The following is a 46,379-nucleotide window of genomic DNA, read 5'->3' on the forward strand; positions in this document are numbered from 1 at the left end:
CTGGCCAGCGCGGTGCCCAGGATCATCGCCGCCGCCATGGCGAGCGACCGGAAGCCGATGCGGGGATGCATTGTCCCTTCTCCGAATTCTTCTGAGAGAGTTGGAACCGCGCGGTCTGTCGTCGACCCCACGGTTGGCGCGGAGCATGGCCGGCCGCGACCCATTGCGGGCCCGTCAACGCGGACTCGGGATGTCGCGGGAGGTGTCCGTTCCGGGTCTCGCGGCGTCGCGCCACGGGGGGTATGGACGGCTCCTCGCCGGATAAGGCAGGTCGCGCCTCGCGTCGATTCGTGAAGTGCGACGCTGGAAATCTACAATGGATTAGACACGATGGCGGCAATCGCGGGAAGGGGCTATCGGCGGAAATCCGCCAAATCCGCCCCCCGCGCCCGATCGCCGCGCCGCCACGCCCATGGCCGAATTTCCAGTAAGTTTAGATATCGGAATCCATTAAGGAGAGTCGCCCCCCCGTCGGTTGCATCGGATTTCGCCCGCGCATGCGTCCGTTTTCTTTGATTTCCTTCGGCCGAATTCATCCGTCTTTGTCGGCCCCCGTGGACCGGCCGGCGCCGTCGCCGCTTCCGCCGATTTCGCGAAATTCGAAAACCTCGACCTCGGCGCGTCTCCGCGGGATTGGCGTTCTCGGATCCGCGCGGGGCGATTAGGATTCGCCATTCCTTCTGGACGGAACCAGGCTCGCGCACGCCGCGACCCCCGCGCCGCGCGGGGAGGGCGGGCGCCGAGGGGGGAGCGATCGGACCATGCCTCACCAGGACGACGCCGGATCGTCGCACGCATCGAACAGGGCCGCCCGGATCCGACGCGACGGCGCGCCCGAGGGCCGGCGCCGCTGGGGGCCGTGGACGATCGGCCTGGCGGTGACGCTGATGGTCGTCTTCTCGGCCCCGCCCCTCGTCAACCTCTTCCGCGGCGAGCCGAACAAGGACTACAGCCTCTGGTACCAGGTCGGCGCCGCGCTGCGGGGCGGGCTGGAGATCTACCCGGACCCCGAGTCCAATCGGCTCTTCCCGTTCATGTACCCGCCTTCCGCGGCGGCGATGCTGGGCTACATCAGTTACCTCGGGCCGTACCTCACGGGGATCCTGCTCGTCCTGATCCACTCGGCCGCGTGGGTCGGCGCGGTGATGCTCTCGGTCCGCCTGGCGACCGGCAGGGCCACGGGGCGCGACCCGCTCCTGTACATCGTCCCCTCGCTGGCGATCGTGGCCCTGATCCACAACACCTACCTGCTCGGCCAGCCGAACCTGACCCTCCTGACGCTCCTGCTGGCCGCGTTCGCGTGCCTCCAGAAGGGGCGCGACGTCTCGGCCGGCGTGCTGGTGGCGACCGGCACGGCGATCAAGGCGTTCCCGCTCCTGGCGCTGGGATACCTGGTCTACCGCCGCCGCTGGAAGGCGTCGGCCGCGACGGTCGTGGCGCTGGCGGCGTGGCTGCTCGTCGCGCCCCTGCCGTTCCGGACCCCCGCGCAGGCGCTGCGCGACGTGAAGGTCTGGACCGGGGGGATGCTGTTCACCTACAACAAGCAGGGGATCGCGCAGCGCCCGTTCCGGTCATACAGCTATAAAAATCAGTCGATCATGGCGATGTCGCATCGGCTGCTGCGCGACGTGCCGGCCGACGGCGAGGCCGTTCTGTCGAAGCGGATCGCCAACTACCGCCGGGCCGCGAAGATCGGCGAGCGCGACGGCGTGCGGGCCGACGGCTCGTTCGACCTCAAGACGATGCTGACGGCCGAGCCCCAGGGCGCCGCCGGGATCGCGGCGGCCTTCGACGGGATCGACGCCGAGCTGAAGCGGGCCTGGCGCGTGAACGTGGCGTCGCTGGACTTCCGCGCGGTCACCGCGGCGACGCTCGCCGGCATGGCGGCGCTCGGCCTGTTCACCCTGGCCGTCTTGCCGAGGAAACGCGACCAAACCCCGCGCTCGGACGCGCTGGAGTTCGCGATCGTCACGCTCCTGATCGTGATGTTCTCGCCCCTGTCGTTCAACTATGCCTACGTGTGGCTCATCTATCCGATGACGGTGGCGTTGCACGAGGTCCTGTCGCGGCCGGCGGCGGGGCGACGGGCCCGGGCGATCGAGCGCGCCTGGCTCGGCTTCATCCTGCTGCTGCCGGCGACCGCCGTGGCGTTCCCGCTGTACGCGCAGGCGTATGGCAATCTTTTCGTCCCGTCCGCGCTCCTGGTCTTCACCCTGGGCTGGCGCCTCAAGTCGATTCGTGGCCAATCGGCCCCGGACGACCCCGACGGGGAGGTGGGGGCCCGCCACGCCACGGCCGGCAGGGAACCCGCCGTCGCGTGAACCCGCCCGCCGGGCCCCGGCCGGCGCGGGGCGAGGCCGAGCGATCGCCTCGCGGCCCCGCCCCCGCTCCGTCGCGCGCGGCCCGCCGGATCCACATATCCTACTTTCGCCGCCGCCGGCCCGGATTATTCGAGCGGATACCCTGACCCAATCCTGGGGACTCGCCGATAATCACGACATACTGTTAAACTTTTCGTTGAGATGAATCCGACTTGCGGGTAAAGTCCTCGAAGCTCGCTTCGCGAGCCAGGTCGTGCGAGGTCGATCGTGGGCGTTGAACGCGGGGGCTCCCCGTACGCGCTCGATTCCCATTTCGGACGAAGATTCAGGAGACGCGGTTGATGGCCTTCGGAAATCTCATCGGATCCCGGCTGTCGGGCCGGGCCGCCGTGCTCGCGGCCGTCATGGCCTCGCTCATGTTCGTCGGATGTGGCGGCGCGGACCAGACCACCGGTGGCCCGGTGGAGCCGGATCCCGAGCTGACCAAGCAGCACGACGCGATGCGGGAATACTACAAGCAGAACCCGCTCCCCAAGCAGAAGTAGCAGTGACGGGCCCGATCGGACGAGCACGGGCGCGCGCGATCGTCGCGCGCGGTCGCGCCTGCTGAACGGACGCCATCGTGATCTCGCCTCATCGGCGAGGCCCGACCCATCATCCTCCCCCTTGCTTTCTCGGAGCCTATATGCCGTCACGCGCCTCGACCCGTCGGGGGTTCACCCTGATCGAGCTTCTCGTCGTCATCGCGATCATCGCCGTCCTCATCGCCCTGCTGCTGCCGGCCGTCCAGGCCGCCCGCGAGGCCGCCCGCCGCGCCCAGTGCGTCAACAACCTCAAGCAGATGGGCCTGGCCCTGCATAACTACCACCAGGCGATCGGCGCCTTCCCCATGGGCGCGACCGACGCGCCCGTGCACGCCCCCGGCGACAGCGCCAGCACGGGCGGCGGATGGTCTTCCTGGAGCGCCCAGTCGCTCATGCTCCCCTACATGGAGCAGTCGGCCATCTACAACTCGATCAACTTCAGCTGGGCGGCCATCCAGGGCGGCTCGCTCTCCTACAACATCAACTCGACGGCCTACGAGACGAAGATCAACTCCCTGCTCTGCCCGTCCGACGGCAACGCCGGCAAGACGAACATCTGCAGCTACGCCGGCAGCATGGGCACGACGACCATCATCTACGGCAATCAGAGCACCGGCCTGTTCACCTACCACCGGAGCTACGACATCGCCGAGGTCACCGACGGCACCTCGAACACGATCGCGTTCGCGGAGCAGCTGGTGGGCGAGCAGACCGGCGCCCCGATGAAGCGGGGCAACTCGACCGGCAACGGCGGTGGCGGCGGCGGCCAGGCCGGCGGCCAGCTCGACGTCACCGGCATGATGACCCAGATCCGGAACGACATGCTGCAGTGCGACACCTGGTTCCGGGATCCGGCCGCGCGGGTCGGCGGCCGCGGCAACCACTGGGGCGCCGGCATCCTCGGCGCCACGATGCTCAACACGGCGATCCCGCCCAACAGCGCCGGTAGCGCCTGGGGCGCCTGCCGGATGGATTGCTGCCCCAACGCGCAGCACGACCACTACACCAACTCCACGAGCAACCACAGCGGCGGCGTGAACGTGGCCATGGGCGACGGCAGCGTCCGGTTCGTCAAGGACTCGGTCAGCTGGCAGACCTGGTGGGCCCTCGGCACCCGCGCCGGCGGCGAAGTGATCTCGTCCGACTCCTACTGATCGAGTCATCGCGCGGGGTCGTCGCGCGGCCGGATCGACGTCCGGCCGCGCCTTCCCCGCCGTGGTCCTTGACACAACGAGCGGAGGGCGGGCGATGCGACTGTTCGAAGCCGCTCCGGGCCTCGCGAGGCGCGTCGCGCCGTGGGCCGGGCTCGTCCTGATCGCGGGGCTGACCGTCCCCGCGGTCTTCTGGCTGGAGCGGCGGCAACTCGCCGCGTGGGCCCGCGAGACCGAGAAATTCAAGCCCCCCGGGGGGGGGCGCGAGGTGTTCCTCGCGCCTGGCGTGAAATCCCCCCCGACCGTCCCCGCCGGCGAGGCGCGGCTGGACGACGACGAGCCGGTCATCGGCATCGTGGCCGGCGGACGCGCCCGCGCTTACCACGTGCGGACGATGAGCGACAAGACCCGCCACGTGGTCAACGACCTCGTCGGCGGCAGGGCGGTGACGGTCGCCTACTGCGACCTGAGCGATTGCATCAGCGCCTACGGCGGCGACGAGGCGACGAGCCCGCTCGACGTCGGCGTGGCGGGCCTCGTCAACGGCGAGATGCTCGTCAGCGTTGGCGGCGTCGCGTATTTCCAGGAGACCGGCGACCTCGCCGACGTGGCCCATCCCGACCGGGCCGCCCCTCGGTTCCCGTATGCTCGCTTCCCGGCGACGCGCACGACCTGGGGCCGCTGGAAGTCGCTCCACCCCGACACCGACCTCTACCTCCACCAGACGTCGGTGCCGACGTCTCCGGAGGCCCACGCCATCGAGGCGTCCGGGCGCTGATTTTTGACGCCCGCCTTGGCCCGAACGGGGTTCGGCGATCGACCGTCGACAGGGCGAGCCCTCGCGGCGGCCCGGCCGTCGGCGCGCGCCCGTCGAGGGCGCTGGGGATCGGTCGTGATCTCGGCCGTCGGCGCTCGGCCGTCGGGGGGCGCGGGGACCGACCCTTATCGGCATTTCGGGGCACCTGGCATTGCCTTTTTCCGGGGGTTCGCCAAGAATGCCGCGACCTGCCGGGAAGCACCTTCCTGAGTCGTCGGCGGCCCGCAAGGGGCCGGATTGTGATCGGGAATTCGGGCCTGGCGACGCGGTAGCACGTCGCCAGGGGCGAGGGCGCGGGCCGTCCGCATGGGCGGCCGATTCGGGGCGCGGGCGGAAGGGATGACGCCGCGGGCCGAGGGCGCGGGGGCGGATCTGGCGGGACAGGCAAGGAGGCGATGCCCATGGCGCGCTGGTTCGTCGATCGTATGCCTCAGCGGGGGATCCCCTCGGTGAGCCTCCGCAGGCTGCTGCCGGGGGCGAAGTTCGTGGGGTGTCCTGACTGGGAGGTCACCGGCTGCGCCGTCGACCATCGCCGGCTCGACCCCGGCCAGGTCTTCGTGGCCGTGCGGGACGCCCGCTACGACGGCCACGGCCACGTCCGCGAGGCCCTCGACCGGGGCGCGGCGGGGGTCGTCGTCGAGCGCGAGATCCCGGAGGCCGGCCGGCTCCAGGCGGTCGTGGGCGACGCCCGCGCGGCGCACGCCCGGATCTGCCAGGCCCTGGCCGGGGAGCCGTCCGAACGGCTGGCGACGCTGGGCGTCACGGGCGTCCAGGGCAAGGCGATCGTCTCCCTGATGGCCCGCGCCATCTTCGAGGCCGCCGGCCTGCGCTGCGGCATGATCGGCGGGTCGGGCTGGACCGACGGCGTCACGGCGCGGCCCCTCGGCGTCGCCGAGCCGGCCGGAGCCTGGCCCGGCGGCGCGGCCGGGCTGGCCTCGATCCTCTCTTATATGGTCGAGCGTCAATGCCACGCCGGCGTGATCGAGGTCGGCGCCGAGGCGCTGGAATCTCGGGCGCTGGAGGGCGTGACCTTCCAGGCCGCCGTGGCGACCGACCTGGCCGTGCCCGCCGGGACCTCGCCCGACGCGGCGCTCAGGCGGCGTCGGGCCAAGGCCCGGCTGTTCCGCAAGATCGCCCCCGGCGGCGCGGCGATCGTCAACGACGACGACCCGAACGCCGAGATCCTCGGCGGCCTGAACCTGGACGCCCGCCGCGTCTCCTTCGGCCTCGCGCGGCCGGACCGCGTCGACCTGTCGGCCATCATCCAGCGCGTCGACGCGTCCGGGACGGGGTTCCTGCTGCTGGGCTACGGCCGGCCGACTCCGGTCCGGTTGAGGCTCGTCGGCGAGCGCCACGTCTCGCACGCGCTGGCCGCGGCGGCCCTCGCCTGGTCGATGCACGTCGACGTCGGCGCGGTCGTCGCCGGGCTGGAGAGCATCGCCGGGATCGCCGGCCATCTCGAATCGGTCGACGCCGGCCAGCCGTTCGACGTCCGCGTCGACGAGGCGAGCGACGCCGCGACGCTGTCCCGGGCGCTCTCCGCGCTCCGGTCGATCACGGCGGGCCGGATCCACCTGATCCTCAGCGCCCACGGCGGCCAGGACCGCGAGACCCGCCGCGCGGCGTCGCACGTCGCGGAGACGGCCGCGGATCGCGTCGTCCTGACGCTCGGCGACCCCCGCGCCGAGGACCCCGACGCCTGCATGGACGACATGCTCGGCGGGTTCCGGCGCCCGGGCAAGGTCCACGTCCAGCCCGACCGCCGTCGCGCCATCGAGGCCGCGCTCTCCGACGCCCGGCCCGGCGACGCCGTGCTGATCGCCGGCAAGGGCCGAAACGCCTACCAAATCTTCGCCGACCGCGTCGTCCCGTTCGACGACGCCGCCGTCGCGCGGACCTTCCTCAACGCCGGCCGCGTCCGGGCCGCCCTCGCCCGACGGGCCTGAGCCGAGGCTACATTGATCCGGGATAAAACGCCGGGCGTCCTCCTCCCGCCCGGAGAGGAGGACGCCCGGCGACCTCGACCGTGAAGGTGAGAGCGGCCCGCGCGATTCGCGCGGGCCGCTCTCGCGCGCGTCAGGAGAGCTTTTCGAGGCGGCCGGTGCTGTCGCCGAGGCGCTCGCAGGGGACGCCCATGCGGTCGAGCATCGAGAGGTACAGGTTGTTGAGCGGCTGGGGCGTGTAGGCGACGTGGCGGCCGGTGGCGATCGTGCCGCCGCCGCGGCCGACGAGCAGGACGGGGAGGTCGTCGTGGTTGTGGCGGTCGCCGTCGGAGATGCCGCTGCCGTAGACGATCATGGAGTTGTCCAGGACGGAGCGGTCCCCTTCCTTGGTCTCCTTCAGCCGCTTCAGGAGGCGGGCGAACTCCTCCATGTGGAAGCGGTTGATGCGCCGCAGCTTCTCCTGCTTGGCCGGGTCCTTGCCGTGGTGCGACAGGTCGTGGTGGCCCTCGGGGACGTCCAGGAACGGGTAGGGGCGGCCGCTACCCTCGTTGGCGAACATGAAGGTGGCGATGCGGGTGGTGTCGGTCTGGAACGCCAGGGCGAGCAGGTCGAACATCAGCCGGACGTGCTCGGCGTAGTCCTTCGGCACGCCCGCGGGCCGCGCCGTCGCGACGTCCGAGGCCCGCTCCGAGTCCTCGTCGGCGCGGGCGACCCGGCGCTCGATCTCGCGGACCGCGGTCAGGTATTCGTCGAGCTTGCGGCGGTCGGACATGCCGATCCGGCCCCGAAGCGACTGGGCGTCTTCCTGGACGAAGTCGAGGATGCTGCGCTCGTAGAGTCCGCGACGGCGGCGGTCGTCGGCCGAGCCTCCGTCGCCCAGCCCGCCGAACAGGCGGTCGAAGACGAGCCGGGGGTTGATCTCCTTGGACGACGGCGTGGTCGGCGTGCGCCAGGAGATGTTGGACGAGTACGCGCAGCTATAGCCCGAGTCGCAGTTGCCCGACTGCGCCCCGCGCTCGATGCCCAGCTCCAGCGAGGGGAGCCGCGTCGCCGAGCCGACGTGTCGGGCGGCGTACTGGTCGACCGAGACGCCGGCCTCGATGTTCGCGCCGTCGGTCTTCCGCGGGTGGACGCCGGTGAGGAAGCAGGAGAGCGACCGCGCGTGGTCGCCGGGGCCGTCGCCGTGGGCGCGGGCGTTGTCCTGGGCCAGGTTGGAGAGGACGAGCAGCTCCTCCTTCACCGGGGCCAGCGGCTCCAAGATCGACGGCAGGTCGAAGTCCCCGCCCACCTCCTTCGGCTTCCAGTCCTGCATGTGGACGCCGTTGGGGACGTAGAAGAACGCCATGCGGAGCGGGCCTTCTTCGGGGCTCGGCCCGCGCGCGGCGGCCATGGCCTCCATCCAGGGGAGGGCGACGGCCGCGCCGGCGCCGCGTAGCAACGTGCGGCGGGTGATCTTCAGTCGGCTCATGTCCGGCTCCAATGGTGGGGGAAGGGGTAAGTCGAGGGACGCGTCAGCCCTTGCGACGCAGGAACGGGGGGCTCTTGACGATCTCGGTCACGATCCGCGACAGCCGGTCGCCGTCCTCGGCGGCGGCCTTCACGATGTCTTCGACCGTGCAGTCGTCGTTCTCCTCCAGGCCGCGGCCCAGGGCGTAGGTCAGGAGCTTCTCGGTCAGGGCGCGGGCGAACTGGGCCTTGCGGCCCTTGAGGACCGCCTTCAGCTCGACCGGGCCGCTGAAGGAGGCGCCGTCCGGCATCTCCGAGGAGGCGTCGATCGGATGGTCGCCGTCCTTGTCACGCCAGGCTCCGATGGCGTCGTAGTTCTCCAGGCCGAATCCGGGGGGATCGAGCCGGAGGTGGCAGGAGACGCAGTCCGGCCGCGACCGGTGCAGCTCCACGCGCTCGCGGAGCGTGCCGACGATCGGCCCGCCGGAGTCGTCCGCCAGCGCCGGGACCTCCTCGGGCGGCGGCGGAGGCGAGTCGCCGAGGATCTGCTCCAGCACCCACTTCCCGCGCTTGACGATCGATGTCCGCGACGGGTTGGAGGTTGTCGTCAGGATGCTCGCCTGGGTGATGAGGCCCCCGCGCTCGCGGCCGGCCAGCTTGACCTCGCGGAAGTCGTCGCCGGCCACGCCGTCGATGCCGTAGTGCCGGGCCAGCCGCTCGTTGAGGAAGGTGTAGTCGGCGTCGAGGAAGTCGACCAGGCTGCGGCCGTCGCGGAGGATCGCGGCGAAGAACAACTCGCTCTCGCGCCTCATGGCGTCGCGTAGGGGCTCGTCGAAATCCTTGAACAGCCCGGCGTCCGGGGCGGCGACCTCCAGGCCGCGGAGTTGGAGCCATTGCCCGGCGAAGTTCTCGACGAGGGCGTCGGACTTCGGGTCGCGGAGCATCCGGCGGACCTGGGCCTCCAGGACCTCGGGGTCGTGAAGCTTCCGCTCGTCGGCCAGCCGGAACAGCTCGTCGTCCGGCATGCTGCTCCACAGGAAGTAGGACAGACGCACGGCGACCTCGTCGTCGCTCAGCGGGACGCCGTTGGGCTGGTCGACCACCTTCCCCTGGCGGTCGCGGACCGGCCGGAAGACTTCCACCTTGTAGAGGAACTGCGGCGATGCTAGGACCGCCTGCACGGCCAGCTGGATGCCGCGTTCGAAGCTGTCGCCGTTCTCGCGGGCGAGTTCGGCCAGTCGGACGAGCTTGGCGACCTCGCCGCCGGTGACGGGGCGGCGGTACGCGCGGCGGAGGAAGCGCTCCAGCACGGCGGTCGCGCTGTCGGAGTATTCCTCGGGCGTCGCCGGCCGCTTCACCAGGATCAGGTCGTGGCCGGGAGGGGGCGCGTCGTCGGGCCCGCGGAACGGGCCCTGGATCTCGATCGACCGGACGACGAGGTTGCGGTCGCGACGCCCCGGGTCGGGATGGTCGGGGTCGTAATAATCGTTGATGAACGCGGCGGCGACCCGGCGCGAGCCGGCCGGGGCGCGGAAGCGGTGTTCATACGTCCCGGGCGAGGCCTCCTCGGCCGCGACGTCGAACGCCCGGAGCGCCCGGCCGTCGACCCGCAACTCCATGCGGGCCGGCTGGTCCCCGGCCTGCTGCCCGAAGGCGACCACGCGGACGACGTACTCCGCCTCGCGCGGGAAGTCGTGGGCCGCGGCGACCTCGCCGGTGCTGGCGAGGATCTGTCCGTCGTCGTGGTAGGCCGACCCGTTGACGGCGCTAAGCGCTTCCCCGTCGTGGAGCGTCGCGGGGGGCTCGCCGCCGGCGTCGATGGCCCGGGAGGCGACCTCTCGGGCCGCCGCCATGTACTTCTCCATGAGGATGGGCGGCAGGCTGAGGACGTCGCCGATGTTGTCGAAGCCGTACCCGACGTCGTCCGACGGGAAGTCGTCGGCGGGGCGGAAGTCGACGCCGGTCAGGTCGCGGATCGTGTTGTCGTACTCGGCGCGGTTGAGCCGCCGGATGGTCACCTTGCCGGGGTCGGCCGGGCCGTCGCAATCGGCCTTCTCGAACTCCCCGCCGATCCAGGCCGCGAGGAGTTCCGCCTCCTCGTCGGTCGGCTGGGGCTGGTCTTCCGGCGGCATCATGCCCGCCTCGACGTTCTCCAGCACCCGCCGCCAAGGCTTGCGCTGGGTCGCGGGCGAGCCCCTTTCCAGCAGCCTGGGCAGGTTGAACCCGGCGTCGGGCTTGTCCCCCTGGTGGCAGGCGATGCAGTACTTCTCCAGCACTGCCCTGGCCGGCGCGGCCACCTCCTCCTCGGCGCTCGCGGTGGCGGGGGAGGCGAGGGCGAGGACGCAGACCGTCGCGAGGACGACGGGCGAGGGGCGTGGTGGAGTGGGGATCGGCATCGTGTCGACTCCGGGCGGGCGGCGGGCCTGGCGGGCGCGAGGGCAGGGGGGCGGCGAGCGGTCCTGACATCCTACATTAGTTTAACGCCCTTGGCGCAATCGGCAAAACCCTTTCGGGCGTCACCATGGTTAGGCGACATCGGCCGGGAGCTGGTGCCGCCGATCCGACGGCGCGCAAAATCGCGCCTGGCCAGCGGCGAATCGACGTGCTCAATCGCGCTGGCCACCGGCGGGGCCGCCGCGAGTTCGGGCGCGACCCGGTCCATGGGAATGGCCCCGGGAGCGAAAAAAATGGTCGGCCGGTAAGCCTGGGTGGACAATAATCTTATGGCGAATCGAGAGCCGATCCATCCCCAGAATCGGCCCGTCGTCTCTCTCCAGGGCTGTTCTGGGTGCAACTACATGGTGGAGGAAACCGGAACCGGCGTCCCTGGCGTCCCGATGGGAGGACTCGCGAGCATGATCGAGCGGATCGACGTGAAGCCGGCCCGGCCGAAGTCGAGACGGGCCGGGACGACGCGGCGGACCTATACGAAAACGACGAACGAAGCCAACTGGGAATCACTATCAAAAGGATGATGGGCAAGGATTTGCGTCGAAAACACGGCGCGTGGCGCGACGACGAACGAAGCCAACTTCGGCGTGCCGTCGCGCCACGCGTGAAGGGCTCAGAAATCGAGGTCGCCGCGGATCAGCTCGTCTTCCCAGGCGTCCATCAGGGGCCAGTCGACGGCGCAGGTGCCGAAGTCGGACATGTGCTTGTAGCCTTCGAGGCGGTCGATGGTCCGATTGAGGAGGTCGACGTCCTTGCGGAAGATGGGGCCGTGGGAGGGGAGCAGGAACTCGGCGTCGCAGTCGCGGATGCGCTCCAGGCTGGCGATGTAGTCGGGGATGTTCGAGCCGTGGTGGGCGTCGATGGCCCCCACGCAGCCGTCGCGGAAGATGTTGTCGCCGGAGAAGAGGAGGTTCCCCATCTTGAAGGCGAGCTGCCCGGCCGCGTGGCCCGGGGTGCTCCAGACCTCAATCTCGTGAGGGCCGACCTGGATCTTGGAGCCCTCGTCGATCTGGACGTCCACCCTGCACTTGGGCATGGGGATGCTGATGCCCTGGGCGTCGATCCGGGCGAAGGTGAAAAGCTCGTCGCCCGACTCGATGGCCGGCACGCTGCGGGGGTGGGCCGCGACCGGGCACTTGAGGACGTCCCGGGCGCGGGCGAGGCCCTGGGTGTGGTCGACGTCGGCGTGGGTGGCGACGACCATCTTGCAGGCGGAGAAGCTGTAGCCCATGTCGCGGATCAGCTGGAGGACCACGACCGTGTCCTCCAGGAAGCCGACGTCGATGAGGATGAATTCGTCGCCCCCGTCGATGAGATAGACGTTGACCCCCACGCGGCGGCGGGCCTGGTAGTTCATCTCGATCACGCTGGGGAAGACGAAGCGACGCTGGAGCATGTTGGCGGACTCGGGGTCGGGGCGCCCCCGCGAGGGCGGGGAGGGGATCACTCGGCGACGTGGCGATCTAGATTCTAGGCCCGGAAGGCGCCCGGCTCAACCCGACCCGGGGTCCATCGCGGGGGCCGGGGCGGCGACTTGACAGGGTCCGGAGGGCCGGGTAGGTTGAATTCGGGCTCCGTCGTTGGAAGTTCCGAGAACCAGACGAGATGAGTTGACGACGGCGAGACCCTCCCCCGGCGCGGATCGATCACCACCCCGCGCCCGCGAGCCGGGCCTCCTGGCGCCCGTCCCCGACCGACCCCGGCGAGGCCCAACGGCCCGTCGCCGGCCGTGCCGGGCGCGTGCCACCCCGTCGCCGAGCCCGGGTCCACGCGGCATAACACGAGGTCTGCCGAACATGAGCAAGTCGTCCATCGTCGAGAGACGCATCGCGCCTCCCGCGGGGCTCGTCCGGGTCGGCGCGGTCGCCCTGCTGGCGTGGGCTTGGGCCGGTCCCGTCGCCGCCCCCGCGCGTGCCCAGCAAGCCCCCGCCCCGGCCGACGCCGCGGCGAAGGACGCCCAGAATCCCGCCGAGGACGAGGCGCCGAAGGAGGCCGTCGACCCGTCGGAATCCCAGAAGACGGCCTCGCTCCAGATCTACCTCGACCCCAACATCGAGGCGATCCGCGACCCCAAGAAGTTCCAGGAGATCCGCGCCAACCCGGTCCCGGCGCAGGAGATCAACCAGTTCAAGGCCATGGCCGCCAGCCCGCTCGTCGCGCCCGACCCGGCGCTGATCGACCGCGTGGTCTCGGCGATGGTCTCGCAGATGTCCAGCCCGCGGAACATCCAGGCCGCCCTGGACCCCTCCGGCGAGAAGAACGCGGCCGTCGTGACCGCGCTCCAGTCGGCGACCCAGACCCTGGTGGAGGCCTCGTTCGTCGCGCGGGGCGCCAGGAACACCGGCTTCCAGACGCGCTACAATCAGGTGTTGCTCCAGAAGCTGCCGCCTCTGTTCAAGCACCACTTCCTGCCGCGCATCCAGGCGATGATCGTCCTGGCCCAGAGCGCCAACCCGGACGCCCTCAAGGTCCTGCTCGACGAGATCAAGGACCCCAAGCAGACCTACTGGGTGAAGCTCTGGGCGTTCCGGGGGATCACCAACATCAAGCAGATGACCAACCGGCTCTCCGCGGCGCAGGAGGCCGAGGCGGCCAAGGCGATCGCCGACCAGCTCCTCGCCGGCAAGGATTGGCCCGCGTGGGTCCAGGTCCGCGGCCTGGAGGCGCTCACGGCGCTGCGGCAGGGCTACCTGCCGACCTCCCCCCGGTCGGCCGACATGGCCTCGGCCGCCTTCCAATACCTGACCGACGAGAACCTGGCCCTCGACGTCCGGGCGCAGGCCGCCCTCGCCCTGGGCTCGATGCAGATCGGCACGGCGGTCCCCAGGTACAACCAGGCGGTCGTCGCCTACGCGGCGGCGCGGGTGGGGGCGGCGATCCTCGACAAGATCTCCGACGGCCACACCGAGAACCCGCTGCGCTCCCAGGAGCTGACCACGGTGCTGGTCGGCCCGCTCTTCCAGGCGTTCCAGGGGCAGGAGGGGGTCCGCGAGAGCGGGCTGCTGAACTCCCCCACCGGGGGGAAGGCCGAGAGCCAGAAGTACTTCGACGCGATGAAGCCGGCGGCCATGGCGGCGGCGGCCCTCGTCGGCGCCCCCACCGGCCAGATCCCCGCGGCGCGGCAGGACCTCCGGACGAAGACCGACGCCTTCAAGGCGTTCCTCGACCAGAACCCCCCGGCCGACGCGACGCTGTTCCAGAACGGCCCGAGCCTCCCCGCCCCGGCCGCCGCCGACCCCGCGGGGCAGGCCGACGCGGCGGCCGCCAGGGCCGAGGCGGGCGCCCCCCGTGGCTAACGACGACCCCGACGGTTCCGGCGGGCCCATCCCCGTCGCCGAGCTGCGCGACTACCACCTCATCAACGCCGAGGTCGTCCGCCGGCTCGATCGCGGCGACCGCCTCGTCCGGCTCGAAGGCCCATCCGGCCAGCGCCTGCTCCTGGCCGGCCTGGCCGGAAGCTGGGACGCCGTGATCGAGGTCGCCGGCGACGCCGGGCCGGAACTGGCCGCCGGGATGGACGCGCCGAACGTCGTCGTCGTCTGTACCGGCCGCTCGGCCGACGGCGCCGGCGCGGGGATGCGCTCCGGCACGCTTCTCCTGCTAGACCCGTCGGGATCCGCGACCGGCTGCCGGCTCGCGGGGGGCTCGCTCATCGCCGCCGACGCCGTCGGCCCTCGGGCCGGCCTGGGGATGTCCGGCGGCGACCTGATCCTGCTGGGGCCGGTCGGCCCCATGGCGGGGGATCGCCAGTCGGGCGGCCGCCTGTTCCTCCCGGCGGAACCCGCCATCCCGCATGCCGGCCGCGAGGCGGTCGGCGGCCGTCGCTTCGCGGGCGACCCGGGCGAGGGAGAAGCCGACGCCCGGCAAGCGCTGGCGGAGGCGCGAGGGCTCGCGGCCCGGCACGGCGGGTCGCGCCAGGAGGATTGAGTCGATGCGACGATCCCGGCGGTTGCTCGCGACGGCCCCCCTCGCGGCTTGCCTGGCCTTCACCGGCTGCGCCGAGGAGTTAGGGCCCGAGGTCATCCCTCGGACCACGGCCGAGGGGGTCGTGCTGATCTCCGGCCGACCGGTCGATCGCGGATGGGTTGAACTGCAGCCGATCGACGGCACGCTCGGGGACATCACGTCGGCGCGCCTCCGTCCCGATGGCTCGTTCCGGTTCGACCGCGCCCCCGTCGGCGAGGTCGCCATCCGGCTGGTCGACGTCCCCCTGGGCTCGACCGGCGCCTACTGGATCTTCCGCAACAACTCGCCGATCCGGCGCTCGACGCAAACGCCCCCCGGCCCGCCGATCACCATCGAGATCGTCGAGGAGCTGATGCGTTATCAGGAGATGAGGGGGGGCTCTCGATGACCGGCCCGCTCGACGCGTCGCGCGGCGGGATCCGCGCCGTGTACCGCGACGGCACCGGCGAGCTGCACCTCGACTGGCCCGTCGACCGCGTCCCGGAGGCGATCCGGGATCCGAAGGGGACGCTCTGGGTCGACATCCAGGACCCCCCCGGGAAGTCGTCTCCGGAGGCCGAGCGCCTGCTGGGCGACGTTTTCAAGTTCCACCCCCTGGCCGTCGAGGACGCGGTTCGAGACTCGCACGTCCCGAGGCTCGACGATTGGGGTGACCATCTCTACATAGCCTTCCACGCCAGCTTCGTCAATGCCGCCACCGGCGACCTCCAGATCCAGGAATTGGACGCCTTCCTGGGCTCCAATTACCTCGTCACCTACCACCAGGGCACCCTCCCGTTCATCGTGGCCAGTCACGACGCCATCCACGACGACCCGCGCGGGCGGATGCGCAACGGGGCCGACCACCTGCTGTTCCGCCTCCTCGACCGCGCCGTCGACCAGTCCCTGGACGCGATCGAGTCGCTGGACGACCGCGTCGACCGCCTCCAGGACAAGGTGATGGCCGGGCAGGGCCGGAGCGGCCTCGCGGACATCTTCGAGCTAAAGCGATCGGCCTCCCGGCTCCAGCGGACCTTCGCCCCCCAGCGCGACGTGCTGGGCCGGCTGTCGCGCGACCCGTACCGGGTGGTCCGCGCGGACCACCGGGTCTACTTCCGCGATGTCTACGACCACGTCGTGCGGATCCACGACATCACCGAGGGGCTCCGGGACCTCATCGCCGGCACGCTGGATACCTACCTCACGGTCACGTCGAACCGGACGAACGACATCATGAAGGCGCTGACGATGGTCACCGTCATGTTCATGCCGATGTCGTTCCTGACCGGCTTCTTCGGCATGAACTTCTTCGGCGAGGCGCTGGCGCTGGAGGGCCAGCTCCCGAAGTGGGGCCTGTTCCTGGGGGCCCTGGCCTTCATGGCCCTCTCGCCCGTCGCCATGCTCGTCATGGCCCGCCGTCGGGGATGGATCTGAGGCGATCGGCCGCGACCCCCGGCGAAATGATGTATACTACCCGGAGGCCCGCGCGGGCGGCCGGCGAGGGAGCGGCGCGGGGCTCGGCCGGGGGAGGTCGCGACGATGGCGACGCGGTGGCGAGTCCAACCCTTCGAACGCGACCGGATCGCCGCCCTCGGCCGCGGCGCCGGGATCTCCCCGCTCGTGGCGCAGGTCCTCCTCAACCGGGGCGTCACGGACCCCGATCAGGCCCGGGCGTTCCTCGACGCCCGCCTCAACGGCCTGAACGACCCCGAGGGGCTGCCGGGCGTCGCCGAGGCCTCCGACAGGCTCGTCCGGGCCATCCGCCAGGATCGGTCGATCGTCATCTACGGCGACTACGACGTCGACGGCGTCTGCGGCGTCAGCGTCCTGTGGGCCGCGCTCAAGCTCGCCGGCGCGAGGAGCGTCGACTACTACATCCCGCACCGCGTCCAGGAAGGCTACGGCGTCAATCCGGACGCCCTTCGCAAGATCGCCGCCGACCACCCCGGGGCCCTGGTGGTGACGGTGGATTGCGGCATCTCGGCCGTGGCCGAGGCCAGGCTGGCTCGCGAGTTGGGACTGGAGTTCATCGTCACGGACCACCACACCATCGGCCCCGACCTGCCGGCGGCCGACGTGCTGGTCCATCCGCGATTGCCCGGGAGCGCCTACCCGTTCGGCGACCTCTGCGGCGCGGCGGTGGCGTTCAAGCTGGCCTGGCAGGTCTGCAAGGGGTTCGGCGACGGCAAGAAGGCGTCCCCCCACCTCCGCGATTATCTGGTTCAGTCGCTCGGCCTGGTGGCCATGGCGACGGTCGCCGACGTGGTGCCGCTGCGCGACGAGAACCGCATCCTGGTGCGACACGGCCTCGCCGGGGTCCACGGCGCGCCGACGGTCGGCATGAAGGCCCTGATGCGGGTGGCGAAATGCCTGGACCGGCCGAGGCTGACGGCCGGCACGGTGGGCTTCAACCTGGCCCCCCGGATCAACGCAGCCGGCCGGCTGGAGCGGGCGATGCGGGCCGTCGAGATGCTCACGACCGGCGACGAGGCCGTGGCCGCCCAGATCGCCGATGAGCTGGACGAGGTGAACCGCCGTCGCCAGGAGGTGGAGCGCGAGATCGTCCGCCAGGCGACCGAGCAGATCAAGTCCGAGGGGGGCCTCCAGGACCGCGGGGCCATCGTCCTGGGCCGCAAGGAATGGCACCCCGGCGTCATCGGCATCGTCGCCAGCCGACTCGTGGAGATGTACCATCGGCCGACGATCCTCGTCGCGTTCGGCGAGGAGTTCGCGCAGGGCTCCGGCCGCTCGGTCCCCGGCTTCAACCTGTACCAGGCGATCCAGGAGTGCGCCGATGGCCTGATCGGCTTCGGCGGCCATTCGGCTGCGGCCGGCGTCCGCATGGCCGAGTCGCATTTCCCCATCTTCGCCGAGCGATTCGACGCCCGCTGCCGCACTCTCTTGACGCCGGAACTTCGCGAACGCGTCCTGAACATCGACGCCGAGATCCCCCTCGCCATGCTCACCCTCAACGCCGTCGAGGAGCTGGAGAAGATGGAGCCGCACGGCATGGGGAATCCCCGGCCGGTCTTCCTCGCCAGCCGAGCGCGGGTCGTCGGCGAGCCGCGCGGAGTCGGCGACGGGGGGAAGCACCTCCAGCTCAAGGTCGGCCAGGGGGACGCGGTCTTCAAGGCCATCGGCTGGAGCCTGGGGGAGAAGGGGAAGGCGCTGTCCCACGGCACGGAGTTCAGCGTCGTCTTCAGCCCCTCGATCGACGAGTGGAACGGCTACCGCAAGGTGCAGTTGGAGATCAAGGACTTCCTGGTCACCGATGCCCCGGTCCCCGCCGACGCCACGTCGGCCAGCGCCGTCGCCCTGGCCTGAATCCGCGACACCCCCGCCTCGCCTCGGGGTTTCATCCTCCACGGGCCGCGACGATCCGCCGGGCCCCGCCGTCGCGGGGCGGCGCTTCGCGCGCGGCCTTTCCAGGAGAACCCTCCGATGTTCACGCGATTCGTCGCCGGCGGCCTTTCCCTGTCCCTCGCCCTCGTGTCCGCCGTCGCCGCCCCCGTCGACGAGCCCGAGTCCGCCGCGCCCGGCAAGGCCGCCGGCATCTTCCGGCACCTCGACGCCGACAAGGACGGTGTCCTCAGCCAGTCCGAGGTGGACGCGGCGTCGAGGCCCGCCGTGAGGACGATTCTCAAGTCGGGCGACGCGAACAAGGATGGCAAGATCGACGCCCAGGAGTTCGAGACTCTCGGGGATAAGCTGACCGCCATCCGCAAGGCCAGGGGAACGGCGAAGCCCGAGTCCGCCAAGAAGCCTTCCGCGAAGGACTCGGCCGGCTCCGACAAGGATGACGACTCCACGTCCGCCGCGCGGCGGGGCCAGCGGATCAAGGACCTCGTCGAGAAGTTCCGGGCTAACGACGCCGACAAGGACGGGCGACTCAGCCGCCAGGAATTCCAGGGCAGGCCCGCCGTTTTCGACCGGCTCGACATGGATCGAGACGGTTACCTTGACCGGGACGACCTCAAGGCGATCCGGGCCGAGCGGAAGGCCGCGCGGGAGAAGGCCGAGGCGGAGAAGCCGGCCGACAAGTCCTGACCTCGGAAGCCTCGGCGATCGCCGAGGATGGCCCGCTCGGGAGACGGCCCGCACGCACTTGACGCTCACCGCGCCGGGCCTATAGCATGCGGCATCCTTCCACCCGAGGAATGCCCATGCCCATCCTGATCGCCGGCCCGAGCCGGGTCGAAGCCGCTGGGACGAAGCCGAAGCTGATCGACGAGTACGTCGGTCGCGTCAACACCGGCGAGGCCGGCGTGAGCGTCGCGCACATGCGGAGCCCCGGCGGCTGGGTCGAGCCCGGCCAGACGCCGACGTTCGACGAATACACCGTCGTCCTGCGGGGCCTGCTCCGGGTCGAGCATCGCGACGGCGTGCTCGACGTCCGCGCCGGCCAGGCGGTCAAGGTCGCGGCCGGCGAGTGGGTCCGCTACGGCACTCCCGAGGAGGACGGGGCCGAGTACATCGCCATCTGCCTCCCCGCCTTCACGCTCGACGCCGCCCGGCGCGACACGGAGTAAGCCGCCGTCATGAGCGAGCCATCCAGCGTCACGCCCACCATGGACGGGAAATTCGTCCTCATCACCGGGGCGACGGCCGGCATCGGCTTCATCGCGGCTCGGGAACTGGCCCGCGCCGGGGCGCGCGTGCTGCTCGCGGGACGGTCGACGACGACGGCGGGCGAGGCGGCCGACCGGATCCGGCGCGAGGTCCCCGGCGCCGACGTCGAACCCCTCGCGGCGGACCTCGCCTCCCAGGCCGAGGCGCGGCGGCTTGCCGATGATGTCGCGGCCAGGACCGATCGCCTCGACGTCCTGATCAATAACGCCGGGGTGATTTGCCTCGACAAGACCGAGACGGTCGACGGGATCGAGACGACGTTCGCGGTCAACCACCTGGCCCCGTACCTGCTGACGAACCTGCTACTGCCGCTGTTGCGCGCGGCCCCCTCGGCGCGGGTCGTCACCGTGGCGTCCGGGGCGCATCGCGGCGTGACCATGAACTTCGACGACCTGGAAGGTCGCCGCCGTTATAGCGGCTGGCGCGCCTACCAGCGGTCGAAGCTCGCGAACATCCTGTTCACCCGCGAACTGGCCGCCCGGCTCCAGGGCGAGCCGATCACCGCCGCCTGCCTGCACCCGGGCTACGTCAACACCCGGATCTTTCGCGACGCCACCTGGAAGGGGGCCGTCATGAGGGCGTTCGCGAGGGCGTTCGCGATCGCGCCGGAGCAAGGGGCCGCCACCACCGTCTACCTGGCGACCTCGCCCGAGGTCGAAGGGGTCTCCGGCGGCTACTTCGTGAAGTCTCGCCCCGCGGTCGCCTCGCGGGCCGCCCGGGACGACGCGGCGGCGCGTCGGCTCTGGGAAGCGAGCGCGGCGATGACCGGGATCGACGCCGGCGGTTGACCCCCCCGGCCGTTCCCCTCTATCATTCCTGGGTTGGACCTTAAGCCGGCGGCGAGGCGCGCCCCGGCCTTGCCCGAGGGATGAAAGCGAGCCGGCGTGTCGCGATACGAGATCGAGTTCGGGTCGGAACGGGTGGCGATCGAGCTGGGCGACGAGTCGGAGGTCGAGTCGTCCTCGCCCCCCGCGGCGTTGTCGGCCCGCGAAGCCGAGGCGGCGCTGCGCGAGGCGCTCGAAACGCCGAGGGGCTTTCCGCCGCTGCGACAGAACGTCGTCCCCGGCGACCGGGTGGCGATCGCGCTAGATCCGCTGCTGCGACACCCGAGGCCCATCCTGGACGTGGTGACCGACGTGCTGGAGACGGCCGGCGTGGCGGCCGACGACATCACGATCGTCGAGGCCGCTCGTCACGACTGGCCGCTCGTCTCGGGCGAGCGTGGCGAGGTGGCCGAGATTCACGACCCGAACGACCGCGATCGCCTGGCGTATCTCGCCACGACCGCGAAGGGGAGCCGCGTCTACCTCAATCGGACCCTCATCGACGCCGACGTCGTGGTCCCCGTGGGGCTCCTGAGGCGCGATCCCGTCACCGGCCCGCACGGGCCCTGGAACGTCCTGTTCCCCGGCCTGAGCGACGCGGAGACCCGCGAGGCGCGCAGGTTCTCCGGCGAGGCGGATTCGGTCGTCGACGACGAGGCGTTCGAGGTCGGCGCCCTGCTCGGCTCGTGGTTCCAGGTGGGGGTCGTGCTGGGCTCGGGGGGGCCGGCGGCGTTCGTCGCGGGGCTGGCCGAGGACGTGCGCGACGCGGGGCTCGCGGCCGTCGATCGCGCCTGGTCGTTCCGGCCCCGGGCGCGCGCCGAGACCGTCGTCGTCGGAGTGGGCGACGCCGACGCCCCGGGCGACCTCCACGACCTGATCGCGGCGCTGCTGGTCGCGACGAAGCTGGTCCGTCGCGGGGGCCGGATCGTGGCCCTGTCGCGCGTCGAGGGGGCGTTCGGGCCTTCGCTCTCCCGGCTCGCCGCGGTCGACGACGAGCGACGGTCGCGGCGGCTCCTCCGCGGGCACGAGGCCGACCGAGACCACCCGCTGGCCGTCGGCCTGCTGGACGCCCTCGATTGGGCCGACGTCTACCTCCTGAGCCGGCTCGACCCCGATGTCGTGGAGAACCTCGGCCTCATCCCCCTGGAACGCCCGGAGGAGGGGGCCCGCCTCGCCTCCCGGTCGCGCTCCTGCCTGCTCGTGAGCCGGGCCGAGCGGGTCCACGGCGAGGTCGACGACCCCGACGCCGCCTGAACCGACCACGACGCCCCGGAGGAAATAGGGTATAATCCAGCATCGGGCCGGATCCGAACGTTCAGGCCCATGCCCCAGCCCACGGGATCGATGACGACGACCCCCGAACAGTACCGAGCGGCCCGCGAATCGGCGGCGTGGATCGACCACGCCGGCCGCTCTCGCATGCGCGTGGGCGGCCCGGATCGGGCGAAATTCCTGCACAACCTCACGACCAACGACATCAAGCGGCTGGCCGTCGGCCGCGGCTGCGAGACGTTCGTCACCAGCCCGCAGGGGAAGACGCTGGCCTTCCTGGTCGTCCACGCGCTCCCCGACGCCATCCTCCTCCGCTCCGACCCCGGCGGGATGGATCTGGCCCTGCCGCATTTGCGGAAGTACGGCATCTTCGACGACGTTGCGATCGAGGACTCATCCGCCGAGACCTCCGAGTTCCACGTGATGGGCCCCGGGGCGGCGGCCTGGCTGGAGGGCGTCGGCGCGACGCTCCCCGACGAGGCCGACCTGTCCTCGACCACGACGACCGTCGCGGGGGTCGATGTCCTGCTCGTCCGCGAGTCCCCCGCCGGCATCCCCGGCTTCACCCTGATCGCCGACGCGGAAGCCGGCGCCAGGCTCGCCGAGGCGCTCCGGGGCTCGGGCCTCCCGGCGTTGGACGCGGAGGTTTACGACGCCCTGCGCATCGAGGCCGGGACGCCCGCCTTCGGCCGCGACGTGAACGACAGGAACCTACCGCAGGAACTCGACCGCGACCCCCGAGCGATCTCGTTCGTCAAGGGTTGCTACCTCGGGCAGGAGACCGTCGCCCGGCTCGACGCGCTGGGGCACGTCAACAAGATCCTCCGCCGCCTCGTCTCCCGCCCCGGCGAGCCGGTCCCCCCGGAGGGGGTGGCGCTGGAGGCCGGCGGGAAGGCCGTCGGGACGATCACGTCATCGGCGACCTCCCCCGGGCGAGGCGCGGGCGTGGCGCTCGGCGTGGTCCGGGTCTCCCACGCGTCGCCCGGTTCGACCATGACCTGGACGCGGCCGGGGGACGCCGAGGCGTTCGTCGTGACCGTGGACGACCCTCCCTTGCTTCGCACCCCCGCCTGAGCGCGCGGTCGCCCGTTCTCCCCGACGGGCCGGCGCGATGAAAGAAACGCCCCGACCTGGGCCCCCTCGTCGACGCGCGGCCGCGCGTCCGCATTGGAGACCATGGAATAATGCCCAATCATCCCCGCTATATCTGTATCCACGGCCACTTCTATCAGCCCCCTCGCGAGAATCCGTGGCTCGGGACCGTCGAGATCCAGGACTCCGCCGCCCCTTTCCACGACTGGAACGCGCGCATCACCCACGAGAGTTACGCCCCCAACGCGCGGGCGCGGATCCTGGACGAGCGTGCCCGCATCGTCAATATTTCGAATAACTACGCCTGGATGAGCTTCAATTTCGGCCCGACGCTTCTCCACTGGATGGCCGGGGCGAGGCCCGAGGTGCTGGGCAGGATCGTCGAGGCCGACCGCCTGAGCCGCGAGCGCCGCGGCGGCCACGGCAACGCGCTGGCCCAGGCCTACAACCACATGATCATGCCGCTGGCCACCGAGCGCGACCGTAGGACGCAGGCCCTCTGGGGCGTGGAGGACTTCCGCCGCAGGTTCGGCCGCGATCCCGAGGGGATGTGGGTCGCGGAGACGGCCGTCGACGTTCCCACCCTGGAGGCGCTCGCGGAGGCCGGGATCAAGTTCACCGTCCTGGCGCCCAGCCAGGCCCGGCGATGGCGACGGGTCGGCGACAAGGCGTGGACGGAGGAGGGGGGGGTCGACCCGTCCCGAGCGTACGTCCAGAGGCTCCCCTCCGGCCGGTCGATCGCCCTGTTCTTCTACGACGGCATCGTCTCGCAGCAGGTGGCGTTCGAACGCCTGCTGGACGACGGCGAGAAGTTCCTCGCCCGCCTGCACGGCGGCTTCGACGGCGGCCGTCGCCACGCCCAGCTCATGCACATCGCCACCGACGGCGAGTCCTACGGGCACCACCACCCCCACGGCGACATGGCCCTGGCCTACGTCCTGGACAGGCTGGCCAACGACCCGGACGTCCGCCTCACGAACTACGGCGAGTTCCTGGAGCTGCACCCCCCCGAGTGGGAGGTGGAGATCCACGAGAACTCCTCCTGGAGCTGCGCCCACGGCGTCGAGCGCTGGCGGTCCGACTGCGGCTGCAAGACCCGCGGCGACTGGCACCAGCGCTGGCGAGGCCCGCTCCGCGAGGCGCTCGACCGCCTGAAGGAGCAGCTGGACCACCTGTTCGGCACCCGAGGCCGCGTCTGCTTCCCCGACCCCTGGTCCGCCCGCGACGCCTACATCCGCGTGCTCCTCGACGGCTACGCCCAGGAGACGACCCGCGCGTTCCTGGACGAGTACGCCCACCCCGACCTCGACCCCCAGCAGACGACCGACGCGCTTCGGCTGCTGGAGATCCAGCTCGATTCGATGTTGATGTACACGTCTTGCGGCTGGTTCTTCGACGAGATCAGCGGGTTGGAGACGACTCAATGTCTCCAGTACGCCGCGCGGGCGATCGCCACGGCGCGCCACTTCAACCGGGAGCTGGAGGCGGAATTCACCGCCGCGCTCGCCCGCGCACCGAGCAACCTGCCTCGGTACGGCGACGGCAGGGGCGTGTGGGAGCAGTGCGTCAAGCCTGCGGTCGTCGACCTGGACCGCGTGCTGGCCCACCACGCCATCAGCCTGCTGTATCAGAACGGCGATCACGGCCTGGACGAGGCCCAGGCCTACGAGGTGGAGGCGTCCGACGTCGCCATCAGGTCTCGCGGCGCGGGGCACCTGGCGGTCGGGCGGCTCGCCGGGCGGTCCCGCCGGACGTGGCACCGGACCGAAAGTTATTTCGCCGTCGTCCACTTCGGCGGGCTCGACTTCCACGCGGTCCTCTGCCGCGACCTCGACCCGGCGCGGTTCCAGGCCTTCAGCTCCGAGCTGCTGGCGACCTATCGGGCCGGCTCGATGGCCGCCGTGATGACCCTGCTGGCCCGCGAGTTCCCGGGCGTCGCTCACCGGCTGGACGACCTGTTCCGCGACGAGCAGCGGCGGATCATCCGCATCGTCCTGGATGATCGCTTCGAGGACTACAATCGCGCCTTCACGAGGTTCGCCAACCAGGACGAGGAGGTCCTCAACCGGTTGGGGAAGCTGAACTATCCCATCCCCGGCCCCTTCCGCGCCGCGGCCACGACCTTCCTGGACGTAAACCTCGAGGAACAGGTGGGCGCGCTCGTCGGCGGCGATGAGACTCGCCTGGCCGAGATCGAGCACCTGTGCGACCGGGGCCGGGCGTGGGGCTACAAGCCCCAGGGGAAGGCCCTGACGAAGCTCCTCTCCGAAGGACTCCGCACGACGATCAAGGGGCTCCGCCGGGGCGACCTGGCGACCTCGGCGAGCCTCGCGGGGCGGCTGCTCGACGCGGCGGCCGTGCTGGGGCTGCGGCCCGACCTCTGGGAGGCGCAGAACGAGTTCCTCGACGCCTTCGCCGAACTGGCCGACGCCGGCGAGGCCGACGAGGCGTTGCTCGGGGTGTTCCAGGGGCTGGCCGCCCGGTTCGGCGTCTCCCCGAGCATGCTCGGCTGGCGACCGTGACAGCGATCGTGGCGCGGGCCCGATTAGGCGTGGCGGTTCCTTCGTCACGCCTCGGCGGTTACAATCGGACCTCCCCGCGCGCCCGGCGCCCATGCTCCGGGCCTGGCGGGCTCGCCATCGCCCGGATCGCCGCCCTCGGATCGGATCAATGAAGCCATCGAAGTCGCCTGTCGGCCGTCGTTCGTTCCTGACGCTCGCCCTGGCCTGCTGCGCCGGCCTGGTCGGCCCGCCGACCGAGGCCGTCGGCGCGGAAGACGTGCCGGAGGTCGTTCGGGTGCTGACCTTCAACCTGTGGCAGGGGGGCGACGCGGGCAAGCAGCCGCTCGACCGCACGATCGAGGTCATCGAGCGGTCGGGGGCCGACATCGTCGGCCTCCAGGAGACGGGAGGGATCGCCCCCGAGGGCCAGCCTCGCCCCGATCGCGCCGCCGAGATCGCCGAGCGCCTCGGGTGGCACTACCTCGACCAGGGCTCGGGGAGGGGGGTCGTCAGCCGGTTCGAGATCATCGGTTCGACGCCCAGGAAATGGGGAGTGAAGCTCAGGTTGCCCTCGGGCCGGCCGATGTATGCCTTCAACATCCATTTCGCCGCCGCCCCTTATCAGCCCTACCAGATCCTGCGGATCCCCTACGGCGACGGCGACGTGCCCTTCATCGACACCGAGGAAGAGGCCATCCGGGGCGCCGAGGGCGCTCGCGGCAAGCAGGTCGCGAGCCTCATCCCCGAGCTGAAGGTGGCGCTCGCCGAGGGCGTCCCGGTCGTGCTCACGGGCGACTTCAACGAGCCTTCCCGCCTGGACTGGACCCAGGCCGCGGTGGAGGCGAAGGCCTGCCCCATGAAGGTGGACTGGCCAGCCACCCGCGCCGTCGAGGAGGCCGGGCTCGTCGACGCCTATCGGGCCGTCCATCCCGACCCGGTGAAGTCGCCCGGCATCACCTGGACCCCGATCACCAGCCCCGATGACCCGAAGGATCGGCACGACCGCATCGACCTCGTTTTCGTCGGGGGCGTCGAGAGCCCGGCCGGCGCGGTGAAGGCCGCCCAGGTGCTCGGCGAGGCACCCGAGACGGCCGACGTCGTGGTGAATCCGTATCCGTCGGATCACCGGGCCGTCGTGGCGGAGCTGGAACTTTGAGACGCCGGCCCGTGGCGCGCGAAGATCCCCGGGCACCATCCCGCGTGGTCCGGCGGGGCGATGAATGGTTGCGAGGGCGGGTCGGCTCCCCTAGCATGGGTCGGGCCGGCATCTCCTCGCCGCCGGGCGGGGCCGTCCTCCGGGACGATCCCCGGCGTCGCGTGACCGAGTCTCGGGGCCGAGCATTGCGGAAGGACGCCGCGCCGTGAACATCGTCTTCGTCGCCTCGGAGGCCGTGCCGTTCGCCAAGACCGGGGGCCTCGCCGACGTCGCGGGAGCCCTGCCGCGGGCCGTCGCCGAGCTCGGCCACGAGGCCGCGCTCTTCATCCCGTGCTATCGCAAGGTCTGGGACCACGCGCACGAGCTGATCGGCACCGGCCTGTCGATCCAGGTCCCGGTCGGCGCCGCCACGGTCCGCGGCCACGTCTTCGAAAGCCGAATCCCCAACTCCGACGTCCCCGTCTACCTCATCGACCAGCCCCGCTACTTCGACCGCGAGGGCTTCTACGGGCACCTCGGGCACGACTTCGACGACAACTGCGAGCGCTTCGTCTTCTTCCAGCGCGCCATGCTGGAAGCCTGCTCCGCGCTCGGTCTGCGGCCCGACGTCTTCCACTGCAACGATTGGCAGACCGGCCTCATCCCGATCTATCTGAAGACGCTCTACGCGGACGTGCCCGGCCTGTCGGGCGCGGGGACGCTCTTCACGATCCACAACCTCGCGTACCAGGGGCTGTTCTGGCACTGGGACGTCCCGCTGACGGGGCTCCCCTGGGACCTGTTCACCCAGCAGGGGGTGGAGTTCCACGGCAAGCTCAGCTTCCTGAAGGCGGGGCTCGTGTACGCCGACGTGCTCAGCACGGTGAGCCCGACCTATGCCCGCGAGATCCAGACCCAGCGCCAGGGGGCCGGTCTGGACGGCCTGCTGCGCGAGCGCCGGGCCGACCTGCGGGGGATCGTCAACGGCATCGACGTCGACTCGTGGAGCCCCTCGCGCGAGACGATGCTAGCCGAGCGCTACGACCTCGACACCGTGGAGACCGGCAAGGCGGCCTGCAAGGCGTGGCTCCAGGGGCACGCCGGCCTCCCCGTCCGGCCGGAGGTCCCGCTATTCGCCCAGATCGGCCGCCTCGACCCCCAGAAGGGCTGGGACCTGCTCGCCGAAGTCGCCGACCGCCTGCTCCAGGAGGACGTCCAGCTCATCGTGCTGGGGACGGGCCACCCCAAGTACCACGACCTGCTCCAGAGCCTGGCGGCCCGATACCCCGACAAGGTGTGGGCGTACCTCGGGTTCTCCGACGAGCTGGCCCATCAGATCGAGGCCGGCGCCGACGTCTTCCTGATGCCGAGCCTGTTTGAGCCCTGCGGCCTGAACCAGCTCTACAGCCTGGCCCACGGCACCGTCCCGGTCGTCCACGCGACGGGCGGCCTCGTCGACACGGTGGTCGACCTGACCCCCGCGACGCTCGCCGACGGCACCGCCACCGGCTTCGTCTTCGGCGAGCCCAGCTCCTCGTCCCTGTGGGGGGCGCTCGCCCGCGTCCTCGACGCCTGGCGCGATCGCGAAACCTGGGCGAAGCTGGTTCGCGCCGGCATGTCGGCCGACTGGTCCTGGGACAGCTCGGCCCGGAAGTACGTCGAGATCTACCGCGAAATCGCCCGGCGCAAGCGACCCGAACCGGCGACGCGGGACCAGGAGCCATCCCGCCTCCGGTGAGCGCGGACGTGATCGCCGGAACATCTATCCCGGGCGGCCGTCGGACGGCGCGGAAGACGAGTCATCGCGCATTGATGCGCTCCGCCGGAAGAATTCCACGCCCTGCGAGTGTCGAGATCGGGAGAGAGGCGAAGAAGAATACCGGGCGGCGTGAGGGTTCGACCTCCGTCCCACGCAGGATAAGTCCGCCGCTCTCGCTCGACCGGCTATCTGCCGAAGATCTCGGAATGCGTCCCTGTGCGATGGAACGTCGCTTTCCCGCCGTCGACCTCGTAGATCAGCACCCAATCGCCCTCGACGTGGCAGTCGTGGCATCCCTTCCACTCGCCACGCAAGGGATGGTTTCGGCGGGCGGCGTCCAGGGGCTCCCTGTCGACGATCGCCGCCATGATCGCCGTGAGCTTGGACATGTCCCGGCCGGAACGCCTCGCCTTCTCGACGTCCCGCTTGAACCGGCCGGTCAGGACGGCCGTCAGCGGCACGCGGGGGCCCGGCGGCGTCGGCTTCTTCCTGCCCACGACTCAGATCCCTAGGTCCGCTAGCGCGTCCGCCAGGCTGGCGTATTCCGTCACGTCCTTCCCGGCTCTCGCGTCCCGGATGGCCCGCCTGGTTGCCGCGTTGGGGACATGCTCCACCCCGCAGACGCGATCGACCGCCAGGGCCTGCGCCAGCTCGACGACTTGGCCCTCGAACGTCTCTCGTTCGGCTTCGTCGAGAGGGGGCATCCCCGCTATCGACTTCACCGCGTCGGGAGGGAGCCGGTCTAGGATGGATCCCAGTAGGTTCTCCAGCGTGGGGATCCCCGCGCCCGGCTGCGGGAGCGACGCGACTTTCTTGGCCTTGGACTTCGTGGTCATGGCCCGGCCCCTTCCTTGCCGACGACGCGATCGTCGAGGGTCACGGACACCGGGCGACGCGCCCGAGGTCCTCGGCGTGACAACCTAGGTCGTTCGACCGATCCGGATCTCGAACCGGCTTAACGTACGGCGCTTGCCCTAATCCTGAAAGGGCCGGTCACGCGCCCTTTCAGGCGTTGTTTTCGCGGGAAGGACCCGATCGACCTTGATCGGCCCGAAAGGGGGTCGCTTGGCGACGGCCATGGACCGATCGGCGACGTGCATCAGTGGTGATCGCGGACCGCCAAGAGGATAGAAGATACCGGGGTGGGGACTCGAACCCCAGACCTGCGGATTATGAGACCGCCGCTCTGACCAACTGAGCTACCCCGGCGAGGGTGGACGCGGGGGTCGTCTTGCCCCTTCGCGTCGCCTGAAGGATAATAATCTATCAGGCCGTCGGGGCCGGTTCAAGGGGCGAGCGTCTGGCTCGGGACCTGGAATCGTCCGGCGGCCCTTACCATCCGTAAAGTCGTCGGGAACGCTCGCACATGCCGCCGCAGTACATCTTCCAGATCGAAAAACTGTCCAAAGCTCACGGCAAGAAAGAAGTCCTCAAGAACATCTGGCTGTCGTTCTATCCTGGGGCGAAGATCGGCGTCATCGGCGGGAACGGGTCGGGCAAGAGCACCTTGCTGCGCATCATGGCCGGGATCGACAAGGATTTCGTGGGCACCGCGCGGCCCGCGTCGGGGATCTCCATCGGCTATCTGCCGCAGGAGCCGACGCTCGACCCCGCCCACGACGTCCGCGGCAACGTCGAGCTGGCGGTGAAGCCGGTGCGCGACATGCTGAATCGGTTCGACGCCATCAACGCCCGGCTCGCCGAGGGGCCCGACGCCGACGAGATGGACGCGCTGCTCGCGGAGATGGAGAAGGTCCAGGACGGCATCGAGGCGGCCAACGGCTGGGATCTCGACCGTCAGCTCGAGATCGCCATGGACGCCATGCGCCTGCCCCCCGGCGACGCCGACGTCTCCACCCTCTCCGGCGGCGAGCGCCGTCGCGTGGCGCTCTGCAAGATCCTGCTGGAACGCCACGACATCCTGCTGCTGGACGAGCCCACCAACCACCTGGACGCCGAGAGCGTCGCCTGGCTCGAACGGCACCTCTCCGAGCACCCGGGGACGGTCATCCTCGTCACCCACGATCGCTACTTCCTCGACAACGTCGTGAAGTGGATCCTGGAGCTCGACCGGGGCCAGGGCATCCCCTGGGAGGGGAATTACTCCTCCTGGCTGGAGCAGAAGCAGCAGCGGCTCGCCCTCGAGGAGAAGCAGGAGAGCACGCGTCGCAAGCAGCTCGCCCGCGAGCTGGAGTGGGTGCGGATGTCGCCACGGGCGCGCGTCGCGAAGAACCGCGCGCGGTTGCAGCGGTACGAGCAGCTCGCCGCGCAGGACTACGAGAAGCGCGACGAGGCCGTCATCCTCCAGATCCCGGCGGGGCCGCACCTGGGGTCGCTCGTCGTGGAGGCGGAGGGGGTCGCGAAGGGCTTCGGCGACCGCCTGCTCTTCGAGGACATGACGTTCCGCCTCCCGCCCGGCGGCATCGTCGGCGTGATCGGGCCGAACGGGGCGGGGAAGACGACCCTGTTCCGCATGATCGTGGGGCAGGAGAAGGCCGACGCCGGGGAGCTGCGCGTGGGCGAGTCGGTCGTGCCATCCTACGTCGACCAGAACCGCGACTCGCTCAACCCCGAGAACACGATCTTCCAGGAGATCACCGGCGGGCTCGACCAGGTGACGCTCGGCCGCCGCAAGATGCCGGCGCGGGCGTACGTCGCGGCGTTCAACTTCAAGGGGCCGGACCAGGAGAAGCTGGTCGGCAAGCTCTCCGGCGGCGAGCGCAACCGCGTCCACCTCGCCAAGCTGCTCAAGAGCGGCGGCAACCTCCTGCTGCTCGACGAGCCGACCAACGACCTCGACGTCGAGATGCTGCGCGCGCTCGAGGAGGCGCTTCTGGACTTCGGCGGCTGCGCCGTGGTCATCAGCCACGATCGCTGGTTCCTCGACCGCGTCGCCACCCACATCCTCGCGTTCGAAGGCGATAGCAAGGTCGTCTGGTGCGACGGCAACTTCGAGACCTACGAATCCCAGCGCCGCGAGCGCCTCGGGGTCGAGGCCGACCAGCCCCACCGCATCAAGTACAAGTCGCTGACCCGCTGACGCGCCCACTTCCGGGCCGCCGAACGACCGACACCGGGGCCGCGCGTCCTCGCGACGCGCGGCCCTTTTCGCGCGGCTCAGCGCGGGGCGCGGCCAACGGGCTGGATGTAGCCCAACTCCATCAGCTTGGCGACGACGGCGTCGACGCAATCGGCGACGCCCAGCCTTGAGGTATCGAGCGTGACCTCGGCGGCCTCGGGCGCCTCGTAGGGGTCGTCGACGCCGGTGAAGCCCAGGGGCTTGCCGGCCTCCATCGCGGCGCGGGCCTTGGCGTAGAAGCCCTTCACGTCGCGCGACTCGCAGACCTCGACGGGGGTGGAGCAATACACCTCCACGAAGTTCCCGCCCGACGCCGCGCGGGCCTCGTCGCGGACGGCCTTGTACGGGCTGATGACCGAGCAGATCGTCACGCCCCCATGCCGGGCGACCAGGCCGGCGACGTAGCCGACGCGCCGGATGTTGACGTCCCGATCCTCCTTGCTGAATCCCAGCCCCTTCGACAGGTGCGTCCGGATCTCGTCGCCGTCGAGGAACGAGGCCGCGCGGCCGTGTTCGGCCATGCGCTCCAGGAGAGCCTGCGCGACGGTGCTCTTTCCCGAGCCCGACAGCCCGGTGAACCAGATCGTCAGGCCCTGGCGATGCCGCGGGGGGTGGGTCTCGCCGAGGATCGTCGCGACTTCCGGCCGGGTGAACCAGTCCGGGAGCGGGATCCCCTTCGCGAGATAGTCGTCGCGGACCTGGGCGTCGGAGAGCGTGGCCGTCCTCGCGCCGGCGGGGATCTCCTCGACGGCCTCGTGGCGTGCTTTGTCGGGGAGGTATATCATCCGAGGGGCGGCCACCAACCCCACGCCGATCTCCTCCGCGTGGGGTGACAGGTATTCGAGATCCTGGTCGACGATCAGGTCGGTGCACCCGTAATTGCGCGCGACGAGGGCGCGGAGCAGGGTGCCGCGGGCATCGGCCGGGGGCGTCGCGAGGGGCAGCAGGGCAAGGAGGGCGGCGGCCGGGTCGAAGTAGCCGTCGACGAGCGCCCGGTGGCAGCGGACGCGGGCGTAGCGGTCGACATCCCCCGGTCGGCCGGCGCCGACGGCCGCGTGGATGAGGAGCCCGGCGCCGAGCCATTCGGCGGCGCGGCGGATCGCTTCCTCCTCGGCGCGGTGGATCGGCGCGTCGGCGTGAAACGCGAGGACGCGCGACCACCCGAGTTCGCGGAAGCGAGCCCGCAGTTCCGCCGGGGTCCGGCGGAGGTCGACGAAATCGTAATGCGGAGGCGTTCGGACGACTTCCAGCCGACCGGCGGCGTAATGGCCGGCGACCCCCTCCGGCTGAAAGAGTTCCGCGACGTGGAGGAAGGCCAGGAGGTTGCCATAGACGTCCCGGAGGGCCAGGGGTTTCCCCTCGGCCACCCCCTCGCCAGGCTCGACCGGGCGGACGATCGGCAGGGGCCAGGGGGTGCCGTTAGCCAGCCGCATTTCGGCGATAACTCGGTCGTGGTCGGCCTTCCCCATGAAGCTCGTGAGCGGCGAGTAGCCGCCGACGCTCAGCAACTCCAGGTCGGCCACGCCCCGGCCGTCGAGCGTGACGCTGGCGAGGCCCGGGGATTCCGCCTTCATCGCGGCGGCGCGAGGGGCGTCGACGATCAGGTCGACGAGATGGCCGCCATGGGGGGGGATGGGCGCGCCGGCCCCCGGATCGCGGGCGCTCATGGCTCGACTCCTTCGAGACGGGACGCGGCCGTCGCGGTCATCAGATGGTCCATTCGTGGGGCGTCGCCTGGGCGGCGAGGGCGGCCACGGAGGTCTGGTCGAGGACGGCGCGCTCGGCCTCGCGGACGCGGTCCCAGAGCTGGTTGAGGATCCGCGCGGCGCGGCGGTCGGCCGCGGGGGCGGCGTCGCGAGCGGCGTCGTCGGGGCCCTCGACGGCGACGAGGATCTCGCGCACGGAGATCGTGTCGGGATGCTTCGCGAGCTGATAGCCGCCGGAGGCCCCCCGGGTGCTCACCACCAGCCCCGCCCCCTTGAGGTGGAGGAGGATCTGGACGAGATACCGCTCGGGGATGCCGTGCGACTCCGAGATCTCCCGGATTCGCAGCGGAGGGGCGTTGGGCCCCTGCTGCGCCAGGGCCATCACGGCCAGGCAGGCATATTCGGCTTTGGCGGTCACCTTCATCGGATGGGCCCAGGGTCTGGAGGCCGCCGGCCGCCACGCGAAGGGGCCTCGGCGGCGTGGCCGTGCTCGCGCGAGGTCGTCGCGAGACACCCAATGATACCTTACTTTAGTCCCGCGATCAACTTTCATCATCGGTCGGATCATGGCGATTCCCGTCGCCCCTTCGATCGACGCCCGCGCGTTGGATATCGGCCTTATCGCGGTACAATGAAAAAGGTTGCGAGCCGACGACCGTCTCGCCCTTCCCGAGTCCCACCCGGGTCCATCAAAGGAGAATCTCGAAATGTCGCGAGCCGACGCGTCGGGCGGAGTCATCACGCCGGCTGAATTGTTCGAAATTTCCCGACAAGACCGTCGGATCGATATAATCGATGTGCGGTCGCCGGCCGAGTATCGGACGGCGCACGCGGCGGGGGCGCGGTCGATCCCGCTGGATCGGCTCGACCCGGTCGCGGTGATGGGGTCGCGAGAGCGGCCGGACGCGCCGTTGTACGTCATCTGCGCCAGCGGTTCGCGGGGGCGGAAGGCGTGCGAGGCGTTCGCGGCGGCCGGCTTCCCCGGGGTGGTGAACGTGGAGGGGGGGACGAAGGCGTGGGAGGCCGCCGGGCTCCCGGTGGAGCGCGGCAAGGCGACGATCTCGCTGGAGCGGCAGATCCGGATCATCGCCGGATCGCTGGTGGTCCTGGGCGTGGCCCTGGGGGCGGCGGTGAGCCCATGGTTCACGGCGCTCTCGGCGTTCGTCGGCGCCGGGCTGATCTTCGCGGGCGTCACCGACATCTGCCCGATGGCGATGGGCCTGGCCCGAATGCCGTGGAATCAGGCGGGGGGCGAGGCCGGGAGTTGTTCCCGCTAGGCCCCGAGGACGAATTTCCGTTGGGACTTCAATCGACGCGAACATCATGACGAACTTGCTCGCCGCGCGGCTGCAGATGGCGATGTCGCTGGGCTTCCACATCATCTTCGCCGCGATCGGGATCGCTCTCCCCCTGATGATGTGCATCGCCGAGGCCTGCTGGCACAGGACGGGCGATCCGATCTATCGGACGCTGGCGAAGCGATGGGCGAAGGGGGCCGCGATCCTCTTCGCCGTCGGGGCCGTCTCGGGGACCGTCCTCTCGTTCGAGCTGGGGCTGCTGTGGCCCGAGTTCATGAACTTCGCCGGGCCGATCATCGGCCTGGGCTTCGGCCTGGAAGGCTTCGCGTTCTTCACCGAGGCGATCTTCCTGGGCGTCTACATCTACGGCTGGGACCGCATCCCGCCGCTCGCCCACTGGCTGGCCGGGGCCCTGGTCGCGGCCAGCGGCGCCCTCTCCGGCATCCTGGTCGTCTCGGTCAACGGCTGGATGAACACGCCGACGGGCTTCGACCTGGTGGAAGGCGTGGCCACGAACATCAATCCGCCGGCCGCGTTGTTGAACCCCGCGTTCGTCTCCGAGGCGCTCCACATGACCATCGCGGCCTACGCGGCGACCGGCCTCCTGGTGGCCGGGATCCACGCGATCATGCTGCGGAAGGACCGCGACAACCCGTTCCACCGCCGTGCGATGGGGATCGCGCTGGCGGTCGGCGGGGTGGCGGCGGTGCTCCAGCCGTTGAGCGGCCATTACTCGGCGCAGGTCGTGGCGGAGACCCAGGAGCTGAAGCTCGCGGCGATGGAGGCGCAGTTCCACACCGAGCGACGGGCGCCCCTGCGGATCGGCGGGCTGCCGGACGTCGGCTCGCAGACGACTCCCTATGCGTTGGAGATTCCCGGGGGGCTGTCGTTCCTGGCGTACAACGACCCGAATGCGGAGGTGAAGGGGCTGGATGCCTTCCCGTCCGACGAGCACCCGCCGGTGGCGGTCGTCCACGTCGCGTTCCAGATCATGGTGGCCTGCGGGATCGCGATGGCGGCGGTGTCGCTCTGGGGGGCGCTGGCGTGGTGGCGGACGCGGCGGCTGCCGACCGGCGGGGCGTTCCTCACGGCCGTCGCGCTGGCGAGCCCGCTGGGGATGATCGCGATCGAGGCCGGGTGGACCGTGACGGAGGTCGGGCGGCAACCCTGGATCATCCAGGGGGTGATGCGGACGAAGGACGCCGTGACCACGGTGCCGGGATTGTGGTGGTCGCTCGCGGCATACACGGCGCTTTACGTGATGCTGGGGGTCGTGGTGGTCATGCTGCTGTTGCACCAGTTCCGGAGCAGCCCCCGGGCCGAGGCTCCGACCGGGGAGGGGCTCTGAGATGGGATTCCTGACGTCGATGACGCCGGCCGAGGGGGTCGCGGCGGCGATGCTGGTCGCCCTGATCGTCTACGCCCTGCTGGGGGGGGCGGATTACGGCGCCGGGGTGTGGGACCTCCTGGCCCGGGGCCCCCGCGCCGAGGCCCAGCGAGAGCTGATCGCGCACGCCATCGGCCCGGTGTGGGAGGCGAACCACGTCTGGTTGATCGTGGTGATCGTGCTGCTGTTCACGTCGTTCCCGGCGGCGTTCGCCGTCGTCATGACGACGCTGCACATCCCGTTGTCGCTGATGCTGATCGGCGTGGTGCTACGCGGCTCCGCCTTCACGTTCCGGAGCTACGACGCGACCGAGCTGGCTCGCCGTCGCTGGAATCGGGTCTTCTCGATCCCCAGCGTCGTCACGCCCATCCTGCTCGGGATGGTGGTCGGCGCGATCGCCACCGGCGAGCCTGGCCGCGCGGCCGAGGCTGGGGGGCCGGTCCCGCTGCTGTCGACGTGGCTGCGGCCGTTCCCGATCGCCGTGGGGTTGTTCGCGCTCAACATCTTCGCCTACCTCGCCGCGGTCTACCTCACGCTGGAGACGGTCGACCGGGAACTCCGCGAGGACTTCCGGCGCAAGGCGCTCGTCTCGGCGGTGACGCTGGGCGTGGTGGCGTGGGTCGTCTATCTCCTGGCGCGTGATTCGGCCCCGCTGGTGTACGAGGGGCTGGATCGGGCCAGTTGGGGCGCGCCATTGCGGTACGCCACCGGCGCGATGGCGATCGCGGCCATCGCGGCGCTGGCGCTGCGGTGGTTCGCCCTGGCGCGGCTGGCGGCGGCGGCCCAGGTCGCGATGATCCTGTGGGGGGCCGCCGCGGCTCAGTACCCGTACCTGGTGCCGCCCCACCTGGACATGACGCGCGGCGTGGCGCCGCCGATCGTCCACAAGCTGATGCTGATCGCGCTGGGGATCGGCTCGCTGATCCTCGTCCCGTCGCTGATCTACCTGTTCCGGGTGTTCAAGGGGCACACCTTCCAGGGGGGGCGGCGGGACGAGGAAGGGCCGGTCAGGCCGACGCCGGCTTGAGCCAGGCCGGGGAGGACTGCTCGTAGCGGGCGATTTCGGCTTCCAGCAGCAAGGTCTCGGAGATCGCGTCGAGGCCCTTCAGCAGGCGCTCGCGGCGGGTCTCGGGGATCACGAACGGGACCTCAACCTTCGCCGATCCCTTCGTGACGGTGATGAGCAGGTTCTCCAGGTCGACGACGGCCTCGGCGCCGCCGGGGCCGGCGACCTCGTTGATCCGGTCCCAGTCGGCCTGGGGGATCTCGACGGCGAGCAGGCCGTTGTTCAGGGCGTTGCCCTCGAAGATGTCGGCGAAGCCCTCGTCCTTGCCGGGGGCGATGACGACGGCGAAGCCCCCCTGCGCGACGGCCCAGACGGCGTGCTCGCGGCTGGAGCCGCAGCCGAAGTTCTTGCCGACCAGGAGGACGCTGGCCCCCTGGTTCTCGGGGCGGTTCAGCGGGAACGCCGGGTCGAGCGCGCCATGCTTCTCGGGCTCGTCGATCGCCGGCGCGCCGCCGGCGACGTACCGCTTGTCGGCGAACAGGAGCGACCCGTAGCCGACGCGCTCGATCCGCTTGAGGTAGCGCGCCGGGATGATGAGGTCGGTGTTGACGTCGGTCCAGTCCAGGACCGCGACCTTGCCGCGATGGACGGTGAACGGGTTCATGGGATTGGTGATTCCGAGGGGGTCTGGTCGAGTGTGTTCGGATAGGGCCCTTCTCGGCGGCCCCCAAGGATGTCCCTTCTCCCCTCGTGGGAGAAGGTGGCCCGAAGGGCCGGATGAGGGGGACGCGACCGGGGACCTTGGACTTCAAGCCGGCGGCGTGACGGGGGGCGACGGCGGTCGCCCCCTCATCCGGCCTTCGGCCACCTTCTCCCAAGAGGGGAGAAGGACGATCGACGAGGGCTGGTCTCCGGCCCTCAGACCTCCAGCAGCCGGCGGACGTCGGTGAAGTGTCCGGTGACGGCGGCGGCGGCGGCCATGGAGGGGCTGACGAGGTGGGTGCGCCCGCCGGGGCCCTGCCGGCCCTCGAAGTTGCGGTTGCTGGTGCTGGCGGCGCGCTGGCCGGGCTGGAGCCGGTCGGGGTTCATCGCCAGGCACATGCTGCAACCGGCCTCGCGCCACTCGGCGCCGGCCTCCTCGAAGACGCGGTCCAGCCCCTCGGCGTGGGCCTGGCTCCGCACCTGCTCGCTGCCCGGCACGACCAGGGCCCGGACGCCCGAGGCGACCTTGCGGCCCTTCATCACCTTGGCGGCGGCCCGCAGGTCCTCGATCCGGCCGTTGGTGCAGGAGCCGATGAAGACCACGTCCACCGCGACCTGGTCGAGCGGCGTCCCCGGGGTCAGCCCCATGTACTCGAAGGCGCGCTCGGCCTCCGGGCGGAGCGAGGCGGGGAGTTCTTCCAGCGTCGGGATGTGGCCATCGACGTCCACGGTCATCGCGGGGTTGGTGCCCCACGTCACCTGCGGCACGAGCTTCGAGGCGTCGATGGAGACGTGCCTGTCGAACTTCGCGTCGTCGTCGGTCTTCAGCGTCCGCCAGTCGGCGATGGCCGCTTCCAACTCGCGGCCCTTCGGGGCGAACGGGCGGTCGACCTTGCTCAGGTACTCGAACGTCACGTCGTCCGGGGCGATCAGCCCGGCGCGGGCCCCACCCTCGATCGACATGTTGCAGATCGTGAGGCGGCCTTCCATCGACAGGGCCCGGATGGCCGGGCCGTAGTATTCGATGACCGTGCCGGTGCCGCCGGCGGTGCCGATGGCCCGGATGACGGCCAGGATGATGTCCTTCGGCTCCATGCCGGCGCCGAGCGTCCCGGTCACCTCCACGCCCAGGGCCTCGGGGCGCTTCCCCTGCCAGAGCGTCTGGGTCGCCAGGACGTGCTCGACCTCGCTGGTGCCGATGCCGAACGCCAGCGCGCCGAACGCGCCGTGGGTGCTGGTGTGGCTGTCGCCGCAGACGATCGTCGTGCCGGGGAGGGTGATCCCCAGCTCAGGGCCGATGACGTGGACGATGCCCTGCCGGCCCCCCTGGATGTCGAAGAAGTTCAGGCCGAACTCCGCGCAGTTGGCGCGGAGGGTCTCGACCTGCCGCTTCGACAGCGGGTCCTTGATGTTGAGCTGGTCCTCGGTCGGGACGTTATGGTCGATCGTCGCGAAGGTGAGGTCGGGGCGGCGGACCTTGCGGCCGGCGAGGCGAAGGCCGTCGAAGGCCTGGGGGCTGGTCACCTCGTGGACGAGGTGGCGGTCGATGTAGAGGAGCGTCGCCTCGTTGGTGACGGAGAGGACGTGACGGTCCCAAACCTTCTGGAACAATGTCGCTGGCATGCCCGATCCACCTCGGAAGATCGCTCGGAGAACTAGGGGGTGACAGGGGAAGAGGCCGATCCGGCGGCCTGGGTTCGGGCCGGTCAGGCCCTGGCCATCTCGTCGGCGTGATAGCTGGAGCGGACGAACGGGCCGCTGGCGACCTCGGCGAAGCCCATCGAGCGGGCCAGCCGGCCCAACTCGTCGAACTCGGCCGGCGGGACGTAACGCGCGGGGGGCAGGTGGCGCGGCGAGGGCTGGAGGTACTGACCCATCGTCAGCAGGTCGCAGCCCACGGAGCGCAGGTCGGCCAGGGCGTCCATCAGCTCCTCGGTGGTCTCGCCCAGGCCGAGCATGAAGCCGGTCTTGGTCCTGGTCTCGGGCCGGAGCTTCTTGGCGACCTCCAGGACGCGCAGGCTGACCTCGTACTGGCTCTTGCGGCGGACGTACTGCTGGAGCCGGGCGACGGTCTCCATGTTGTGATTGAAGACCTCCGGGGCGGCATCGAGCACGGTGGCGACCTGGTCCTCGTTGCCGTTGAAGTCCGGGGTGAGGACCTCGATCGTCGCGCCGGTCCGGGCGCGGACGGCGAGGATGCAGCGGCGGAAGTGGTCGGCTCCGCCGTCGGGCAGGTCGTCCCGAGTGACGGACGTGATGACGACGTGGCGGAGCTTCAGCCGGGCGCAGGCCTCGGCGACGCGCTCGGGCTCGTCATCGGCGACGGCCTCGGGCTTGCCGCGCTTGACGGCGCAGAAGCCGCAGGGGCGCGTGCAGGTCTCCCCCAGGATCATGAAGGTCGCGGTGCGCCGCGACCAGCACTCGGAGCGGTTCGGGCACTTGCCCGACTCGCAGATGGTCTCCAGGCCCAGCTCCGCGATGAGCCCCTGGGCGAAGTACATGCCGCCGCCGGAGGGGACGGGCCGCTTGAGCCATTCCGGGAGGCGTCGGGCCTTGCGGCCGATCTCGACCACGGGGGCGCCGCCGCCGCAGGATGGGGCCGCCCGGTCGTCCGGATTGTCATCCAGGACTGGGAGCGTAAGCATGGGTCAGGACCTTCCGCTTCAGCCGCGGGTGATGCGTGTAGACGTGGTGGCGGTCCAGCTCGAACGCCAGCTCCGTCCGGCGGACGATCGCCTCCCGCACCCAGGACATCGGGGTCGGACGCTGGCGGCGGGACTCCATCGAGGTCTGCCGGAGGATCGACCCGTCGGGCCCCGGCTCGACGAGCACGTCGAACAGGTCGAGGAAGGGGCCCACGTTGAGCGTAAACCCATGGTAGGCGATCCCCCGGCTCACCGCCACCCCGATCGTCGCCGCGCGGGCGCGTCCCAGGTAGATCCCCGGCGGGTCGTGACGGACCTCCCCCGGCAGGTCGAACTCGGCCAGGACTCCCAGGAGCATTTCCTGGATCCGCCGGACGTGCCCCATCGCCGTCGAGGCCTCGCCGCCGATCGGGGCGACGAGGTAGCCGGCGAGCTGCCCGGGGACGTGGAGGACGCAGCCGCCCCCTCGGTTCACCCAGTGCGCCCGGATGCCACGGCCCGTCAGCTCGGAGTCGTCCGGGGCGATGTGCGCCCGGCTCCCCGAGCGGCCGACGCTCAGCGTCGGCGGGTGCTCGCAGAGGACGAGAGTCGCCCCCTCGCGCTCGCCGTGTTCGAAGACCAGCCGGCGCTGGAGGGCCTGCATCTCGGCGAAGTCGACCGCCCCCAGCAGATAGACCTCCAGCGGCGGCTTTTCGGGCTGCGGCGTCATCGCGTCGGGATCCATCCGGAAAACGAAACCGCCCCCAGGTGATCGGGGGCGGCGCGGGGTCACGTCCGTATTTTACCGTCGGCGGCCCCCCTATCAACCGGGGGAGGCGGTTCGCCTCAGTAGGCCGCCGCGTCGACGACCTCGCCGCCGCCACGAGTCCCCAGCGCCCGCCAGACTTCCGGCGCGACGGTCTCCTTGAGGAACCGGGCGGAGGCGTCGCCGAACAGGACGTGGACCCCGCCGGCGTGGGGGCTGCGGGCCACGGCCGCCGCGTAGGTCGGGCCGCCGAGCCACTCGCGCGTGCTCATGATGTCGACCTCCGCGCCGCGCGAGAAATTCGAGGTCATGGCGGCGTTGGGGGCGCGGGCCGTGGTGAAGCCGGTCTGGTCGACGCCGCCGGCGGCCCAGGCCGAGTGGCCGGCGCTCCAGAGGAGGCAGGCGCTCTCGTCGCGGACGAGCACCTTGCGCTCCGGCGGCACGTCGGCCCCGGGGACCTCGTCGGAATTCTTGGAGACGAGCTCGCCGCCGCATTCCGTCACCTGGGCCTGCCGCACGCGGACCTCGGCCATGAGCAGCGTGGAACTCAGTCCGTCGGTGAACTCGGCGAACCGGCGGCTCTGGTTCGGCGAGAACGCCGACCGGCCCGCCTGCAGCCCGAAGCCCCCCCAGACGAACCAGTCCCCCACGCAGACGGAATAGTTCGTCCCCGCCGTCGCCGGCAGATCCGGGAACGCCGACGGGCCGTTCAGCGCCCGGCTCGACTCCGACGGGCAGATGAAGACCGAGACCGGGGTCCCGGAGACGGTGAGATTGGCGGCGGCCTCGAAGCTCACGGCGAAGTTCGCCGAGGCGAACAGGGCGCTCCCCTCCAGGAACGGCAGGAGCCGAGCGAGGGCGCTCCACCCCCGGTGGGGCGTCGCGTTCCGCGGCGTCACCGTCAGCATGAGCTGCGGAGGCAGCACGCCCCACGTCGACTCATAGTTCTGGAACGCTAGGCCGAGCTGCTTGAGGTTCGACAGGCACGAGATCCGCCGCGCCGTCTCCCTCGCCGATTGGACGGCCGGCAGGAGCAGCGCGAGCAGGAGCGCGATGATGAAAACCACCACCAGTAGCTCGATCAGGGTGAAGGCGGATCGATTCCGACCATTCATCACGGGTCGACTCCCACGCCGTCGCCATCGACGACCGTCCCCTCGACCATGCCGACGCACGACGCGGCGATCGAGGCGCCCCACGCTCGGGGTCGACGACCGCCGGGCGGGCCGCCCCGCGGCGAGTCTCCCCCGCCGTCGAACGTCGAGCGTTTAATGTACACACCTTTGAATCCGACGCAACAGGCGAGTCCGCGTTTCGTCCGCCGGACGGGCCCCGTCGCGAGGGCTTCCCCGCGCCCACGACCGATCGTCCGCGTGCCGCCGACGGCCACGGTCGCTCGGGTTGCGCGCTCCCTAACTATATCCCGATTCGCGAGATCGGCGAGGGCCGAATCGCCGGGCCCCGAGGATTGCGAGCGCCCTCTTGGATGCGAGGGGGCCTGTGCCGATGTCAGGGCGTATCGATCCGAGGCACGTCCGGGAGGAGTCGTCGGCCCCGCCGCTCGTCGATCTCCAGCCGGGCCAGCAGCCGTCGTCGGATCAACGTCAGGGCCTTCTCGGCCTCGGCCTCGGTGGGGGAGGGGAGGGCCACCAGGCCGCCGGCCCGCTTGTCATGGCCGCCCGCGTTGCCCATGTCGCCCACCACCTCTCGGAGCACTTCGCCGGCCTCCCAGCCTAGTTCGTGCGAGCGCAGGGACAGCCGTAGGCCGCCGCCGAAGAGGCCGGCGCACAACACCCAGTTGACCTGGTCGAATCGGACGAAAAAGTCCGCCACCTCGGCGACGATGTCCGGCTGGGCGACCTCGCCGCACCACGAAACGATCAGGTCGCGATAGAGCGACGCGTTGCCCAGCGACCGATGGAACGTGGCGAAGTAATTCTGCGGGAGCTTGGGGTTGCGGATCCGCGCGAGCAGATCCTTGTCGGCGCGAGGGAACAGCCAGACCGTCGCGCCGTCGTCGAGCGAGCAGGCCTCGCGCGGGTAGCCGGTCGTCTCCGACTCGATCCCGTAGAGCAGGGCGGTGGCCAGGCTGGGGGGTACCATCACCTCCTGCTCCAGGAGGTAGCCGGTGATGATCGTGCTGGACGCCCCCATGTTGGTGCGGACGTCCTGGAAGAGCACCCCCTCCAGGTCCCCCCCCGTGTCGTGGTGGTCGATCACCACGTGGGGGGCGGCGCTCTCGCTGCTGCGCCTGCCGGTGCGCGGCTGGGTGTCCACCATGACCACGGCCGCCTCGCGGTCGAACGCCACCGAACCGACGGGGGTGAGCGGCACGGGGATCAATTCCACCATCGCGCGATTCTCCGCGCGGGCGATCATGCCGTCGACGGTCAGGGTGACCGGCTTGCCCGGCAGTCGCGACTCCACCAACGCGCGGATGCCCAGCATGCTGGCCAGGGAATCGGGGTCCGGGTTGACGTGCGAGACGACCACCACGCGCTCGAACGGCTCCAGCACGGCCAGGAGTCGGTCGGACCGGACGCGGCGGGATTCGGGGCCTGCCCCGGGGTCTCGTGGTTCGCCCTCGCCGCTCATGGGTCGATCGCCCTCGGATCGCGACGTCGGCCGCGGCGGCCGGCTCGCCGCCGTCCCCCCGTGGTCGCCTGATCGTCCGAGTTTAAGTCACGGATCGCCCCGGCCGCCACCCATCGACCCGAGAAAGGCCCGGCCCGGGGATCCTCGATGAAGGAATTCCGACTTCCTCGCGAATCATGGCGCGGGGATTGCGAGAGCATTTCACCCGTCGGCGACCACCGTCATGGCCTCGAGCGAGGTCGCGGGTCGCTGGGGACCCACGAGGTCGAGTGGAGAATTCCGAAGATGAAGAAGGCGATCGCTTACCTGGCCTCCGCCGGGCTGCTGTCGGTCTCGATGAGCATGGTCGGCTGCGGCGACACGGCGGGCGTCCGCGAGGAAGTCCAGGCGACGGGCCCCGGCGGGACGACCACGATCGAGAAGGAGACCGAGGTCCACACCACCGGCGACAACCCGCCGGTCGTCACCCCGGCCGAGGGGACCTCGACCACGACCCCCGCCCCGGGGACGACCACCACGCCTTGATCGAGCCGGATACACTCCGATCGACGAGCCGCCGAGGGACCTCCCTCGGCGGTTTCGCGCGCGCCGGCCTTGCGGGAAAGCGCGATTTGGACGATGAATGCGATCGTCGCGGCCTCCGGGGCGAGGAAGCTCATGAGGATCGCCTCGCCCGCCGATGAAGAGTCGCGAGCCTCCCGACTTTCCGAGGGCGGGCGACGAACCGAGGAAGTCACCCGGCATGTCAAGGACGACCCAGCATCCAACCGTGTCCACCGGAGAAGCCAGGCCCAGGCCCCGATGGCTCAAGGCCCTCGGCGACGCCTCGCCGCCGGACTCGCTGGAGATCGACGGGCGGCCCCATCGCCTGGTCGAGGTCTTCAAGCACGACTCATGGGCCGCGACCTCGCTGTATATCGATGAAGCGGGCACGCGCCGGGTCGTGAAGCTGCACCGCAAGCAGTCGGCGTTCGGCGTCCCCCTCTCCTGGGTCGGCCTGATGACCGCCCGTCGCGAGTCCACGATGCTCGGCGCCCTCTCCGACCTCCCCGGCATCCCCGAGCTGTCCGGGCCGGTCGCCATAGGGGGGGCCGTCCAGCGCAACGGCGTGGCGCGCGAATTCGTCGAGGGCCACCCCCTCGGCGACCGCGAGCGCGTGGGGGACGACTTCTTCCCGGCGCTCGACCGCCTGCTCAAGACGATGCACGGCCGGCGGATCGTCTACGTCGACCTGCACAAGCGCGAGAACGTCCTGGTCGACGCCCACGGCCGGCCCTGCCTCTTCGACTTCCAGATCGGCGCGCGCTGGCCGCGATGGCTGCCGGCCGGCTTCGTCTTCGGGCTCCTGACCGCGAGCGACGACTACCACATGCGGAAGCACTGGGCGCGATGCCGCCCGGACCAGTACGCGGCCGACGCGACCACGGGCACGGTGCCGCCCCCCTGGTGGATCCGCGCCCACCGCCTCGTCGCCCGGCCGATCCGCGAGATGCGCAGGCGATTGCTCGTTCGGATCGGCGTGCGGACCGGCCGGGGCCGCGTCGAGTCCGAGCGGTTCGCCGAGCACGCCCTGCGCTCGACGCCGCCCTCGGACCGACAGGCGGCTTGACGGAATCGCCCGGATCGGGATCATGCCGATTCGCCGCCCCGCCCGCGCGGCACGTCGTCGCGCGGGGAGCGGCCGGCGGATCCCACGGAAGGGGCGAGTAGCCTTGGCCGAACCGCAGGACACCTCTCCGCGTCGTGGGCTTTGGCCCTGGATCTTCCTGGCCCTGTCGGCCCTGCCGGCCGCCTGGTACGTCCTCGCGTACGAAAGCGCCGTCGACCCCGAATTCCCCAGGGTCGAACGACGGACGTACAACACCTACCCGCCGGCCGCCTATCGCCTCGCCGAGGCCGGCGACACGATCGATTGCGTGGCCGTCTACGTCTCCTCGGCCGCGCTCATGCTGGCGGCCTGGGGCTGCCTGCGCGACCCGCGCCGGGGGCTCCGATGGGCCGCGCTGGCGCTGTCGGCGGTCGCCTTCTGGCACGCCGCGACCCCCGGCCCGCTGTCGAACGGCTGGCATGGCCTGGGCTGGCGCACGATGTTCGACTCCGCCGTCCCCGCGCCGCAACGCCTGGCGCTGGCCGCCTGCGCGCTGACGGCCCTGGCGGTCGTGATCCTCGGCGCCCGGCCCTGGAACGTCCGGGCCTTGCTCGCCGACGCGAAGGCGCGCGGCGTCCTCGGCCTGATCGCGGTCGCGGCCGTCCTGGTGGTCGTACGCCAGCTGCCGATGATCGATCGCGAGCCCTTCGGCTACTGGCCGCGCTGGGTGTACGTCTGGGGGATGCTGGCGTGGGCCTTCGCCATGCTGAGGCTCGCGCCCAGGGCCGAGGGGGGCCGGCGGAAGGCGATCATCGCCGCGCTGATCGTGGCGTCGGTCGGGCTCGACTTCGTGGGCCGTGGGATCTTCTGGTATCAGCGCCCGATCGGGCGGCTCCGCGAGATCATCCCGGGCCAGCTCTACCTCTGCGCCATGCCGACGTACGCCGGGCTCCAACTGGCCCAGCCGCGCTACGGCTTCAAGACGATCATCAACCTGTTCCCCGAGTTCACCGACGCGCGCAGCCCGCACTGGCCCGATGAGCAACGCTTCGCCCGCGAGAACGGCATCGCGTTGCATACCCAGTCGCCCGACGACCCGATCGGCATCCGGAGCATCCCGGAGACGCTGGAGATCGCCAACGACCCGGCCAACTGGCCCGTCCTGGTCCACTGCCACGCCAGCATGGACCGATCGCCGGCCTGGGTGGGCATGTACCGCTTCGCCTACCAAGGATGGCCGCTCGACGACGTGATCCGCGAGATCGAGCAGCATCGCGGCAGCCGCCCGAAGTCGTCGGTCACGCTGCTCTACAACCGCATGCTCCCCCGCCTCGCCGCCGAGCGCGCCGCCGCCGACCCGACCCTCCGCGAGTTCCGCGAGTTCGCCGCCGGCACCCCCGACCCGCTGGAGGAACTCCTCGCCCGCCAGGCGGAGCGCGAGGCGACTCGGCGCTGAGGTCCGGCCCCGGCCGTTGATTCCGTCCCCGCGCCCGCTATCCTGAACGAGGGCGCGAGGGCTCCCCGCCGACGGGCTGACGACCCGACACTGATCCGGCGGTGGCACGTCGGGTCCGATCGTCCCTCGGGAACGCCGCCGGCTGCGAATCTCCCCCCTTCACCCCTCGTGGGAGAAGGTGCCCCGGAGGGGCGGATGCGGGGGCGCGCGACCGAGGGCCGTGGGCCCGTCTCTCGTGGCGCGGGCCTGGCCCGAGGGACGCCGCCGGTCGCCCCCTCATCCGGCCTTCGGCCACCTTCTCC

The 46,379-nt window shown here is 70.9% G+C and carries 38 protein-coding genes and 1 tRNA gene; 25 read left to right on the plus strand and 14 right to left on the minus strand.

What is annotated here, in order from left to right:
- Positions 1-761: 761 nt before the first annotated feature.
- The 5 genes from WG209_RS20670 to WG209_RS20690 all read left to right on the plus strand — a co-directional run bounded on the left by WG209_RS20670 (position 762) and on the right by WG209_RS20690 (position 6,819).
- Positions 762-2,321: a glycosyltransferase family 87 protein gene (locus tag WG209_RS20670; protein WP_337176988.1), complete on the plus strand. Its 1,560-nt coding sequence runs from the start codon at positions 762-764 to the stop codon at positions 2,319-2,321.
- A gap of 341 nt (positions 2,322-2,662) precedes the next feature.
- The gene (locus WG209_RS20675; RefSeq protein ID WP_337176989.1) at positions 2,663-2,866 is read left to right on the plus strand and encodes a hypothetical protein; all 204 of its coding nucleotides are present in this window, start codon (positions 2,663-2,665) and stop codon (positions 2,864-2,866) included.
- Between the two features lie 140 nt (positions 2,867-3,006).
- On the plus strand, positions 3,007-4,059 hold the full coding sequence (locus WG209_RS20680) for a DUF1559 domain-containing protein (protein ID WP_337176990.1): 1,053 nt from the start codon (positions 3,007-3,009) through the stop codon (positions 4,057-4,059).
- A gap of 94 nt (positions 4,060-4,153) precedes the next feature.
- Positions 4,154-4,834, plus strand: coding sequence for a DUF3179 domain-containing (seleno)protein (locus WG209_RS20685; protein WP_337176991.1), 681 nt, complete (start codon positions 4,154-4,156; stop codon positions 4,832-4,834).
- Positions 4,835-5,274: 440 nt separating this feature from the next.
- Positions 5,275-6,819, plus strand: a complete 1,545-nt coding sequence (locus WG209_RS20690; RefSeq protein ID WP_337176992.1) for a Mur ligase family protein — start codon at positions 5,275-5,277, stop codon at positions 6,817-6,819.
- A gap of 130 nt (positions 6,820-6,949) precedes the next feature.
- On the opposite strand, the gene WG209_RS20695 is transcribed toward WG209_RS20690, so the two are convergent.
- The 3 genes from WG209_RS20695 to WG209_RS20705 all read right to left on the minus strand — a co-directional run bounded on the left by WG209_RS20695 (position 6,950) and on the right by WG209_RS20705 (position 12,109).
- Positions 6,950-8,284: a DUF1552 domain-containing protein gene (locus WG209_RS20695; RefSeq protein WP_337176993.1), complete on the minus strand. Its 1,335-nt coding sequence runs from the start codon at positions 8,282-8,284 to the stop codon at positions 6,950-6,952.
- A gap of 43 nt (positions 8,285-8,327) precedes the next feature.
- Positions 8,328-10,658, minus strand: coding sequence for a DUF1592 domain-containing protein (locus WG209_RS20700; protein ID WP_337176994.1), 2,331 nt, complete (start codon positions 10,656-10,658; stop codon positions 8,328-8,330).
- A gap of 668 nt (positions 10,659-11,326) precedes the next feature.
- On the minus strand, positions 11,327-12,109 hold the full coding sequence (locus WG209_RS20705; protein ID WP_337176995.1) for an MBL fold metallo-hydrolase: 783 nt from the start codon (positions 12,107-12,109) through the stop codon (positions 11,327-11,329).
- Positions 12,110-12,509: 400 nt separating this feature from the next.
- Between WG209_RS20705 and WG209_RS20710 the strand changes: the two genes are divergently transcribed.
- From WG209_RS20710 to glgA, 13 genes are all read left to right on the plus strand, one after another.
- Positions 12,510-14,009, plus strand: a complete 1,500-nt coding sequence (locus WG209_RS20710; protein WP_337176996.1) for a hypothetical protein — start codon at positions 12,510-12,512, stop codon at positions 14,007-14,009.
- Entirely contained in the window at positions 14,002-14,640 is a 639-nt protein-coding gene (locus WG209_RS20715; RefSeq protein WP_337176997.1) for a glutamate synthase, read from the plus strand. The genes WG209_RS20710 and WG209_RS20715 overlap by 8 nt, the downstream gene beginning before the upstream one ends.
- A gap of 4 nt (positions 14,641-14,644) precedes the next feature.
- Positions 14,645-15,067: a hypothetical protein gene (locus WG209_RS20720; protein WP_337176998.1), complete on the plus strand. Its 423-nt coding sequence runs from the start codon at positions 14,645-14,647 to the stop codon at positions 15,065-15,067.
- A complete protein-coding gene (gene corA, locus WG209_RS20725) occupies positions 15,064-16,092 on the plus strand; it encodes a magnesium/cobalt transporter CorA (RefSeq protein WP_337176999.1) in 1,029 nt (342 codons plus the stop codon). The genes WG209_RS20720 and corA overlap by 4 nt, the downstream gene beginning before the upstream one ends.
- A gap of 105 nt (positions 16,093-16,197) precedes the next feature.
- A complete protein-coding gene (gene recJ / locus WG209_RS20730) occupies positions 16,198-17,982 on the plus strand; it encodes a single-stranded-DNA-specific exonuclease RecJ (RefSeq protein ID WP_337177000.1) in 1,785 nt (594 codons plus the stop codon).
- Positions 17,983-18,099: 117 nt separating this feature from the next.
- Positions 18,100-18,705 carry a hypothetical protein gene (locus tag WG209_RS20735; RefSeq protein ID WP_337177001.1) on the plus strand — a complete coding sequence of 202 codons (606 nt, stop codon included), beginning with the start codon at positions 18,100-18,102 and terminating at the stop codon, positions 18,703-18,705.
- A 116-nt stretch (positions 18,706-18,821) separates the two neighbouring features.
- Positions 18,822-19,187 (plus strand): cupin, encoded by a 366-nt coding sequence (locus WG209_RS20740; protein ID WP_337177002.1) that lies wholly within the window; start codon positions 18,822-18,824, stop codon positions 19,185-19,187.
- Positions 19,188-19,196: 9 nt separating this feature from the next.
- On the plus strand, positions 19,197-20,075 hold the full coding sequence (locus WG209_RS20745) for an SDR family oxidoreductase (RefSeq protein ID WP_337177003.1): 879 nt from the start codon (positions 19,197-19,199) through the stop codon (positions 20,073-20,075).
- A 96-nt stretch (positions 20,076-20,171) separates the two neighbouring features.
- Complete coding sequence (locus WG209_RS20750; protein WP_337177004.1) at positions 20,172-21,365, plus strand: lactate racemase domain-containing protein; 1,194 nt, start codon at positions 20,172-20,174, stop codon at positions 21,363-21,365.
- A gap of 69 nt (positions 21,366-21,434) precedes the next feature.
- Positions 21,435-22,457, plus strand: coding sequence for a glycine cleavage T C-terminal barrel domain-containing protein (locus tag WG209_RS20755; protein WP_337177005.1), 1,023 nt, complete (start codon positions 21,435-21,437; stop codon positions 22,455-22,457).
- Between the two features lie 110 nt (positions 22,458-22,567).
- On the plus strand, positions 22,568-24,997 hold the full coding sequence (locus WG209_RS20760) for a DUF3536 domain-containing protein (RefSeq protein ID WP_337177006.1): 2,430 nt from the start codon (positions 22,568-22,570) through the stop codon (positions 24,995-24,997).
- A gap of 148 nt (positions 24,998-25,145) precedes the next feature.
- Positions 25,146-26,132: an endonuclease/exonuclease/phosphatase family protein gene (locus tag WG209_RS20765; protein ID WP_337177007.1), complete on the plus strand. Its 987-nt coding sequence runs from the start codon at positions 25,146-25,148 to the stop codon at positions 26,130-26,132.
- 205 nt (positions 26,133-26,337) lie between these two features.
- Positions 26,338-27,849 carry a glycogen synthase GlgA gene (glgA, locus tag WG209_RS20770; protein ID WP_337177008.1) on the plus strand — a complete coding sequence of 504 codons (1,512 nt, stop codon included), beginning with the start codon at positions 26,338-26,340 and terminating at the stop codon, positions 27,847-27,849.
- A gap of 206 nt (positions 27,850-28,055) precedes the next feature.
- Here the strand turns inward: glgA and WG209_RS20775 are convergent, their stop codons facing one another.
- The 3 genes from WG209_RS20775 to WG209_RS20785 form a co-directional block, all read right to left on the minus strand.
- Positions 28,056-28,367 (minus strand): type II toxin-antitoxin system YafQ family toxin, encoded by a 312-nt coding sequence (locus WG209_RS20775; protein ID WP_337177009.1) that lies wholly within the window; start codon positions 28,365-28,367, stop codon positions 28,056-28,058.
- Positions 28,368-28,370: 3 nt separating this feature from the next.
- Positions 28,371-28,706: a hypothetical protein gene (locus WG209_RS20780; protein WP_337177010.1), complete on the minus strand. Its 336-nt coding sequence runs from the start codon at positions 28,704-28,706 to the stop codon at positions 28,371-28,373.
- A 299-nt stretch (positions 28,707-29,005) separates the two neighbouring features.
- A tRNA-Met gene (locus WG209_RS20785) sits at positions 29,006-29,079 on the minus strand.
- A 157-nt stretch (positions 29,080-29,236) separates the two neighbouring features.
- Between WG209_RS20785 and ettA the strand changes: the two genes are divergently transcribed.
- Positions 29,237-30,910, plus strand: a complete 1,674-nt coding sequence (gene ettA, locus WG209_RS20790) for an energy-dependent translational throttle protein EttA (RefSeq protein ID WP_337177011.1) — start codon at positions 29,237-29,239, stop codon at positions 30,908-30,910.
- Positions 30,911-30,987: 77 nt separating this feature from the next.
- Here ettA and cysC read toward each other — a convergent pair whose 3' ends face one another.
- Positions 30,988-32,616 (minus strand): adenylyl-sulfate kinase, encoded by a 1,629-nt coding sequence (gene cysC, locus WG209_RS20795; RefSeq protein ID WP_337177012.1) that lies wholly within the window; start codon positions 32,614-32,616, stop codon positions 30,988-30,990.
- Between the two features lie 40 nt (positions 32,617-32,656).
- A complete protein-coding gene (locus WG209_RS20800) occupies positions 32,657-33,079 on the minus strand; it encodes an Rrf2 family transcriptional regulator (RefSeq protein WP_337177013.1) in 423 nt (140 codons plus the stop codon).
- 283 nt (positions 33,080-33,362) lie between these two features.
- On the opposite strand from WG209_RS20800, the gene WG209_RS20805 reads away from it, so the two are divergent.
- Genes WG209_RS20805 through WG209_RS20815 form a run of 3 tightly spaced genes read left to right on the plus strand, consistent with a single transcriptional unit; the run spans position 33,363 to position 36,367 of the window.
- On the plus strand, positions 33,363-33,932 hold the full coding sequence (locus WG209_RS20805) for a rhodanese-like domain-containing protein (RefSeq protein WP_337177014.1): 570 nt from the start codon (positions 33,363-33,365) through the stop codon (positions 33,930-33,932).
- 46 nt (positions 33,933-33,978) lie between these two features.
- The gene (locus tag WG209_RS20810) at positions 33,979-35,301 is read left to right on the plus strand and encodes a cytochrome ubiquinol oxidase subunit I (RefSeq protein WP_337177015.1); all 1,323 of its coding nucleotides are present in this window, start codon (positions 33,979-33,981) and stop codon (positions 35,299-35,301) included.
- 1 nt (position 35,302) lies between these two features.
- Positions 35,303-36,367: a cytochrome d ubiquinol oxidase subunit II gene (locus WG209_RS20815; RefSeq protein WP_337177016.1), complete on the plus strand. Its 1,065-nt coding sequence runs from the start codon at positions 35,303-35,305 to the stop codon at positions 36,365-36,367.
- On the opposite strand, the gene leuD is transcribed toward WG209_RS20815, so the two are convergent.
- The 6 genes from leuD to WG209_RS20845 form a co-directional block, all read right to left on the minus strand.
- Positions 36,348-37,010 carry a 3-isopropylmalate dehydratase small subunit gene (leuD, locus tag WG209_RS20820; RefSeq protein ID WP_337177017.1) on the minus strand — a complete coding sequence of 221 codons (663 nt, stop codon included), beginning with the start codon at positions 37,008-37,010 and terminating at the stop codon, positions 36,348-36,350. The two genes, WG209_RS20815 and leuD, sit on opposite strands and share 20 nt — an antisense overlap.
- Before the next feature lie 254 nt (positions 37,011-37,264).
- Positions 37,265-38,671 (minus strand): 3-isopropylmalate dehydratase large subunit, encoded by a 1,407-nt coding sequence (gene leuC, locus WG209_RS20825; RefSeq protein WP_337177018.1) that lies wholly within the window; start codon positions 38,669-38,671, stop codon positions 37,265-37,267.
- 83 nt (positions 38,672-38,754) lie between these two features.
- A complete protein-coding gene (lipA, locus tag WG209_RS20830; RefSeq protein ID WP_337177019.1) occupies positions 38,755-39,693 on the minus strand; it encodes a lipoyl synthase in 939 nt (312 codons plus the stop codon).
- Positions 39,668-40,402 carry a lipoyl(octanoyl) transferase gene (locus WG209_RS20835; protein ID WP_337177020.1) on the minus strand — a complete coding sequence of 245 codons (735 nt, stop codon included), beginning with the start codon at positions 40,400-40,402 and terminating at the stop codon, positions 39,668-39,670. The genes lipA and WG209_RS20835 overlap by 26 nt, the downstream gene beginning before the upstream one ends.
- Before the next feature lie 116 nt (positions 40,403-40,518).
- On the minus strand, positions 40,519-41,553 hold the full coding sequence (locus WG209_RS20840) for a DUF1559 domain-containing protein (protein ID WP_337177021.1): 1,035 nt from the start codon (positions 41,551-41,553) through the stop codon (positions 40,519-40,521).
- A 394-nt stretch (positions 41,554-41,947) separates the two neighbouring features.
- On the minus strand, positions 41,948-43,033 hold the full coding sequence (locus WG209_RS20845; protein WP_337177022.1) for a DHH family phosphoesterase: 1,086 nt from the start codon (positions 43,031-43,033) through the stop codon (positions 41,948-41,950).
- Between the two features lie 285 nt (positions 43,034-43,318).
- Between WG209_RS20845 and WG209_RS20850 the strand changes: the two genes are divergently transcribed.
- The 3 genes from WG209_RS20850 to WG209_RS20860 all read left to right on the plus strand — a co-directional run bounded on the left by WG209_RS20850 (position 43,319) and on the right by WG209_RS20860 (position 46,077).
- The gene (locus tag WG209_RS20850) at positions 43,319-43,558 is read left to right on the plus strand and encodes a hypothetical protein (RefSeq protein WP_337177023.1); all 240 of its coding nucleotides are present in this window, start codon (positions 43,319-43,321) and stop codon (positions 43,556-43,558) included.
- Between the two features lie 217 nt (positions 43,559-43,775).
- Entirely contained in the window at positions 43,776-44,642 is an 867-nt protein-coding gene (locus tag WG209_RS20855) for a hypothetical protein (RefSeq protein WP_337177024.1), read from the plus strand.
- 103 nt (positions 44,643-44,745) lie between these two features.
- The gene (locus tag WG209_RS20860) at positions 44,746-46,077 is read left to right on the plus strand and encodes a protein tyrosine phosphatase (RefSeq protein WP_337177025.1); all 1,332 of its coding nucleotides are present in this window, start codon (positions 44,746-44,748) and stop codon (positions 46,075-46,077) included.
- The last annotated feature ends 302 nt before the right edge of the window (positions 46,078-46,379 follow it).

The organism is Paludisphaera sp. (assembly GCF_037189885.1).
Lineage (GTDB): Bacteria > Planctomycetota > Planctomycetia > Isosphaerales > Isosphaeraceae > Paludisphaera.

Excerpts from the sequence above, each read along its gene's own strand:
- WG209_RS20670 (WP_337176988.1), top strand. The coding sequence starts at position 762 with ATGCCTCACCAGGACGACGCCGGATCGTCGCACGCATCGAACAGGGCC.
- WG209_RS20675 (WP_337176989.1), top strand. The coding sequence starts at position 2,663 with ATGGCCTTCGGAAATCTCATCGGATCCCGGCTGTCGGGCCGGGCCGCC.
- WG209_RS20680 (WP_337176990.1), top strand. The coding sequence starts at position 3,007 with ATGCCGTCACGCGCCTCGACCCGTCGGGGGTTCACCCTGATCGAGCTT.
- WG209_RS20685 (WP_337176991.1), top strand. The coding sequence starts at position 4,154 with ATGCGACTGTTCGAAGCCGCTCCGGGCCTCGCGAGGCGCGTCGCGCCG.
- WG209_RS20690 (WP_337176992.1), top strand. The coding sequence starts at position 5,275 with ATGGCGCGCTGGTTCGTCGATCGTATGCCTCAGCGGGGGATCCCCTCG.
- WG209_RS20695 (WP_337176993.1), bottom strand. The coding sequence starts at position 8,284 with ATGAGCCGACTGAAGATCACCCGCCGCACGTTGCTACGCGGCGCCGGC.
- WG209_RS20700 (WP_337176994.1), bottom strand. The coding sequence starts at position 10,658 with ATGCCGATCCCCACTCCACCACGCCCCTCGCCCGTCGTCCTCGCGACG.
- WG209_RS20705 (WP_337176995.1), bottom strand. The coding sequence starts at position 12,109 with ATGCTCCAGCGTCGCTTCGTCTTCCCCAGCGTGATCGAGATGAACTAC.
- WG209_RS20710 (WP_337176996.1), top strand. The coding sequence starts at position 12,510 with ATGAGCAAGTCGTCCATCGTCGAGAGACGCATCGCGCCTCCCGCGGGG.
- WG209_RS20720 (WP_337176998.1), top strand. The coding sequence starts at position 14,645 with ATGCGACGATCCCGGCGGTTGCTCGCGACGGCCCCCCTCGCGGCTTGC.
- corA (WP_337176999.1), top strand. The coding sequence starts at position 15,064 with ATGACCGGCCCGCTCGACGCGTCGCGCGGCGGGATCCGCGCCGTGTAC.
- recJ (WP_337177000.1), top strand. The coding sequence starts at position 16,198 with ATGGCGACGCGGTGGCGAGTCCAACCCTTCGAACGCGACCGGATCGCC.
- WG209_RS20735 (WP_337177001.1), top strand. The coding sequence starts at position 18,100 with ATGTTCACGCGATTCGTCGCCGGCGGCCTTTCCCTGTCCCTCGCCCTC.
- WG209_RS20740 (WP_337177002.1), top strand. The coding sequence starts at position 18,822 with ATGCCCATCCTGATCGCCGGCCCGAGCCGGGTCGAAGCCGCTGGGACG.
- WG209_RS20745 (WP_337177003.1), top strand. The coding sequence starts at position 19,197 with ATGAGCGAGCCATCCAGCGTCACGCCCACCATGGACGGGAAATTCGTC.
- WG209_RS20755 (WP_337177005.1), top strand. The coding sequence starts at position 21,435 with ATGCCCCAGCCCACGGGATCGATGACGACGACCCCCGAACAGTACCGA.
- WG209_RS20760 (WP_337177006.1), top strand. The coding sequence starts at position 22,568 with ATGCCCAATCATCCCCGCTATATCTGTATCCACGGCCACTTCTATCAG.
- WG209_RS20765 (WP_337177007.1), top strand. The coding sequence starts at position 25,146 with ATGAAGCCATCGAAGTCGCCTGTCGGCCGTCGTTCGTTCCTGACGCTC.
- WG209_RS20780 (WP_337177010.1), bottom strand. The coding sequence starts at position 28,706 with ATGACCACGAAGTCCAAGGCCAAGAAAGTCGCGTCGCTCCCGCAGCCG.
- ettA (WP_337177011.1), top strand. The coding sequence starts at position 29,237 with ATGCCGCCGCAGTACATCTTCCAGATCGAAAAACTGTCCAAAGCTCAC.
- cysC (WP_337177012.1), bottom strand. The coding sequence starts at position 32,616 with ATGAGCGCCCGCGATCCGGGGGCCGGCGCGCCCATCCCCCCCCATGGC.
- WG209_RS20800 (WP_337177013.1), bottom strand. The coding sequence starts at position 33,079 with ATGAAGGTGACCGCCAAAGCCGAATATGCCTGCCTGGCCGTGATGGCC.
- WG209_RS20805 (WP_337177014.1), top strand. The coding sequence starts at position 33,363 with ATGTCGCGAGCCGACGCGTCGGGCGGAGTCATCACGCCGGCTGAATTG.
- WG209_RS20810 (WP_337177015.1), top strand. The coding sequence starts at position 33,979 with ATGACGAACTTGCTCGCCGCGCGGCTGCAGATGGCGATGTCGCTGGGC.
- WG209_RS20815 (WP_337177016.1), top strand. The coding sequence starts at position 35,303 with ATGGGATTCCTGACGTCGATGACGCCGGCCGAGGGGGTCGCGGCGGCG.
- leuD (WP_337177017.1), bottom strand. The coding sequence starts at position 37,010 with ATGAACCCGTTCACCGTCCATCGCGGCAAGGTCGCGGTCCTGGACTGG.
- leuC (WP_337177018.1), bottom strand. The coding sequence starts at position 38,671 with ATGCCAGCGACATTGTTCCAGAAGGTTTGGGACCGTCACGTCCTCTCC.
- lipA (WP_337177019.1), bottom strand. The coding sequence starts at position 39,693 with ATGCTTACGCTCCCAGTCCTGGATGACAATCCGGACGACCGGGCGGCC.
- WG209_RS20835 (WP_337177020.1), bottom strand. The coding sequence starts at position 40,402 with ATGACGCCGCAGCCCGAAAAGCCGCCGCTGGAGGTCTATCTGCTGGGG.
- WG209_RS20840 (WP_337177021.1), bottom strand. The coding sequence starts at position 41,553 with ATGAATGGTCGGAATCGATCCGCCTTCACCCTGATCGAGCTACTGGTG.
- WG209_RS20845 (WP_337177022.1), bottom strand. The coding sequence starts at position 43,033 with ATGAGCGGCGAGGGCGAACCACGAGACCCCGGGGCAGGCCCCGAATCC.
- WG209_RS20850 (WP_337177023.1), top strand. The coding sequence starts at position 43,319 with ATGAAGAAGGCGATCGCTTACCTGGCCTCCGCCGGGCTGCTGTCGGTC.
- WG209_RS20855 (WP_337177024.1), top strand. The coding sequence starts at position 43,776 with ATGTCAAGGACGACCCAGCATCCAACCGTGTCCACCGGAGAAGCCAGG.